Annotated in this window: 54 protein-coding genes and 1 pseudogene (1 of these 55 cut by a window edge); 17 read left to right on the top strand and 38 right to left on the bottom strand. The window is 44.4% G+C overall.

Going from position 1 to position 57671, the window contains the following annotated elements:
- Positions 1-178: 178 nt before the first annotated feature.
- The gene (locus MHB71_RS26210; protein ID WP_036612270.1) at positions 179-535 is read right to left on the bottom strand and encodes a nucleotide excision repair endonuclease; all 357 of its coding nucleotides are present in this window, start codon (positions 533-535) and stop codon (positions 179-181) included.
- Positions 536-1208: 673 nt separating this feature from the next.
- Between MHB71_RS26210 and MHB71_RS26205 the strand changes: the two genes are divergently transcribed.
- The 3 genes from MHB71_RS26205 to MHB71_RS26195 are packed head-to-tail and all read left to right on the top strand — an operon-like array spanning position 1209 to position 4048.
- Positions 1209-2660 (top strand): PLP-dependent aminotransferase family protein, encoded by a 1452-nt coding sequence (locus MHB71_RS26205; RefSeq protein ID WP_340028077.1) that lies wholly within the window; start codon positions 1209-1211, stop codon positions 2658-2660.
- A gap of 12 nt (positions 2661-2672) precedes the next feature.
- Complete coding sequence (locus MHB71_RS26200) at positions 2673-3593, top strand: D-alanine--D-alanine ligase (RefSeq protein WP_340028076.1); 921 nt, start codon at positions 2673-2675, stop codon at positions 3591-3593.
- Positions 3590-4048 carry a GNAT family N-acetyltransferase gene (locus MHB71_RS26195; protein WP_235193849.1) on the top strand — a complete coding sequence of 153 codons (459 nt, stop codon included), beginning with the start codon at positions 3590-3592 and terminating at the stop codon, positions 4046-4048. Before MHB71_RS26200 ends, MHB71_RS26195 begins: the two co-directional genes overlap by 4 nt.
- 131 nt (positions 4049-4179) lie before the next feature.
- Here the strand turns inward: MHB71_RS26195 and MHB71_RS26190 are convergent, their stop codons facing one another.
- The 5 genes from MHB71_RS26190 to MHB71_RS26170 all read right to left on the bottom strand — a co-directional run bounded on the left by MHB71_RS26190 (position 4180) and on the right by MHB71_RS26170 (position 9266).
- On the bottom strand, positions 4180-4965 hold the full coding sequence (locus MHB71_RS26190; RefSeq protein ID WP_100526734.1) for a glucose 1-dehydrogenase: 786 nt from the start codon (positions 4963-4965) through the stop codon (positions 4180-4182).
- Between the two features lie 143 nt (positions 4966-5108).
- Entirely contained in the window at positions 5109-6572 is a 1464-nt protein-coding gene (locus MHB71_RS26185; RefSeq protein WP_340028075.1) for a GNAT family N-acetyltransferase, read from the bottom strand.
- 244 nt (positions 6573-6816) lie between these two features.
- A complete protein-coding gene (locus tag MHB71_RS26180; protein WP_340018759.1) occupies positions 6817-8325 on the bottom strand; it encodes a copper amine oxidase N-terminal domain-containing protein in 1509 nt (502 codons plus the stop codon).
- Between the two features lie 208 nt (positions 8326-8533).
- Positions 8534-8662: a hypothetical protein gene (locus tag MHB71_RS26175; RefSeq protein ID WP_268745229.1), complete on the bottom strand. Its 129-nt coding sequence runs from the start codon at positions 8660-8662 to the stop codon at positions 8534-8536.
- Between the two features lie 136 nt (positions 8663-8798).
- Positions 8799-9266 carry a DUF1877 family protein gene (locus MHB71_RS26170; protein WP_340018760.1) on the bottom strand — a complete coding sequence of 156 codons (468 nt, stop codon included), beginning with the start codon at positions 9264-9266 and terminating at the stop codon, positions 8799-8801.
- 96 nt (positions 9267-9362) lie between these two features.
- On the opposite strand from MHB71_RS26170, the gene MHB71_RS26165 reads away from it, so the two are divergent.
- Positions 9363-9827 (top strand): DUF4385 domain-containing protein, encoded by a 465-nt coding sequence (locus MHB71_RS26165; protein ID WP_340018761.1) that lies wholly within the window; start codon positions 9363-9365, stop codon positions 9825-9827.
- Positions 9828-9931: 104 nt separating this feature from the next.
- The gene (locus MHB71_RS26160) at positions 9932-11239 is read left to right on the top strand and encodes a VWA domain-containing protein (RefSeq protein WP_340028074.1); all 1308 of its coding nucleotides are present in this window, start codon (positions 9932-9934) and stop codon (positions 11237-11239) included.
- Positions 11240-11261: 22 nt separating this feature from the next.
- Here MHB71_RS26160 and MHB71_RS26155 read toward each other — a convergent pair whose 3' ends face one another.
- The gene (locus MHB71_RS26155) at positions 11262-12077 is read right to left on the bottom strand and encodes an SDR family oxidoreductase (protein WP_340028073.1); all 816 of its coding nucleotides are present in this window, start codon (positions 12075-12077) and stop codon (positions 11262-11264) included.
- A 249-nt stretch (positions 12078-12326) separates the two neighbouring features.
- Between MHB71_RS26155 and MHB71_RS26150 the strand changes: the two genes are divergently transcribed.
- Positions 12327-12986, top strand: coding sequence for a TetR/AcrR family transcriptional regulator (locus tag MHB71_RS26150; RefSeq protein ID WP_076320383.1), 660 nt, complete (start codon positions 12327-12329; stop codon positions 12984-12986).
- 132 nt (positions 12987-13118) lie between these two features.
- Here the strand turns inward: MHB71_RS26150 and MHB71_RS26145 are convergent, their stop codons facing one another.
- The 4 genes from MHB71_RS26145 to MHB71_RS26130 all read right to left on the bottom strand — a co-directional run bounded on the left by MHB71_RS26145 (position 13119) and on the right by MHB71_RS26130 (position 16166).
- Positions 13119-14180, bottom strand: a complete 1062-nt coding sequence (locus MHB71_RS26145; protein WP_076251982.1) for an LLM class flavin-dependent oxidoreductase — start codon at positions 14178-14180, stop codon at positions 13119-13121.
- A gap of 316 nt (positions 14181-14496) precedes the next feature.
- A complete protein-coding gene (locus tag MHB71_RS26140; RefSeq protein WP_340028072.1) occupies positions 14497-14751 on the bottom strand; it encodes a hypothetical protein in 255 nt (84 codons plus the stop codon).
- Between the two features lie 112 nt (positions 14752-14863).
- Positions 14864-15676 (bottom strand): class I SAM-dependent methyltransferase, encoded by an 813-nt coding sequence (locus MHB71_RS26135; protein ID WP_340028071.1) that lies wholly within the window; start codon positions 15674-15676, stop codon positions 14864-14866.
- A gap of 148 nt (positions 15677-15824) precedes the next feature.
- Entirely contained in the window at positions 15825-16166 is a 342-nt protein-coding gene (locus MHB71_RS26130) for a zinc ribbon domain-containing protein YjdM (protein WP_017691576.1), read from the bottom strand.
- A gap of 235 nt (positions 16167-16401) precedes the next feature.
- Here MHB71_RS26130 and MHB71_RS26125 point away from each other — a divergent pair, with 235 nt between their 5' ends.
- A complete protein-coding gene (locus MHB71_RS26125) occupies positions 16402-17553 on the top strand; it encodes a VanZ family protein (protein WP_338589374.1) in 1152 nt (383 codons plus the stop codon).
- A 160-nt stretch (positions 17554-17713) separates the two neighbouring features.
- On the opposite strand, the gene MHB71_RS26120 is transcribed toward MHB71_RS26125, so the two are convergent.
- Positions 17714-19171: a carboxylesterase/lipase family protein gene (locus MHB71_RS26120; protein WP_340028070.1), complete on the bottom strand. Its 1458-nt coding sequence runs from the start codon at positions 19169-19171 to the stop codon at positions 17714-17716.
- A 285-nt stretch (positions 19172-19456) separates the two neighbouring features.
- Here MHB71_RS26120 and MHB71_RS26115 point away from each other — a divergent pair, with 285 nt between their 5' ends.
- On the top strand, positions 19457-20269 hold the full coding sequence (locus MHB71_RS26115) for a LuxR C-terminal-related transcriptional regulator (protein ID WP_340028069.1): 813 nt from the start codon (positions 19457-19459) through the stop codon (positions 20267-20269).
- A gap of 599 nt (positions 20270-20868) precedes the next feature.
- On the opposite strand, the gene MHB71_RS26110 is transcribed toward MHB71_RS26115, so the two are convergent.
- From MHB71_RS26110 to MHB71_RS26095, 4 genes are all read right to left on the bottom strand, one after another.
- Complete coding sequence (locus MHB71_RS26110; RefSeq protein ID WP_340028068.1) at positions 20869-21045, bottom strand: hypothetical protein; 177 nt, start codon at positions 21043-21045, stop codon at positions 20869-20871.
- A 78-nt stretch (positions 21046-21123) separates the two neighbouring features.
- Complete coding sequence (locus MHB71_RS26105) at positions 21124-21291, bottom strand: class IIb bacteriocin, lactobin A/cerein 7B family (protein WP_340028067.1); 168 nt, start codon at positions 21289-21291, stop codon at positions 21124-21126.
- Between the two features lie 161 nt (positions 21292-21452).
- Positions 21453-21662, bottom strand: coding sequence for a hypothetical protein (locus MHB71_RS26100; RefSeq protein ID WP_340028066.1), 210 nt, complete (start codon positions 21660-21662; stop codon positions 21453-21455).
- Positions 21663-21681: 19 nt separating this feature from the next.
- On the bottom strand, positions 21682-21867 hold the full coding sequence (locus MHB71_RS26095; protein WP_340028065.1) for a hypothetical protein: 186 nt from the start codon (positions 21865-21867) through the stop codon (positions 21682-21684).
- A 229-nt stretch (positions 21868-22096) separates the two neighbouring features.
- Here MHB71_RS26095 and MHB71_RS26090 point away from each other — a divergent pair, with 229 nt between their 5' ends.
- Together MHB71_RS26090 and MHB71_RS26085 are read left to right on the top strand one after the other, a co-directional pair.
- Entirely contained in the window at positions 22097-24331 is a 2235-nt protein-coding gene (locus MHB71_RS26090) for a peptidase domain-containing ABC transporter (protein WP_340028064.1), read from the top strand.
- Positions 24328-25707, top strand: a complete 1380-nt coding sequence (locus MHB71_RS26085) for an HlyD family efflux transporter periplasmic adaptor subunit (protein ID WP_340028063.1) — start codon at positions 24328-24330, stop codon at positions 25705-25707. Before MHB71_RS26090 ends, MHB71_RS26085 begins: the two co-directional genes overlap by 4 nt.
- A 95-nt stretch (positions 25708-25802) precedes the next feature.
- Here the strand turns inward: MHB71_RS26085 and MHB71_RS26080 are convergent, their stop codons facing one another.
- From MHB71_RS26080 to MHB71_RS26055, 6 genes are all read right to left on the bottom strand, one after another.
- A complete protein-coding gene (locus MHB71_RS26080) occupies positions 25803-26897 on the bottom strand; it encodes a metallophosphoesterase (protein ID WP_340028062.1) in 1095 nt (364 codons plus the stop codon).
- Positions 26897-27235 carry a multidrug efflux SMR transporter gene (locus MHB71_RS26075; RefSeq protein WP_051447260.1) on the bottom strand — a complete coding sequence of 113 codons (339 nt, stop codon included), beginning with the start codon at positions 27233-27235 and terminating at the stop codon, positions 26897-26899. The genes MHB71_RS26080 and MHB71_RS26075 overlap by 1 nt, the downstream gene beginning before the upstream one ends.
- On the bottom strand, positions 27232-28002 hold the full coding sequence (locus MHB71_RS26070; protein WP_340028061.1) for an HAD family hydrolase: 771 nt from the start codon (positions 28000-28002) through the stop codon (positions 27232-27234). Before MHB71_RS26070 ends, MHB71_RS26075 begins: the two co-directional genes overlap by 4 nt.
- A gap of 95 nt (positions 28003-28097) precedes the next feature.
- On the bottom strand, positions 28098-29471 hold the full coding sequence (locus MHB71_RS26065; protein WP_340028060.1) for an ABC transporter substrate-binding protein: 1374 nt from the start codon (positions 29469-29471) through the stop codon (positions 28098-28100).
- Positions 29472-29508: 37 nt separating this feature from the next.
- A complete protein-coding gene (locus MHB71_RS26060; RefSeq protein WP_223199815.1) occupies positions 29509-30354 on the bottom strand; it encodes a carbohydrate ABC transporter permease in 846 nt (281 codons plus the stop codon).
- A 59-nt stretch (positions 30355-30413) separates the two neighbouring features.
- A complete protein-coding gene (locus tag MHB71_RS26055) occupies positions 30414-31289 on the bottom strand; it encodes a sugar ABC transporter permease (protein ID WP_036671737.1) in 876 nt (291 codons plus the stop codon).
- Between the two features lie 198 nt (positions 31290-31487).
- On the opposite strand from MHB71_RS26055, the gene MHB71_RS26050 reads away from it, so the two are divergent.
- Positions 31488-32060, top strand: coding sequence for a transcriptional regulator (locus tag MHB71_RS26050; RefSeq protein WP_036671739.1), 573 nt, complete (start codon positions 31488-31490; stop codon positions 32058-32060).
- Positions 32061-32299: 239 nt separating this feature from the next.
- Here the strand turns inward: MHB71_RS26050 and MHB71_RS26045 are convergent, their stop codons facing one another.
- From MHB71_RS26045 to MHB71_RS26020, 6 genes and pseudogenes are all read right to left on the bottom strand, one after another.
- Positions 32300-35284 (bottom strand): S-layer homology domain-containing protein, encoded by a 2985-nt coding sequence (locus MHB71_RS26045; RefSeq protein ID WP_340028059.1) that lies wholly within the window; start codon positions 35282-35284, stop codon positions 32300-32302.
- Between the two features lie 524 nt (positions 35285-35808).
- Positions 35809-37131, bottom strand: coding sequence for an IS4 family transposase (locus tag MHB71_RS26040; RefSeq protein ID WP_340028058.1), 1323 nt, complete (start codon positions 37129-37131; stop codon positions 35809-35811).
- A 193-nt stretch (positions 37132-37324) separates the two neighbouring features.
- Complete coding sequence (locus MHB71_RS26035; protein ID WP_340028057.1) at positions 37325-41338, bottom strand: S-layer homology domain-containing protein; 4014 nt, start codon at positions 41336-41338, stop codon at positions 37325-37327.
- 227 nt (positions 41339-41565) lie between these two features.
- A pseudogene (locus MHB71_RS26030) lies at positions 41566-41664 on the bottom strand (dehydrogenase); the annotation flags it as partial.
- 177 nt (positions 41665-41841) lie between these two features.
- Positions 41842-42999, bottom strand: a complete 1158-nt coding sequence (locus MHB71_RS26025; RefSeq protein WP_340028056.1) for a glycerate kinase — start codon at positions 42997-42999, stop codon at positions 41842-41844.
- A 3-nt stretch (positions 43000-43002) separates the two neighbouring features.
- Entirely contained in the window at positions 43003-43437 is a 435-nt protein-coding gene (locus MHB71_RS26020; RefSeq protein WP_017691569.1) for an Lrp/AsnC family transcriptional regulator, read from the bottom strand.
- A gap of 161 nt (positions 43438-43598) precedes the next feature.
- On the opposite strand from MHB71_RS26020, the gene MHB71_RS26015 reads away from it, so the two are divergent.
- Positions 43599-44066 (top strand): VOC family protein, encoded by a 468-nt coding sequence (locus MHB71_RS26015; protein WP_340028055.1) that lies wholly within the window; start codon positions 43599-43601, stop codon positions 44064-44066.
- A 91-nt stretch (positions 44067-44157) separates the two neighbouring features.
- Here MHB71_RS26015 and MHB71_RS26010 read toward each other — a convergent pair whose 3' ends face one another.
- Entirely contained in the window at positions 44158-44712 is a 555-nt protein-coding gene (locus MHB71_RS26010; RefSeq protein ID WP_036671746.1) for a hypothetical protein, read from the bottom strand.
- A 96-nt stretch (positions 44713-44808) separates the two neighbouring features.
- Between MHB71_RS26010 and MHB71_RS26005 the strand changes: the two genes are divergently transcribed.
- Positions 44809-45726: a phosphatidate cytidylyltransferase gene (locus tag MHB71_RS26005; protein ID WP_076213755.1), complete on the top strand. Its 918-nt coding sequence runs from the start codon at positions 44809-44811 to the stop codon at positions 45724-45726.
- 107 nt (positions 45727-45833) lie between these two features.
- Here the strand turns inward: MHB71_RS26005 and MHB71_RS26000 are convergent, their stop codons facing one another.
- Together MHB71_RS26000 and MHB71_RS25995 are read right to left on the bottom strand one after the other, a co-directional pair.
- On the bottom strand, positions 45834-46406 hold the full coding sequence (locus MHB71_RS26000; RefSeq protein WP_340028054.1) for a hypothetical protein: 573 nt from the start codon (positions 46404-46406) through the stop codon (positions 45834-45836).
- A gap of 177 nt (positions 46407-46583) precedes the next feature.
- Positions 46584-46961, bottom strand: coding sequence for a LysM peptidoglycan-binding domain-containing protein (locus MHB71_RS25995; protein ID WP_340028053.1), 378 nt, complete (start codon positions 46959-46961; stop codon positions 46584-46586).
- Positions 46962-47266: 305 nt separating this feature from the next.
- Between MHB71_RS25995 and MHB71_RS25990 the strand changes: the two genes are divergently transcribed.
- From MHB71_RS25990 to MHB71_RS25980, 3 genes are all read left to right on the top strand, one after another.
- Entirely contained in the window at positions 47267-48319 is a 1053-nt protein-coding gene (locus tag MHB71_RS25990; protein WP_340028052.1) for a trifunctional transcriptional activator/DNA repair protein Ada/methylated-DNA--[protein]-cysteine S-methyltransferase, read from the top strand.
- A 77-nt stretch (positions 48320-48396) separates the two neighbouring features.
- Positions 48397-49170: an isocitrate lyase/phosphoenolpyruvate mutase family protein gene (locus tag MHB71_RS25985; RefSeq protein WP_340028051.1), complete on the top strand. Its 774-nt coding sequence runs from the start codon at positions 48397-48399 to the stop codon at positions 49168-49170.
- 50 nt (positions 49171-49220) lie between these two features.
- Positions 49221-49739 (top strand): hypothetical protein, encoded by a 519-nt coding sequence (locus MHB71_RS25980; protein ID WP_340028050.1) that lies wholly within the window; start codon positions 49221-49223, stop codon positions 49737-49739.
- Between the two features lie 163 nt (positions 49740-49902).
- On the opposite strand, the gene MHB71_RS25975 is transcribed toward MHB71_RS25980, so the two are convergent.
- The 7 genes from MHB71_RS25975 to MHB71_RS25945 form a co-directional block, all read right to left on the bottom strand.
- The gene (locus MHB71_RS25975) at positions 49903-50601 is read right to left on the bottom strand and encodes a hypothetical protein (protein ID WP_036671757.1); all 699 of its coding nucleotides are present in this window, start codon (positions 50599-50601) and stop codon (positions 49903-49905) included.
- Entirely contained in the window at positions 50598-51473 is an 876-nt protein-coding gene (locus MHB71_RS25970; protein ID WP_340028049.1) for an ABC transporter ATP-binding protein, read from the bottom strand. Before MHB71_RS25970 ends, MHB71_RS25975 begins: the two co-directional genes overlap by 4 nt.
- Positions 51470-51850 carry a GntR family transcriptional regulator gene (locus MHB71_RS25965; protein ID WP_036611682.1) on the bottom strand — a complete coding sequence of 127 codons (381 nt, stop codon included), beginning with the start codon at positions 51848-51850 and terminating at the stop codon, positions 51470-51472. The genes MHB71_RS25970 and MHB71_RS25965 overlap by 4 nt, the downstream gene beginning before the upstream one ends.
- A gap of 99 nt (positions 51851-51949) precedes the next feature.
- Positions 51950-52120: an aspartyl-phosphate phosphatase Spo0E family protein gene (locus MHB71_RS25960; protein WP_017691550.1), complete on the bottom strand. Its 171-nt coding sequence runs from the start codon at positions 52118-52120 to the stop codon at positions 51950-51952.
- A 240-nt stretch (positions 52121-52360) separates the two neighbouring features.
- The gene (locus MHB71_RS25955) at positions 52361-53743 is read right to left on the bottom strand and encodes a transcriptional regulator (RefSeq protein WP_340028048.1); all 1383 of its coding nucleotides are present in this window, start codon (positions 53741-53743) and stop codon (positions 52361-52363) included.
- Between the two features lie 272 nt (positions 53744-54015).
- On the bottom strand, positions 54016-54933 hold the full coding sequence (locus MHB71_RS25950; RefSeq protein ID WP_076213731.1) for an aldo/keto reductase family oxidoreductase: 918 nt from the start codon (positions 54931-54933) through the stop codon (positions 54016-54018).
- 147 nt (positions 54934-55080) lie between these two features.
- Complete coding sequence (locus MHB71_RS25945) at positions 55081-55971, bottom strand: diacylglycerol kinase family protein (protein ID WP_076252022.1); 891 nt, start codon at positions 55969-55971, stop codon at positions 55081-55083.
- Between the two features lie 501 nt (positions 55972-56472).
- On the opposite strand from MHB71_RS25945, the gene MHB71_RS25940 reads away from it, so the two are divergent.
- Positions 56473-57671: the 5' portion of a leucine-rich repeat domain-containing protein gene (locus MHB71_RS25940; protein ID WP_340028047.1), read on the top strand. Its footprint extends 319 nt past the window's final position; only the first 1199 of its 1518 coding nucleotides appear in the window; its start codon is at positions 56473-56475; the stop codon falls past the right edge of the window.

Below are 57671 nucleotides of genomic sequence, written 5' to 3'. Positions count from 1 at the left end.
ATCTGTGATACTAAGTTTGGGCGTACTACGTTTCAAAATCTACAAGCTACTCCCTCAAAAAGATCGGGATAGCACCAGAAGGAATCGGATGCAATCCTTCGATCACATCCTTACCCACTGGCGCAACACTTAGGACATATGTCCCAGACATTGCATGTTCATGTGCTTTTTAAGCGTCTTATTTGTACAAGACTTTATCTACATTATATTTCGCACGCATCGTGTTGATGATATACGTCTCGTAAATTTCACGATCTACCGGATCTTCAACCAGGCATACTTCAATCTTCGTTACTTCTTCGCGGTGATTCTTAATTGGTGATACTGTGTCTTCAAAATGCTTTTTGATACGTGGTCTTAATTTTCGTGCTTTCCCGACAAATAACAACTCTCCAGCGGCATTGTAAAACATGAAAATCCCGCCTAGTTCCCGGGTAATCAGGTGAAAATCAGTAAATCCATAAATGTGGCTAAGCTGTGGATCAGCCTGCTTTGTGATGGTTACATCCGGTGTTGGCACGGTAATATTAATCAATAGGCTCACTTCCTCATTATCTATAGGTTTTCATCCTATCACATATTATAAAGGGACACCATTTCAATCTATATGAAGTACAATTCACGCAATTTTCGCTATTACGACAAATATTTCAAAAAAAAGGTTAACTTCCCTGATTCAAAGTGGTACTATAGGGGTATGAGGAAGAAATTGGGCACTGAGACATACGTCTTTATATCTACCTCCGTCTATTGTACCCTATGATTGAATATCTTTTTCATGCTGAATTCTGTTACGTGATCACGACAAGAGTACAGTTAGCAAGAACCCTAGCTTATAGATTGTGGATTCATCATCTAATCGACCCTTGCAGCAAGCAAACCTAGAAAGACCTAGATTCATGATTCACTGTAGATTTTAAGTATCACCTAGAAAGCCTGCAATTATAGTCGTACTGAAGTTAATAGACACACGTAGAAGGTCAGATAGCTATCGATCCTAGAGAGACTAGTCATGCAATACAACTGTAGAAATTATAGCAGCAGTACTATAGAAAATGGATCAAGTTTCACCACCAGGCCCCGGCATACTGCCAGGGCTTTTTTGCGTTTGTGCGAACAACCAACCACACACTCAGGGAAACAGAGGTATCGTGGTTCTTTCTGCGGGGTTTATAATATGGCAAGATACCAGTAGAGGGAGTGATGGGATGTATTCCGATCTGCAACTGACGGAGGACCGCCCTGTATATATACAAGTCAAAGATTATATGAAGCGATTGATGCTCAAAGGCGGCCTGCAAGCCAAACAAAAGCTGCCCTCGACCCGTGAACTCAGTACACTCATGAAGGTTAGTCGCAGCACGGTCCTGCTCGCTTATGCCGAGCTTGAAGATGAGGGACTGATCTATGCAGTCAAAGGCAAGGGCAATTACGTCAGTGCCTCCATCGAAACACCTGAGGCAGCAGCGAACTGGGAACTGGACTGGACGACAGAGGTAAGCGAGTATGCAATTCAGGCAGAGCAGTACGATCTGATGAAGCATGGCTCCGGAGCAGAGCGCGGTGAGATATCGTTTACCAGCATAGCGCCGGATGAGAAGCTGTTTGATCTGCACAACGTGAAGCGGGCTTTTCTGGATCGCATGTCACTTGAAGGCGAAGTACTACTGAATTACGGATATGCACAAGGATACAGACCGCTGATGAATTATTTACTACGTTATATGGAGAACAAAGGTGTCGACCTCCGTGGCAAGGACATCCTGATCACCAACGGATTCACGGAAGGTTTCGATCTGGTGCTTGGAGCGTTGCGCAAAAAAAGCGGAAAAGCGCTATGCGAGAATCCAACGCATCACACGGCGATTAAAAATCTAAAATTGCACCAGTTTCAACTGACCGGTGTGAACATGGAGCCGGATGGCCTGGACTTGAAGCAACTGGAACATGAACTTGAGGCAAGTCCATATGATCTGGCGTATCTCGTGCCATCCTATCACAATCCAACCGGGATTGTGACGTCCCCTGCGAAACGGGTAGAGATCATCCGGTTGATGAACAAGTATCAGGTACCGATTATTGAAGACGGTTTTAACGAAGAATTGCGATATTCCGGTTCGCATGTCTCTCCCCTGATCGCCAGCATGGGCAAAGGCAATGGACTGGTGTATCTGGGCAGCTTCTCCAAAGTCCTGTTCCCAGGTCTGCGGGTGGGTTGGATTATTGCGGATGCGGCGCTGATTGATTATCTGGAGAGTATGAAACGGGCACGCAGCATCCATACCTCCACGCTGGACCAATCGTTATTGTATCAATATCTGAGCAACGGTAATTTCGAGAAATATTTGAAGCGAGCTCGCACCGAATATAAGCGAAAATATGAATTGGTTGTGCGTTGCCTGAAACAGTATCTGCCAATGTGCCGAATTTCCGGTGCGGGTGGTCTGCATCTGTTCGTGCAGTTCCCGTCCGAATACAGAACCCGTGAACTGCTGGAAGCCTGTAAAGTGAAAGGTGTAACGTTCACACCAGGGGATACCTTTTATCTGGAACCCGGTCAGGGTGTAAACACGATGCGTCTGGGTTTCTCCAGAGTCAGCGATGAGAATATACGTAAAGGCATTCGCATCATTGGCGAGACAGCAGCTCAAATGAGATAAGGAGGATTTCACATGAAAGTTGGCGTGATTATGGGCGGTACATCTTCAGAGCGGGATATTTCCCTGCTCACCGGACAGGAGATGATGGCAAACCTGAATAAAGACAAATACGAGGTTGTACCCATCGAGCTGAATACCAAGCGCGATCTAATCGACAAGTCAGCGGGGATCGATGTGGCACTGCTTGCCCTGCATGGCAAATATGGCGAAGACGGTACGGTCCAAGGCACATTAGAATCTCTGGGTATTCCCTACACAGGCTGTGGTGTGCTGGCAAGTAGTGTATGTATGGATAAAGACATGTCCAAACAGCTCATGCAGCATGCAGGTGTACTTACTGGAGAATGGCTGCGAGTGAGCCATATGGAGGAACTGTCCTCTATTGCTGTTCAACAATTAACGTACCCCGTGGTGGTCAAACCCAATTCAGGCGGTTCCAGCATCGGTACCCAAGTGGTGAAGGAAGCTTCCGCCCTGCCAACTGCTGTAGAGGCTGCCCTCGCCTGGGATGATACGGTCATGATTGAACAGTATATCGAAGGTGAGGAGATTACCTGTGCCATTCTGGATGGTAAGATGCTGCCGGTGATCTCCATTCGTTCGAGCGCCGAGTTTTTCGATTATGCCTCCAAATATGATGACCACGGGGCCGATGAGCAGGTTGTGCAATTACCTATGGACCTTCACCATCGCGTCGAAGCTGCGGCCTTGGCCTGTTATCAGGTGCTCAAATGTAGCGTCTACGCTCGCGTGGATATGATGATTCGGAAGGGCATGCCGTATGTGCTTGAAGTGAACACGCTGCCGGGTCTTACCCGTAACAGTCTGTTGCCCAAAAGTGCAGCTGCTGCAGGCATTTCTTTTGCAGAGCTGCTGGATACCATTATTGAACTTTCGTTGAAGGAAAGACCCAAGGAGGATACAACATTATGAGCCTGGATGTGACGATTAGACATAGCTCCACTACCGATCTGCAAGATATGGTCATTCTGATGGACCAACTTGGTTATCCCACCACGTACGCCGAGATGGAAGAGCGCTATACCCATATCTCTGCGGACGCAAACTTTACTACACTCGTTGCTGAAGCACGAGGCCGCGTAGTTGGACTGATCGGATTACAGACTTCTTATATGTATGAAAAAAACGGAAGACACTGCCGCATCTTGGCATTGGTTGTACACGACCAGTTCAGGGGCTCAGGCATCGGCCGTCAGCTCATTCTTGAAGCCGAACAATGGGCAGCCACGCATAACGTGGATTCCTTGTCTCTGAACAGTGGCAATCGCCCAGAACGTGAAGCTGCACATGAATTCTATCGTCAGATGGGCTTTACAGCCGGGAGTACCGGGTTTAGCAAAAAGCCGCAGATTCTACAGCACACTTAAACTGCGGGATACGGGATACGCCCCCATGAATATCAACCAAAAAAAGAACGCCCCAATCCGCACATTGGCGAAAAAGGGCGTTCTTCAGTATATATCTATGTCGCATTGATGTGCTGTTGATGATTATGGGATCAATATTTGGCTGACTGCGCACCATCAATCGGAATAATGGCTCCATTGATAAATGGTGCTTCACCGGACAGCAGGAAGGCAACGAGACGCCCTACTTCCTTCGGTTCACCCAAGCGCTTCGCCGGGTTGTCCTTCACGAACTCTTTGGATGCTGACTCCCAGTCATTCGGATTGATCTGTTTGAACGAGCCGATAACCATATCTGTCAGAATGGCTCCGGGTGCAATTGCATTAACGCTGATCCCATGCTCGGCGTATTCAATCGCTGCATCTTTGGTCATGCCGGCTACGGCATGTTTGCTCGCTCCGTAGGCAACCAGGTTTGGCACGGCACGAATCCCTCCAACAGAGGACGCGTTCACGATGTAGCCTTCGCCCTGTTTTTTCATTACAGGTAGAACGTGCTTCAACCCGAAAAATACACCCTTCAGATTGATATCGATAACTTTATTGAACATCTCCGTCTCGTAGTTCTCGATCAGGTTTTGCTTGCCTTCAATGCCTGCATTGTTGAAAAATGCATCGATACGCCCAAATTCATTGACCGTATCACTAACATACTTCTTCACAGCTTCTTCGTCCGATACGTCACCTTCGATTAACAGAAACTCGGCATGCTGTACCTCTTCCGAGATCACACGCTTGGTCTCTTCCAGCGCCTTCATGTTCACATCCACTAGGGCAAGCTTCGCCCCTTCACGTGCAACTTCCACAGCAACTGATCGTCCAAGACCGGAGCCACCGCCTGTAATCAGTACCACTTTACCCGCAAATCGTTCAGTCATAATCCATAGACCTCCCTTTGCTGTTTTGACATCCTCCATACGTAAATACCCATTTCTTCATTTGCTCTAATCTAACGGGGAACAGTTACAGCCATCATCTCAACCGGATTAGTATGCTTCCGTACTGGCCCTGCCATTCGTCCTCAGGACTTCATAGCCTCATAGGCTGCAAGTAATTCCCTTACTTCTACTCCGTTGATCTTCATCCCGTTCACTTGACACTGTTCCAACTGTACTCCAGATAAATCGCAATCGATAAAACGACTTCCCCCAAGATCACAATGCGCCCACTGCATGGGTACACGGTCAGATCCAAGATGTGTGTCCTGGAATTGAACGCCATCCAAAGCACAAAATTCAATCTTGCTATCAGTTAGGCGTAAATCAGCTAGCATTATATTGGTCATATTTAAATTGGTAAATTTGCTTCCACTCAGGTTGCAGTCGGTAATCCGACTATTGGTCAGATTACTGGTGCTGTAACGGACTGAGTCCAGATTAGCTTGAACATATTCAACCACCGACTCACCCGAGTCCTTGGCTAATGTCTCATCACATGTTGGATCAAAAGAATCAACGGACATGTTCTTCTCATATACAAACTCATCCTCAGATGCATAGATACAAACATATCCCATTTTTTCGTAAAAATGATGATTATCCAGTTGCCGACCTGAGGTCTCCAGCTTCCAGGTTTCAATCTGCGGAAATTCAGCCTCAATAAGCCTCATGACTTGAGTTCCAACGCCACGGCCCTGGCATACCGGGTCAATATAGATCTTATCGATCCTGGCATATTTTCGTCCAAGCACGTTAACACTCACTCCGCCAATAGCGCATCCATCTGATTCTACAACATAATAATCCCATTCACGGATCACGTAACGATGCATGCGAACTGACGAATAATCAGGCGGGCATAGATTGCTATCGATATCCTTCTCATTATCCGCCCAGACTTTTATGACATGATCAAAAGCACGAGTGCAAATCTCTGTAAGTACAACAGCATCTTCCTGCTGTGCTCGTCGTAAGCGAATTTCAGAATTTATCTGCTTCGGTTGCACTGGTTCGGTCTTTACTTTGAGCAGTTCAAAATAATCGTAGCACTCCTTGTCCATAAGCATTCTGCGAGAGATATAACGAAAACCCGCATGCTCCAGAACTTTGCGTGACGGCTGATTGAAGGGCTTCACAATGCCCACAATTTGATCCAGCAAGGTATGCTCAAATAAATATGCTGTTAGGGCATGCACCGCCTCTGAAATATATCCTTTATTCCGGTAATCCCGGGAGATGGAATAGGCCACTTCACGGTCATCACGATCCAGCAGTTCATTTGGAAATACGCCACACCAACCAATGATACGCTGATCTTTATTGTGTACAACGGCAAGCAGGATGCGTACATCTTCCGGGTTAAACTGTTCGTAACTGCCAACGACAAATTGTAAGAATTCGCGCAACTGCTCCTCGGTCATCTTCCAATCTGGCAGGACATCTGTGATTTCAGGTTGTTGGGTTAATGCATACAGGGCAGCCTGATCTTCAAGCGTAAATGGACGCAACGTAACGGAGTTTGAATGGATGAATAATTGACTTTTCATATACAACACCTCTGGGGATTTATTTAGGATGAAACGACAAAGAGGAGCACCTCCAATAGAGGCACTCCCCGATCCGTTTCATCATTTCAGAAACGCCGAAGCTCCTCGTAATGGGTCAAAAGGACACACGTATCCCGTTCATGGTCTAACGGAATTTTTGCGGTGTTCTTTTCACGATCATTACGAGAAATCTGGCATACTCTGAAATCCCCTCTCATACTAAGGATTACTTATAACGTCTCACTTAAGGACGGTCAATGTAAATCCAGCCTGTTTCTTGTTCCTTATCTACAGTAGCTCCAAGGGATTCAGCCATAAAGCGCAGCGGCACATACGTCTTGCCGTCTTTGCCTACATAAGCGGATTCCACCATAGTCACTTCTTTACCAGCAACGGTTGCCTTCTTGGAACCTACGGTCAGGACAATCTCATCACCAGTGATGTCGTCAATGACAACGATTTGGTTTGAGCCTTTGGTCCATTTCACTTCAGCATCCAGTTCTTCAGACACGTAGCGAAGCGGAACAAATGTTGTATTCTTAACGGTGATCGCCCCAGCGTATTCATCATCCGGGAAGAGCACTACACTTTTACTCGTGATTCCAGCTTCCTCTTTCAGCAATTGGTAAGCCAGTGAATTGGAATCAAAATTGCGCAGCATCTGTCCAGGCGTAATATCATCCTTCATCAGATCCATAACGCCGCCCGATACATCCACTTCATCAACTGCAACTGTGCCACCGATATTCCACTGTTCACTGTCTCCACTTACCGTCACAGAGTTCACCGGCAGATCCTCAGAAGCAGGCAGCGCTACTTTCAGTTCAAAGTTTTGCTTGCGAATATCCAGCTTGCTGTCGAGATAGAAGTCCAATTTCAGTTTGGTTTCTGTGCCAAAGACCGTTTTGAATTCAGGGGTCTCATTCAACAGGTTGTTCAGCTCCTGATCATAATTGACCAGCATACTGTCCAGTCCTACTTTGATGATGGCATATAGTGACGCAACGGCTTCATCTTTCGATTCAGGAACGATCGAATTCAGCGTGTCGTCTCCCCCACCTTCTACCTCATTCACTGCTTCCAGTACAGGGTAGAACACATCGTACAGATCGCCAATCAGATCTTTCAGTCCTTGCTCATCCTTCGAAATACTCGTCAGGAATGGTTTAACCATGGCAAGCATCTCTTCACCACTAACTTCCAGATGCAGCTTGGAGAGGCTAAGTGCTTCGCCATTCACGGATTCCTGTACCGGTGTTACGGAGATGTTCTTCGGATTGGACAGATGCTTCAGGACAAAAGAGAACAGTTTCGGGGAAATTTCCTCGAGTTGTTTCTCCAGAGCCTTCGTATCTACCATTGGAAGCGCCTGTGCATCCTGGAACGTATCCAGAGACATGTACAGCGGTTTCTGGGCTCCGTCCAGATCAATGACCAATTGGGACTCATTCATGGACACGTGGAAAGGTAACTTCGTTCCCTCCATGCTCAATGTACCTTTGATCGATGCTGTCTTCGCATCTTTCATTTTGGCTTGATCAATATCCAGGGATATGGAGTTAATAAGTTCGATCATTTCAAGGTCTTTTTCTGTAGCAAATTCCTTAGCCGGTTCTATGTTTATATTCATGGATTGTCTGGATTCACCGGACTTGATACTCGCGCCATTGGCCATTGCTTTGCCAACGTCTACTCCACCCACAGCCTGACATCCTGTAAGAACAACCATTAAAAGTACTAGTGGCACTGCCATCCATTGGACTAACTTCCGATTCGTAATATGAACTCCTCCTTAGAAAAATATGGTTCATTTCCATTATGAAGGTATAGGTAATTCTTGTAAACGGATACGCAAAAAAATAAACCAAAAGGCCGGAACATGTCCGACCTCTGGTCTATCTATATTTCAGCATATCGTATGTTTCGATAAAACATCCTGCTTCATTGTGCAATGCTGGGAGTTATTCTTTCTCCTGATCTTCTGCAAGTTTCTCATCCGTTTCTTCATCTTCCGCAGTTGCGGGAGTCTCGAATTGATCCGGCTCGTCCTCTTGAATCGCTTTGTTCTCTTCGTTCTGATCCTGTGTCATATCGCATTCCCTCTCTTCTACCGGATTGTCATGTCATCAAGGCCTGAGCCTTGTGTCTATCAATAACCCGAATAGGCGTAGTTCAAACCTGCCTCAGTGTCGGCCATAGAATCCCCATCATAATTTTAGTGCTCATTTAGAAAACATAAAAGATGATCCCGTTCCCACTTGCAGCCGTGGCCTGAAACAAGGCCTGGACATCATCCGCAGTCTGAACGATCTCCTGAAATGTCTCTTCCGCGTCCCAATCTTCCATGACAGGATAGACGCCTTCAGCGATCATATGGTCAAGGCTATACCGCTCCTTTAATTCTTCCGGTGTGAGCTGTTCCAGTGCCATGTAGGCTTCCAGCACCTGCTCGTTACTAAGCAAAAACAGATCCATATCCGAATAGTTTCCCACGTATTGCTCACCTGCGAGAGGCACAACATATCCCAGGGGCGGCTCCCCTTCTACCAAGTTACCGTTCAGCGTGAACTGCAGCATTTGCCATGTTTTATCGATATCCAGATCCACTGCACAATCATGCACACTAACCTCACCTGACTTGATGGATTCAACCAGCTCCTCAGTTACCACAAGATATCTGCCGGACATTCCCATACCGCTACCCCTCCTGTGTAATTCCTTCTATTGTTCCCCATTAACCGTGCTTGTTGGTTCAGAATCGGGGTAATCCCTATCAAGGAGGGTGTATACATGAAAAAATTTGATTACAGTCTCAATTATGATGAGTTGGATCTGCGCAAACATCCTGAGCTGTACACCGTAGGCCGGGGCGAGCAGGGTGTTCTGATGGTAGAGCCGTACAAAGGCGAGATTCTGCCACACTGGCGGTTCAAAACACCCGAGATTGCGACAGAGTCATCGGAGAAGATCTATGAGCTATTTTTGGACTATAAGAAAAAGGGAGATTTCGTGGGTATGGATATGGCACGCAAATTTCTCCAGATGGGTTATACACGGGCCAGACGGTATACAAATCACAAAGGAGGACGCAAATACTCGAAGAAGGATGGCTCGATTCTGCCCTATCAGAATGATAAGGTGAAGGCAGAAGCCGCGGCTATATTCAAAGCACAATGGGAGATTGCGAAGACGGATCCAGACTATGTGAAGATGAAGAAGGAGCATCGGGAAAAGTACGAGTCTGATGAGGCGTAGGATCAACGGTGAAAAGATTGACTTATGGAAACATTTGTCTCAGAATCGATCTTGTTACTGTACATTTTCAACCATTATATTGGAGAAGAGAGGCGCATCCGATTATGACAGATTCGTTCATCCACTTAAACACAGGCCAGAATATCAGTATCAACGAATCCACCCAACTTCAGGTAACCATTCAATGTACATCATCTCCTTCTCCCTTGGATGTTAGCTGCTTTATGGTGAACGAAGAGGGAAAGGTCCCATCTGACGACTATTTTGTATTTTATAATCAGACGGCCGATCCCCATCAAAGTGTGCATTTGCAACAGGCAGAGGAACTGAAATCGTCTTTTGTACTGGATACCAATCAATTACGGCAGGCCCCTGTGGAAAAATGTGTGTTTACGGCTACTCTGGATGCGGGAGGGACTTTCGCCGATGTTCAGGCATGTCAGGCGATTGTACAAGCTGGTTCCCAGCAGATCACCTATGAGATCAAGCAGGTCACTGCGGAAACAGCTCTTATTTTTATTGAAATCTATAAGTATCGTGACGGGTTCAAAGTTCGTGCGATTGGACGAGGTTTCTTTGGTGGATTGCAGCCGCTGGCAGAGTCATTCGGTGTTGAGATTGAGAGTAACGACACCTCGGAAGCCGAACAAGTTCTTCTCACGGCACAAGCTGAAGTAGCAGCGGCCTCTCCAGAAGTCTTGGCACCTGTTGCCGCACCAAATACGAATCAGCCGCCGCTTAACCTGACCAAGATCGATCTCCTCAAGCGTAAAGTAACCCTGTCTCTGCAAAAGAAAAAGATCGAACCTATACAGGCACGTGTTGCTGTCGTATTTGATGCGTCAGGCTCCATGTACCATCTGTATCGCAAAGGCATCGTGCAAGAAGCCTTCGAGCGTATCCTGGCAATTGCATCAGCGTTTGATGATAACGGGGAGTTGGACGTCTGGTTCTTCGCCAAAGACTTCTTGCGTGCACCTAGCGTCACCGCCAGGGATTTCGAGAATTATATTGAACGCACATATACGCTGGGAAGCAAAGGCGGTACCAATAACGAACCCCCTGTGATGCAGGATGTCATTCGCAAATACACGATCGAGGAACCCGATGTGAAGATTCCAACGTATATTATCTTTTTTAGCGATGGTGGAGTCAGTCAAAAAGGGAAAATCATCCGGCTTATTACCGAAAGTTCAACCAAAAACCTGTTCTGGCAATTTGTTGGCCTGGGACAAGCCAATTACGGTATCCTTGTGAAACTCGATGACATGACTGGACGTTTCATCGATAATGCTGACTTTTTTGCTCTCGACGATATCTCCAAGATCAGCGATGAAGAATTGTACGATCGTCTCCTCACTGAATTTCCAGGTTGGATAAAGGAAGCTCGGGCCAAAGGCATTTTGGCCTAAAGCTTATACCCTATACCCCTAATCAGGCTTGTACTTTTTCTGCTTTACCATCCTTGGAACGTGGACGGAGCATACTTCCTACGATTCGCAACATCAACTTGCGTGGCACGAGGCGGGTGAACTGCGCTGTCCAGTAATTACCGGCCCCCGGCACAGCATAAGGTTTGCCTGACTCGAGTGCACTCATGGCTACCGCCACGACATGCTCAGGGGTATCACGTTTACCCACCGAGGCTTCATCAGCACCCACTACATCAAAGAACGAAGTCTCGGTTGAACCTGGGCATAGTGCCAAAAACTGAACGCCACGCTTCCTGTTTTCTTCGTATAATGCCTCTGTAAAAGAAAGTACAAATGCCTTCGTTGCTCCATACACAGCCATATACGGATCAGGTTGAAAGGCAGCCGTCGAAGAGACATTAATGACAGCACCATTTTTCTTCTGTAACATGCCTGGCAAGAAAAGATGCGTCATGTTTGTCAAGGCGAGCACGTTCAACATAATTTCCTCCTGCTGCCGGGAACCATCCACCTGTTCAAATAATCCATGGGTAGCAAATCCCGCATTGTTAATCAGCATATCGATGTGTATTCCCCGATTCTGACATTCCTCATATACGTTCTGAGGTGCCTCTACTTCGGAAAGATCCGATACGATTACCTCAGCCCTTACTTGATATGTACGTTCTATACGTTCTGCCAATTGATTCAGTTTGGATTCTGTTCTGGCCACCAGCACAATATTTTTACCCTTGGAAGCCATTTCGAGGGCAAAAATTTCCCCAATACCTGAAGAAGCACCTGTAATAAGTACCCATTGATGCTGTTCCTTTATCATCTCTCATCCATCCTCTGTGTATAATTTAAACACTCGTTTTCATTAGGAAACACTGTTTCTGTATGGAATCATCGTAACCAAAACCCATGACGCTGTCAAATACATTTGTTAAATTTGAATCTAGAACGTGGTTCTTACTTACTAAATTCGGATTAAATTGACGTCATCCGGCGTAAAACAGTAGAATGACCTTAAGAAAAGGAAACGTAGTTTCTGTTCAACAACAATACGGTTACGAGGATGAAATCAATGAAGGATCTTAATTCGGGTTCCACGGAATCTGCACATACGGTAACAACCTTTCAGGAAGCCAGACTGCAGCACTCGGATAATCTGCGGCAAAATATTGTGCATGCTGCTGCTGCTTTACTGCAAGAGCATGGACCAGAAGCCGTCACGGTACGCCGTGTAGCTGAACGCATGGAGTGCTCCACCAAAATCATATATAATCTCTTCGGCAAAAAAGAAGGGTTAGCCAAACATCTGTATCTAGAGGGATGCTCCCTCATGGCCCAGCGTTTTGAAGCTATGCCCCAGCAGGCATCGTTCGAACAATATTTCCGTGATCTGGCCCACGTCTACTGGGACTTCGGCATTTCTCAATCCAGCTTCTATCAGCTGATGTTTGGAGGATCTTTTTCCGAATTCAAACCAGATGGAGAGACCTTACAGGGAACAGCAACTGCACTGAAACAAGTGTCTGCCTTGGTTGAGGTAGCGATTGAACAGGGAATGCTTCAGGTGCAAGATCCCCTGCTTGCGGTTCGGATGATCTGGGCTCCCTTACACGGTGTTATTCATCTGTATTTGGGAGGCCATATTGAGAGCGAAGAAGCTGCCAAAACCCTCTATGATCATACGTTGTCGATGGTTATACACTCCCTTGTGAGTACATCTGCGAATGGATAAGCATTACATCTGTGCTGTTTTAGATACTTTCAGAAGATAAACGAAAAAGGAGCAGCCCCATTGGCGTAATACGCCTAGGGCATGCTCCTTTATTTGGTTGACTTTATCTAGTTCCGTAACGGTTTCAGTCGATTAACGTGCCTCTTCGTTCTCAGCTTCCCAACGTGCAATTTCTTTACGCACGATTGGAGCGACTTCTTTACCAAGCAGTTCGATCGCTCTCATGACCTCGTTGTGCGGCATTGTGCCGAGGGGGGTGTGTAACATGAAGCGTGTAATCCCAACTTCTTTGCGCAGGTAAATAATTTTCTGAGCTACGGTATCCACATCACCTACATACAATGCACCTTCCAGGCTACGCGCCGCATCAAATGTCGCACGGCTGTAGTGTCCCCATCCACGTTCACGACCCAGTATGTTCATGACTGCTTGCGCTGGCGGGAAGAACTTCTCCACGGCTTCGTCTGTTGTATCGGCAATGAAGCCGTGAGAGTGAGAAGCAACAGTCAGCTTGGAAGCATCATGTCCCGCATGTGCAGCTGCTTTTTTGTACAGCTCCACCAGTGGTGCGAATTGCACCGGACGACCACCGATAATGGCAAGCACCAGTGGCAAACCGAGCAGTCCTGCACGAACTACCGATTCCTGATTACCACCACTGCCAATCCATACCGGAAGCTTTTCCTGTACAGGGCGCGGGTAGACGCCCAGATTGTTAAAGGAAGGGCGATGTTTGCCTTCCCAGGTTACTTTTTCAGAATCACGCAGCTTGAGCAGCAAATCCAGTTTCTCGTCGAATAACTCATCGTAGTCGTTCAGATCATAGCCAAACAGTGGGAACGATTCGATAAATGATCCCCGCCCTGCCATAATCTCTGCACGTCCGTTCGAAATGCCGTCCAGTGTCGCGAAATCTTGATATACCCGTACCGGATCATGCGATGACAGCACCGTTACCGCACTCGTCAGGCGTATGTTCTTTGTCTGTGAAGCTGCCGCCGCCAGAATGACAGCTGGTGATGAAGCCGCATAGTCAGCACGATGATGTTCTCCCACGCCGTATACATCCAAACCAACCTGATCTGCCAAAACAATCTCTTCAACAACATCCCGAATACGCTGCGCATGACTGATAAGTTCTCCTGTTTTTACATCCGGGTTTGTCTCCACAAATGTACTAATTCCGATTTCCATTGTCTGTTCCTCCCTGGTATGAAGCGATCCGTTGTTCATCTAACCTATTGTAAGTAGATCACCTTTTGTTATGTATCTTAATATTGAACTATTTTGATGAAAAACACAAGTACCCCCTGTTTCCAGAGGGCACATTTATGTTTATTTTCTATAGATTACAGCTTATCTGTACTTAGTTCCATCAGGTTGGCATTAATTACAACACCGGTCTGTTTCATAAAATTAAATCCCAGAATTCCGTCAATCTCCAAACCATAATCCATATTTCCTATTTCAACTTGAAATTCATTAATCGTTGTTCCATCTGAAAGTTACATCAGAGACCTCTCATGCCAACATATCGTTCTCTTGCCACAACTTCTGGACGTGAAGTGTGAAAAAAGCAGTATTCCCGTCTGGGATCTTCCTGATGCAATTCACCATAACGTTTTAGTGCCTTTGTAGAATCATCAAATGAATCAATCACTGCCATCTCTTCAATATAACGCTGGCCTTCTCTAGAATGCGCCTTGGTTGCCTCAAAAACGACCCACTCGTTAGGGAATCGCTCCTGAACTTCCTTCCATTGCATAGTGACACCTCCAGACCATTAGATAGAGATATTATATCATGTGGAAACAGTATTCCACGGGCTGAAATTCTAAAATACATAGATTTTTAGAGCATTGCCTGTAAGTCTATTATTATTTCTTCCTCCCGATGTACAGCAAATGAGACGAGATTCCCAATATGGAAGGGTCTTTGGCAGCTTCAATCATATATTGCATGAGTTCATCATACTCGCCACGCTCTTTCCAGTATTGCTGCTGCTCGTCCGTGAGCATCGCTCTAAGACTGGATGAACCAATCAAATCAACGGTTTCAAATCCATGTTGCTCCATGAAGGGTGTAACGTCCTGAATATTAAAATAGTATGCTCCCGTAAATCGTCCTTGATCCTGATGATTGAATATACCCTTTTCCACAAAAGAATGGATTGCTGCCATGTTATCATTCGGTTTCCAGTGCTGCGGGGATTGCAGCGAATTGATACTCATGCGCATTCGGCTTTGCATGGCTACAAACACCACGCCCCCTCGCTTGGTCACACGGTACAGCTCCCGTACAGCAGCCGTGCGCTCTTCGTCTGTCTGCAGATGGTATAACGGCCCCAGCATGAGGGACGCATCGTACGTCTCGTCAGCCATACCGGAGAGCGAAGTCGCATCGAGAACATGGAATCCATCGAATTGCTGTGTCAAACCAAACTCCTGAGCCTTTTGCCGCGCAGTATCCACGGAGGAAGGTGTCAGATCCGATAAAGTGACCTTGTACCCCAGCTTCGCAAGCTCCATGGCATACTTTCCTGGCCCTGCGCCATTATCCAGAATACAACCAGTAGCGGGGAGATGTTCCCTGATGTAATGCATGTTAATGATGAATTCAATTGGTTCCCGCTCCAGTCTACCCCACTCATCAAACCCAGAATAATATTCAATAATGTGATCTCTCTTCATCGCTCTGACACCTGCCTTTTCTTATATGTAGACTACTCATCCATGTTCAAAAAAATTAAATTCCAACCAGTATATATCCACTAAATATTTCCTGTCAAACAAAAAACGTTCAATTCCCATTGAATGCGGAACTGAACGTTTCTCGATCTTATATCTTTTTCACAAACTCAGACTTCAACTTCATTGCACCCAAGCTGTCGATCTTGCAATCAATATCATGATCCCCATCAATCAGGCGGATATTCTTCACCTTCGTGCCCTGTTTAACTACAAGCGAGCTACCTTTTACCTTCAGATCTTTAATGACGGTAACGGTATCGCCATCACTCAGCACATTTCCGTTGGCATCGCGGATTACTTTTGCATCCTCTGCGTTATCATTGTCTGCTTCCAAAGACCATTCATGCGCACACTCCGGGCAAACCAACAGGTTACCATCCTCGTACGTGTACTCTGAATTACATTTGGGGCAGTTAGGCAAATTAGACATATGTATTAAACTCTCCATTCTACGATTGGCATTCCCGCAAGTATACGGGATTTCGACGGTATATTCCATACGCTTGGTCACTGCATGGATGGATTTAAACCAAATTTAAGGTTCATGCATCCCTCACTTTAAGGGTAACTACTTATGATGTAACTAATAGATACGCACTACACATACATGAATTTTAATGTCTCTATGAATGTTATTATATTTAATACCAAAGGAGTTCCTACTCATGTCCTCATATGTTTTCCCTGTGCAAACAGCTTTTTTGATCTTTGTTGTTGCGGCCATGTTCTTGCTGGTGCCGTGGTTGATCTATGGTTATCGTAAAGACGGTTTCTTCAGCTGGTCACGGTTTGGTATCAGCTTTTCGTTTATCTTTTATATTCTGGCCGCCTATTGCCTCGTCATTCTCCCGTTTCCGACTACGCGAGATACCTGTGCGCAGCAAGCCGCTGACACGATCTACTACAATCTGGTTCCATTCACTTTTGTCAAAGACATCATGAAGGAAACACCCATTGTATGGACCCAGCCTTCCAGCTATCTCAGCATGATTCAGGGCAGAGCCTTTCTGCAAGTTCTATTTAACGTCCTGCTTCTTATGCCGCTGGGTGTATATATTCGTTATTTTTTTCAAAAGAGATCATTCTGGAAGTACGCCCTGCTTGGCGGATTCGGGCTTTCCTTATTCTTCGAGATCACTCAAATCACCGGCTTCTACGGGTATTATAATTGTCCTTACCGCCTCTTCGATGTAGATGATCTGTTATTGAATACTTCGGGAGCAGTCATTGGATTTTTCACAGCGCCCATCCTGCTTGCTTTATTCCCATCACGTGCAAGCATTCAGGCGAAGAGTGAACAGATCGTGGAGCAAAACCGAGTGTATACTATGCCTCAATTGCTCGCGTTAATTATTGATGGAATCATTGTTGTCTTCCTTTCGAATCTAATATCGATCTTCACAGCGTCTGATGTGATCAGTGATGCCCTAAGTACATCCATTGCTATGGTCATTGTACTGTTCTTCATACCTTGGGTGCGAAATGGGGTAACTCCAGGCTCGGCCATCTTGCGATTCCGCTATGTGAATCGTCAGACCGGCACACCCACCAGTGAATCGTTATTCAAAAGATTTGCCGCACTCTATGTTCCATGGCTGCTCGTTACGATCATTCGCTTGGTCAACGATTATGCTTTTTCAGGTCATCAGGATGTTATGCTTCAGCCTTATCAAATGTGGATCTCCTTGGGGACATTCGGCATCTATATGTTAGTCTACGCCGTGCTCTTTGTTCATGTCTTGATCGTGCTCTTCTCCCGTGGAAAACGTTCCTTCTACTTCGATGAGGTGTCCCGCACACGTGCCTCTCGTAAATAATGTTTGGAGTATAACGGCACAATGTACCTCTTCAGTGCTTACGTTCTGCTTATTATTCAGCCGGATTACAAAAAGAGGACGTTCATTATGAGATGAACGTCCTCTTTTGATCGGGCGCATAGCAGTTATTCAGAGTATCCATTCAAATAATCAGCCTGGATTATAACCCTAACAGCTCTCGCTTGGCTGCATCCGGATCATGTACGACCTCAATCTCATGGTTGAAGATTAATGTTGCACGATCCTGCTCATATTCAGGCCAGTTCACACCTGCAACTTCAGGTTGACCATTCTTAGCAAAGGAAATCCAGGCATCCTGTACCTTGAGGGCAAGCGCCGCCGCAGCTTCATCCGGCTCTGCATTCATGAATTTGAGGACATGCAGTGTATTAAACACAAAGAACATTTCGATGCTGTGAATCGCTCTTTTTAACAAGGGATGTTCCGGCATCACCCAATCAAATCGATACATCCACACCGGGGCATACTTCTGCTGTGCCGCAGCATATTGCAGCGCTGACCGCCAGAAGAACATATCGGTCATGACTTGGGCTTGTCCATCTGCCGTTTTTGGATAACTATCCGCGATGGCTACCCGGTTCTCCAGATCTGGCGTCATAAAGTCTACGCCCTGAACCATATCGATTTCTTTTGAAAAAGGTACATGTGGCTGGATAAACAGTGCACCCTCGTGTAATGTCGTACCAATCAGCACCGGAATATCCTGCGCTGAGCCTTCGCTCACTGCCTGAAGTGGCACCTGTGGTAGTGTCTGCCCATCCAATACAGGTTGGAAGAATAATGCCATACCTGCCCCGCTCTGCTGTTTGACCGTTTCACCGGCTGCAATAATCTGCTCTACAGGAATTGTATTTAACTTCTGCAGGTTGTCCCCGTCCACCCCAAGAATCTTTAACATCCCTTCCCGCAACGCTGAAGCTTGCTCTGCCGGCATGAACTGGGAAGCACCACTCTCCATAATGGCACGTCGGAAGAGTCCTTTGGCCGATGGCATCGCCATCAGTGCTGCAATACTCATGCTGCCTGCTGATTCGCCGAACACCGTAACTTGATCCGGGTTACCACCAAAAGCAGAGATATTATCCTTCACCCACTGTAATGCCGCAACCTGATCCAGCAGACCTGCATTGGATACATATGAATCACCTAATGGAGCCATATGCAGGAATCCCAAAGGTCCTAATCGGTAGTTGATCGTCACAACGATGACGTCCCCCCGAACCGCTAACTGTGTACCATCATACATCGGCTGGCTACCTGAACCTGTTACAAAGGAACCACCGTGAATCCATACCATGACCGGCAGTGGTGTTGCTCCTTTTTCCTTAGGTGCCCAGATGTTCAGATATAAACTATCTTCTGACTCATTCGGAATTTCTGTCTGGCCTTCTGGTTGATGATTTCGTGGTTGTATATTCTCAGGTCCAAATTGATTGGCCTGTCTGATTCCATCCCATGACTCGGGCTGTACCGGAGCCTTGAAACGCAGCTCGCCTACCGGAGGTTTCGCATAGGGAATGCCTTTCCATACGCTTGCATCGTGCAAAAGTTCGCCTTGAACGGTACCATATGTCGTTTGAACCTGAAGTTCTCTCATGCCACTTCTACTTCCTCTCCGTAAATAGGTTAAATTAACGAGTACGTGCATATCATGTGTACTTATTTGAGTATAGTTTGTAGTCATACCTATTTACAACTTTACCCAACTCTAGCCTCCCCTGCTACGTTTCACGTGGAACTTTATATAATTATTTATGGAACTTAACCTGTCTCTAGATATTATATTTGTGCCCAAAAAATTACTAATTAGTAGGTAATTTGACTCAAAGGAAATTTCACCATATAGTTATAGTTTACTAACTACTGATTAAGGATGAGAAATATGAATTTAATTAAAGATTCCCCTCTAGTAATTCCACAAAATTGGAGCTCAAAGTCTTCTTACTCTCCAAAACAATGGCTCGATTGGCAAGCAGACTATAAAGCAAATGTAGCTACTGAACTTAAAATGCAAATTTCTCATATTGAATTGAAAGAGAGACTATACCTAAATAGAAAAATATTAGACCTTTTTAAATTTAAAATTGGTATGTTACAGGGACAACTTTTTTATTCACATCTCTTTTTTCTAGCGGATTCAGAAGGAATTGTCCTGGATATTATTGGAGAAAATTCTCTCCATAGTGGACTTAGACCTTTAGTCGTTAACTTAGGAAGTTCAATGGCAATGAAATCAGCAGGGGTTAATGCAATTTCTATTGCTTTAGAAACTGAAGAAAATATATTCCTTAAAGGTGACGAACATCAACTGGTTCCTTTTAAAGAATGGCTATGTCTATGCTGCCCAATTAAAGTTCAAGGGAAATCGATAGCCTTTCTGAACTTCTCTCGTTCAACGCCATTTGTTTACGATAGTATATTTGCTCTAGTCTCCTCCATTGTCTCTTATATTGAATTCGAACTAGAAAAGAATTTGAATGATCATAATCGAGTACAAGCTTTGTTCAATACATACGGATTTACCAATAGAGAATGTGAAGTTGCTACATTGTGGCTACAGAATAAAGGAGCACTATATATAAGCGAGAAATTGGGGATTACTGAGGGAACAGTTAGGAATTTTGTGAAGAAAATCTATATGAAATGTAGTGCTAATGATCGTGGAGGTTTTATACAAAAGTTCTATCAAGCTTAAAAAAGACTTTTTTCTTCCAAGGAATCTAGGAATATATTTTAATTGAATAAAAATTATAATTCAAAAACCTGCTTCTGGTTATCAGTTAAGCAGGTTTCTTTTTTATCCCGTCTTTGAGAAACACCAACTCCCTATTGCGGGAGAACACTTTACAATTCTCTTGTTTTAATAAGGAGTACTTGTTCCTAGTTAAACAATAGACTTGGTTCAAAAGAATCCAGAATTACGATTTACTGATTATTTTCTTGATTTTCTGAGCTTTAGAAACTCTACAAGAATAAATGAAATTATAAACAAGAGTACAATTAAAGAAAAAATAGCCAACTTCTTCTCTTTTAAAAAAACATATATAAGATTAATAAGTGGGATTAACAATAGAAAAACTCCGTAATAACTTCTTTTTTTCATTTTTTCTCCTTAGTACTTTGTTCTTGTGAACTTACATTAGTGCAACTAATGCATTTCAACTCATATGAAGTATCATCCCTGGAATAAAGGATTTAGTTTTAAAACAATAAAAATTAAACTACAATTAAAGGCTATAACAGTTTAGGTCCCTGTCACAGCCTTTAATTGTAAGTTTTAATTCTTGAACTGCATTAAAAAAATTTATCCAGGAAATTACCTAATTTATATCCTAAGCCATAGGATTCTTCTGCAAGAGTAACAGTGCTTTTTATAAAAAAATTAAAAGTATTAAAGATAATGATTGCTAACACTGGTATAATCACCGGCAATAGCCATTTACCATATAAATCCCAATTTATTTTACTCAAGGAAAAGTCCTCCCTTCACAAAAAACAATAAAATTCGGTGAAATGATATTAAAATTTCACCGAATTTTATTGTGATGATTAATCTCTAAATGCGTCCCAAACTCCGAAGCCGAAACTTACAACAGCAGTTCCTCCCGCGACAACACCCAAAACTTTGACTGCTCCAATAATTACTGGGAGTATGCCTCCATCGGTTTCTAAAAGTTCTTCTTCATTCATAGCTTGAAATTGAGTATTATGCTCCATTCTGAACTCTCCTTGTATCTATATAAGTTAAACTATCATCTACACTTAGCGGAAAGAACAGGAAATACCTGAAAATGTGCAGCGTTTAGGAAATTAAGAATCCCGTCTGTCATCCTACTCTATGTAAATAACCTTAAGTTCAACTTATATAGTTTTAATAATTACTTTTTGAACTGACTTTCGAGGTAGTTACCAAAATCATTTCCGGCTTTCCAACTGGTTACAACCAAACTGTTAAAACCTTTGACTGTACCTTCAACCATGGCAGGAATAGCCTTTCCAATTGATTCTGCAACACCATCCAACCAACCACCCCCATTAGTTTCATTCAGGTAGTCTTCAGTCAAGTTTTTAAATCCTTTCACTTCCATTTTATCACCTCCTTTATGTTTATTTTAAATGCGATTCAATATAAGATCCGAATTTATGGCCCGCATTATAAGAAGTTTCTGCTACTGAAACTAAGCCCTTAACAGCTCCTTCATACACATTAGCAATCGATTCTCCGATACGGTAAAAAATATTTCCTCCATTTGTGTATTCAAGATCCCTATCGTTGAGTTCTTTGAATTCCATAGATTACCCTCCTTGGTAATTGCTTGCAATATAACATCTCTTGTTTCTATTTCTGTTTCCAAATTTTAGTGATACGGATTAAAAATAATGTACAATAAATAATTTTATAGTCATATATCCAATATTAGATATATAGTATCTCTTACATTTGTACTATTATGTGTATTCACTTTGAAAATCATATCTATATTAAAAATATAATCTAATCAATTTCCTAAAGGAGGAACGTATGGCTTTATTCAAAAAATACATTATTCAAAAACAATATGACCTAAAAGACTGTGGTGCAGCATGTTTAGCCACAATATCGCGGCATCATGGTTTAAAGATTCCACTTACTCAAATACGGGATATTGCTGGTACAGACAAACAAGGAACCAGTGCATTGGGTCTAATAAAAGCAGCAGAACAAATGGGATTCTCCGCAAAAGGAGTCAAAGGAAACCCAGAAGCTTTCTTCAGTGAATTCCCACTTCCTTGTATCGCCCATGTAGTTATCGATCAGAAGCTACTCCATTATGTAGTTATACATAAAATCACGAAGAAAAAAGTAATTATAGCTGACCCAGCAAAAGGAATTGTAAAGTATAGTCCTGAAGAGTTTTTTAAAATTTGGACTGGCATCCTTATTTTTATGGTTCCAACCGCGCAATTTCAGAAGAAAGATGAAACACAAGGTGCTTTATCACGATTCTTCACCCTATTACTCCCACAGAAACGCATGTTGCTGGGGATCTTTTTTGCGTCATTGTTATATACGGCCCTAGGAATACTGGGGGCATTTTACTTCAAGTTCTTACTTGATTCCATTGTCCCTTATAGGTTAGAGCAGACCTTGCAATGGATTTCAATTGGTGTCATTGTTCTAACATTATTGCAGACATTATTAAATGCTTTTAGAAGTCACTTACTATTGTATTTAAGCCAGAAGCTCGATATCTCTTTAATTCTTGGATATTACTACCATGTTCTGAGATTGCCTCTCTCCTTTTTCGAGACCCGTAAAACAGGCGAGATCATCTCACGACTTCTGGACGCATCCAAGGTTAGAGACGCAATATCAAGTGCTGCTCTAACCATAATGATTGATTCTCTGATGGTTATAGCAGGCGGGATCATCTTATATACTCAGAACTCCTTCCTCTTTGGCATAACGGCAATTATGATACCACTATACGCGACAATTGTTTGGGGATTTCATCGCACATTTGAGAGACAAAATCGGGAACAGATGGAACAGAACGCAATGCTTACTTCATATATTGTAGAATCAGTCAATGGCATTGAGACCCTTAAAGCTTATCAAGCTGAAAGAGAAGCCAATTTGGAAACTGAAAAGAAATTCATAAAATTACTACGTACTCTTTTCAGGTTTGGGTACTCTAACAATCTTCAGGCTACTTTAAAAGGAACTCTTCAAGGCGTCGGCGGGATTGTTATCCTTTGGATTGGAGCTAACGAAGTCTTAAAGGGACAATTAACGATGGGACAACTGATTACGTTCAATGCTTTGCTTGCATACTTTATAAACCCTATTTTAAATCTGATCAACCTACAATCTTCACTACAAACGGCTGTTGTTGCAGCAGATCGGTTAACTGAAATTATGGATTTGGAACCTGAAAAAAAAGAGTCAGATGAAAGCAATATTAAACCATCATCACTGAAGGGATCCATTGACTTCCGAGACGTACATTTCCGTTATGGAACAAGACAATCCATCCTGAATGGTGTATCTCTACATATTGACAGAGGAGAAAAGGTTGCGCTAGTAGGAGAGAGCGGTTCTGGTAAGACAACCCTAGTTAAACTATTACTTCGCTTTTATGAGGCGGAAAAGGGAGAACTGTTGATTTCTGAAAATAATATAAAAGACATATCTGTCGATTCGCTTCGACAGAAAATAAGTTATATCCCACAACAAACGTTTTTCTTCAGCGGTACGATTAGAGATAACCTTTCTATGGGAGCTACATCGGAGATTGAAATGGATGAAATTATTGAGGCAACTAAGCAAGCAAGTGCTCATGATTTTATTAATCAATTGCCCATGCGTTATCAGACAAATCTTGAGGAGAACGCATCCAATTTGTCAGGAGGACAGCGTCAGCGACTGGCTTTGGCGCGTGCGTTACTTACCAAGCCTGACATTCTAATTTTGGATGAAGCAACTAGTAATCTGGATACCACCACGGAAAAAGCCGTATCAGATACGATACATAGCCTAGATGATATGACGATGATCATTATTGCTCACCGCTTGAGTACGGTTATGCGTTGTGATCGTATCTTTGTAATGGACAAAGGTACAGTAGTAGAAGCTGGAACACATGATCAATTGTTACAACAGCGAGGGAGATATTATGAGCTTTGGAAAGATCAGTTACCCGGAATAGATACAGAAACTAGACAAAAAGAGAGTAGTACTCTGCCTAAGTTGGAACACACGGGGGCGATGGTATGAGTCTTAAACTTCTGAATCCTGAAGAGTTGATAGATAGCAGAGAAATGCTAGAAAAGAAATCACCTGCATTTATTAGCTGGTTTCTTATATTACTTACGTTAATATTAGTCATTGCTTTTATCTGGAGCTGGAAAGCTCAGATTGATGTAGTTGTTAAAGCTCCCGGAGTAGTGAAACCTAACGAGAAGATATCCAAAATTGTTAATAAGGCTACAGGAAGTATTTCAAAAATATATGTACAACAGGGACAACGAGTTCAGGCTGGTGATAAGCTATTTTCTATTCAGACAGGAACTCTTAAAAGCGATAAAACTCGTTTGCAAAATGGTTATAAGGAAACAGAGCAGAGATTAGCTGGACTTGAACAACTCTCTACAGCACTTTCGTCAGGTAATGATACAATGACGTCAAACAAGACAGCAAGCGCTCTACTGGGCAATGATAATCCAGTACAAAACAAGTTAGAATTGGATATTTCCAAAACGATTGCTGATCAGATTGAGACGGATAAAACCATTGCAAATAAACGGCTCCTGCTCAAAAGTCTTAATTACGGAAGAAATTATTTAAACTCTGGTTCCGTGGAATATGAACGATATGAGAACTATAGCCTAAAGGTATCTCAGAATACATTGGCTGAAACACAAATTCAGGAAGAGTACAAACGAGCGATCTTTAACGGTGATGAACTCACCACTACTGCGGCTACAGAAAAGCTAAAAACGAACAAGCTACAAATGGAAACTAATCAAAGTGAATTTAGATACACAATACAGTCCGAGTTAGAAGATGCACTGAAACAAAAACAAACGCTGAAAAAACAAGAATCTGACTTGTACGTTCAGTTGCAGGATAGCATTGATGAGTTACGAAAACAGAAAAAGGAACTCCATAGCCAAATTAATACAATTCGTTCCAATTTGGATAATTATACGGCCACAGCACCTACCTCAGGAGTTATCAATACCATAAACGAAGTAGGTGAAGGACAGCTTATCCAGGAAGGATTGCAAGTCATGGATGTCGTTCCCGTAAATAATACGATCTATTCCATTCAAATTGCTATGAATCACCAAGATATTGGAAGAATACATGAAGGAGATCCTGTGCGTTTTCATTTTGCCGCCTTTCCCTTAGAAGAGTACGGTTCTGTCTTTGGCAAAATAGATTTCATTAGTAGCGATGCTTTAGTAAACCCTCAAGATGGTTCTACTTATTACGTGGTGGAGGCCTCTCTTGAATCAATACAACTAAAAGATGCCCTTGGTCAGCAGGAACAGATCAAATCAGGTATGCAAACGGAAGCTCATATTATAACGGAGCAGAAGTCAGCACTACAATGGCTCTTAGAGAAAATGGATTTCTGGACTAAATAACTTAATAAAAGAGTCGCCCTTCTGAGCGACTCATCGGGACTATCGAGAATATCTCGATAGTCTTATTTACTTATTCAACTAATATGTGTATTTAACTACCCTTTTACAGGATAACTTACCGTAAACTCAGCACCCTCAATCCATTCGCTCGTAACAAAGTTCCGCCCCTTTACAACCACTCGATCCTTATAAACCTCCACATGAAGACCTTCGCTGCCCTCCAGATGTTCATCCTGATCCGTCCATAGATACCCTACAGACGACGCATTGAACATGGTTGGCATGTGGCCTGCACCATCGTACATCGTATGCTGTGCTTCCAGTTGCCAATGGGTATGACCGGAGAAGAGAATCACTTGCGGGTAATTGGCCAGAAGGGCCTTGAGTTCCGCATCCTGATTCACACCATACCAGCCTTGTTCCTTCATCGATCCTGCTACCGTATCCATAAGCGGCTGGTGTAAGAAAAGGAAGATGGGATGATCTAGTGTTGCATGCTCAGACAATTTGGCATCCAGCCACTCCAATTGTTCAGCCGACATATCACAATCCTTCGGGTGAGGTTGCTCGGTGCCCAGGAAAATATAATGATACCCATCAATCCAATGATCGTGGTATGCGCCCTTCATGCCTGTTGTCCCTTCAAAATCACTTAATCGACGCTGCCATAACCCTGCGACTGTAATGGGGTCCACTCTTGAAGAGATCGGTCCCCCGTCTTGGCCCTCCTGCTCAGAAGTTACAGCAGACAACGTATAGGTCCCGCCGGATAGTTGCTCAATTAGTGCAGCTGATTCAGCAGCGGTTTGTTTTGTGACCAGTTCCATATCTGCTTCCTGCTCCAACAACTCGGCTACTTCACCTTCTTTCATCTCAAGCAAAACGATCGGCGGATCTTGCCATACCACGGCTCCAATATCATGGTTACCTACCGTGTACCGGATGTCCGGCAAACTCTCCGCATGTTGCTTCCATATGCGTTGCAACTCACGATATTCGCTCGGCAGCCCCCGATCCGTCACATCGCCCACATGCATAATCCCGCTGCTCCCCTGACTAAATGTAGCTATGTCGGCTAATGCTTGGTCCAGATGCCGGTTATGAATATGGTCTGCCTCATCTCGCACATGTGTGTCCGTAATGACCTGGAAGCTAACAATAGGTTGCTCCGGTGTATGTTCATTTTTCATCAAGAATCACTCCATTTCAGTCCAATAATGCCAATCAGAATAAAACCGATCCAGACCATCGACGTGAGCCGCAGACGTTCACCAAAATAGTAATGCCCTACGACGCCAATAAGCGTAATGCCCACGCCAGACCAGATCGCATAGGCCACAGCCAGCGGCATATACTTCACTGCAAAATTAAGAAATGTAAAGCTTGCGCCATAACAGACAAACATCAACACCGAAGGCCATAACCGCGAGAATCCATCCGATACTTTCAGCAAAATGGTAGCGCTCAGCTCCAGCCCGATGGCCAGTGCCAACAGTACCCAACCCAAGTAGGCGTGACTGTTTGTCATCGATTCAGCCCACCATTCAGCAATTCATGGAAGGATTGAATCGTTCTATCCGCCAAGCGGATTTTTCCCGGTTCTCCAATGCCCATCCTGTACCCCGCACCAGCGGTTCGTGCCATCTCCATGTCTCCGTCCGTATCTCCAATGACCACGGTATACTGCACGGATACACCCAACCGTTCACAGGCAAGCAGTAGCATATCGGGAAAAGGTTTGCCCCGCTCCACCAGATCTGTACCAATCACCACGTCAAAAAAGGAATCCAGTCCCATCCACTGTAAATGTTTAATTGCACTGGGTGTATCATCTGCCGTCACGACACCCATAGCGACACCTTCGCTACGGCACTGTTCAAGGAATTCTTGAACTCCCGGTAACGGACGTGCCGGACGATGCTGTTCCATCTCTTCCTCCGCTCGCGCCAAACACTCCCGAACCATGATCTTGGCTTCCGCCCAGCTGAGACCCGCACGATATCCATGCCACGTCAGCACGGCATACACTTCATCCATCGTGCCCATCGCAAGTGGCCCCCGCACGTCATACCCATTCATCCGGCCTTGGTCATCGTGGAATGTACCCCAGATCTGTGGGAATTCCTCTGTATTGATACGAAGTCCCCTGGTCGCCAACTGGTCTCTGAAGTCGTTCAACACACAATCGGTCCAGAATCCCCACATGCCCGTAAAATCAAGTAATGTCCCGTCCTTGTCGAACAAAACGGCTTTAATCGGATTGGGTAATCCATCCACATACGTTTCATCTTGCATTGGTTAAACTCCTTGTCTGCGATCTTGTATGAACGGAAAGGACGGTACAGCATGTACCGCCCTTATCGCGTGAGTCAATTGCCTGTATACGTTTCTTATTTCGTTACCCTATCCAGTTCCTTCTGTGCTTTCTCTTTCGCTTCCTTCAGCGCTTGTTCTGCTGGCATATTATTGATCTGTACCTGATCAGCTGCATCTTTCAATGCATCATTGATCTTGCCACCCGTTGGATCCTGGAATGGAGCCGAAGCGTGAGCTGCCTGTTGCAGTGGTACGGTGATCTGTGGATTTTCCTCACTGAATTTCATGAACTCTGGATCTTGTTGGGCCGATTGACGTACTGCGATATATCCGGTGTTCATGGACCATGAAGCTGTGTTCGAAGTTTCAGAGAAATACGTAAGCCATTTGTATGCTGCCTGTTGTTGTTCAGGCGTTGCAGCTGACGGAATACCTGCCGAAATGGCACTTGCTACCGGTTTTCCTTCACCAATACCTTCCCAGCCTGGTTGTTGCATCGCAGCGACTACGCTAAAGTCCAAGTCGCCTTGGTCACCACTAGATCCGGTATAACCTGCTGCTTTATTTTTCATCACATCATCAATCGTTTTGTACCAGTACTCCCAGCCCTGACCTCCATAATGAATGCCCATAATCTTGTCTTCGTTAATCCATTTACGGAACAAGTCCCATGTCTCGATCCATTCCGGAGAGTCGATCATAACGGTTTTGCCATCGTCGCTAAGAATCTGTCCGCCCATACCCAGCACGGCATCAATCATATTGTCTCTACCCCACATCGGTTCCCAACCGTAGAAGGTGGTCTTGCCATTTTCTTGTTTGCTCATCTTCGCAGCCGCCTCAGCCAGCTTCTCCCATGTCGTCAGAGTTGCTGGGTCGATTCCGTTCTCCTTGAACGTATCCATACGGTAATACATGATCTGAGTTGTACCGTACATTGGCAAAAAGTATTGCTTTCCATCCACCTGTCCCTGGTTCAGGAATGTCTGAATGAAATCGTCTTTCTTAAAATTCGGATCAGCTGCAATCATCTCATCCATGGGTGCATAATATCCTTTGCGTGCCCAGTCTATATTGGAGCTGAGTACAGCGGCTGGAACCTTCTTAGAAGCAATTGCTGCTTGCAGCTTCTGTTCCGTTTCCGTGTAATCTGCTTGTACAATCCCTTTTACAACGACTTCGTTCTGGGAGGCGTTGAACGCATCAATCGTCTTTTTCATGTTATCGCCCAGATTACCACCCAGACCATACCAGAACTCAATCTCCACCGGATCTTTCGCCTGAGCTTCGGTTCCACTGGCAGCAGCCGTCGCGCCTGATTCTGCGGGTGCTTGTGTTCCACAAGCGGTCAGCAGTGCAAAGCTGGTCGCAAGTACCAGCGACATGCCACCCTTCCAGTTCAACCTCAATCTCTTTTTCCATGTCATGCTTGCCTGACTCCAATTCATTGTTGTTCCTCCCGTTTTAGGTGAATGGTAGTGCATATCAGTTCTTGTTAACACCAGCCGTAATATTCACGCTCTGCATGATCGTCTTCTGGGTGAACAGGAAGAGAATAAGTAGAGGTGCGATGGTGAAGGCACTCGCAGCCATAATCTGTGGCCAAGCAAGTCCATATGCCCCGCCTTCTACAAAGAAGCTACGCAGACCCGCCGATACCAGCTGTAAATCAGGGTCTTTGGTGATGAGCATAGGCCAGAAATAGTTGTTGTACTGTTCAATAAACGTAATCAGCACCATCACGGCGAAGCTTGAGCGAACAAGCGGCGTAATAATCGTCCAGAGAATCCGGAAGTGGGATGCACCGTCCAGTTGTCCGGCTTCCACCAATTCATGAGATACCTGCATGAACGCCTGCCGGATCAGGAAGATCGAGAACACGCTGACACAGTTGGATACAATCAAGCCGGTGTAGGAATCCAGCAGATTAAGCTCACTAAGCACCAAGTAACTAGGCAGATACACAGCCGTACTCGGTATCATATAACCCACCAGAATCAGGGATGTCAGTACACCTTTGAGACGGAATTTCATATGTGTCAGGGCGTACGCCATCATACTGGAGTTGACGATCTGAAATAAACAGATGGCTAAGGCTACCCCGGTACTGTTCAGGATGTAACGGGCAAATGGTGCCGCATTCCAGGCATCCACATAGTTGCTCCACAGGAACGTCTCCGGCCAGAAGGTCGGCGGAAACTGCCAGATCTCATCATTGGTTTTGAACCCGCTAATGACCATCCAATAGAAGGGAAAGGCTGTACCCAGCGCGATAATGGCTAACAGAAGGTAGCGGATTAATTTACTTATTTTAAAATTCGGTTGTGACACGTTCTGCAACTCCTTGCGCTTCATCCGTTTAGACTTTTTGTTGGGCAATGTCATTGTCATTAGTAGTGCACCAGACGTCTGCCAAGCAGGAAGGATACTCCCGAGAGCAACACGCAGATCAGAATGATCACAACGGCGATGGACGAAGCTTCACCTACGTTAAAGGATTCGAATGCAGACTGGTAATACATGTACAGCAACGTTCTCGTTGATCCTGCCGGTCCACCCTGCGTCATGACATTGATCTGGTCATAGGCTTGCAAGGACTGGATGGTAAGAATAATTGAGAGAAAAAACGTCGTTGGTGAGATCAGCGGCAATGTGATACTTCTGAACTTATCCCAACCGTTTGCACCATCGATTGAAGCTGCTTCGAGCAGATCGGAAGGTAGATTTCGTAGCGCAACGAGATAAAATACCATCGCCCACCCAATCGACTTCCAAAGCGTGACGATCAGAACGGCAACCAGTGCCCAGTCCGCGTCACGCAACCAGCCGATCGGAGATACGCCAACCCAGCCCAGCATAAGATTAGCGAGCCCCACTTCGGGCTCAAAGATCCAGGACCACGCAATGGACACCGCAACTGTCGGGGTGACCCAAGGTGAGAAGAGTAATGTCCGGAAGATGCCGGATGATTTGATCTTGCTATTCATGAGCATCGCAAGCGCCAATCCGCCCACAATGGTTGGGATTACACTCCCCAGTCCGAATAACAAGGTGACTTTCAATGACCGATAGAATTCAGAGTTTGTCAACAGATAACTGTAATTGTCCAAACCAACAAACAGCTTGTCCGGGCTCATGAAGTCCCAATCGGTGAAACTGAGATAAACGATATATCCCAGAGGTCCCAGCCAGAAGATCAGCAATGGGATTAGAGCTGGCAGCGTGAATAGTACCGCCTCAGACTCCCTCCATAGTTTTAAACGCAAATCCCCCACTCCTTACTGTCCAATTTTTCTTTAATGATTGGGAATTTTTGAGTATAATCAGCTTTATATTTATTCTGTACAAAATTGATTGTACACTCGTATTGAAAATTCTAATTCCGGCTTATGTTAAAATTGGAGCAAGTCATGTAAAATATGAGGCAGCTAGTGGGAACGCTATCATAAACCAGAGGTGACATTGTGGGAAAAGAAACCGCCGGGAACCCGAATCATTCTTCGTTACCTGATCGGCATGCGCTGAGGGAGAGAGTCATTGAGGCCATCGCCAATACGATGGATCTATATGGGGTTAATCATACGTTTGGCAAATTATACGGCATCATGTATTTTGAGGATCGACCGATGACACTTGAAGAGATGAAAAACTCGATGAATATGAGCAAGAGCAACATGAGCTATGCGGTTCGTTCGCTTACAGAATCACAGATGATCTATAAACTGGAGGAAAAGAAGGAGCGCCAGGATCAGTATCTGGCTGAGACCGACTTCTATCGTACGTTCCAGAATTTCTTCGGGGCCAAGCTCCAACGGGAAGTAGATGTTATGTTAGAAGGCATTCGTGAGGTCATTCCTGACCTGTCGGCAATGATCCTTTCGGAACATACCTCGTCCAAAGATCGAGAGGATGCACTGCGTGATCTGCACAAACTCCAACATGCGGAGCAATACTACGTCTGGCTACAAGGATTCGTGGATCAGTTGCGAGATGGTAAGTTTTACGAGAATGCTTCACACACGCCCGATAAAGAGTAGTACAACTGCGTAAACAGAATAACTAATGGGTGACCAAGCGCTAACAAACCTATACGATCTGACATACCATTGTTGAGTCACACTAAACCGCAAAAAGAAGCTGTTCCTAGCCAATGTATGGCTTTTGGAACAGCTCTTTTTTTATTCTATCTATTGTATTGTCATATCCTATCCGTTTTTAGGGGTTCTCTTTTCCATATGCTACTGCGTTAATGACCCCTTTTTTTCTTTTAAAAATATTACTTTTGCGCTGCAGCTTCGATATTTGCATATGCCCAGTGTGTTGCTGGCACATCACTGAACGTTGGCGTAACTTCGCCAGTTAGTGGTGTGCGGTTGAACAATACATTCAACACTTTCACGGCTTCCGCACGTGTCAGCTTGCTATCCGGTTTGAATGTACCATCGTTGTATCCAACCATCAGGCCAGCGGATTGTACGTATGCAATCGCCTCTGCTGCCCACAGGTCTGCGGATACATCTGTGAAGGACACTGCTGTACCATTCACGGTTGTTGCACTCGCTTGTTGCTGCGTCCAGCGATACGCAATCGTCGCCATCTGTGCACGGGTGATCGAACCTTCCGGTGCAAATTGAGTGTTGCTCATGCCGTTCATGATGCCAGCGGATTGAGCCTTTTGAATCTCACTTGTTGCCCAGTGTGTCGCAGATACATCCTTGTAGCTCACGCTATCCACGGAACTTGCTGCTTCAGTTGGAAGATTTCGAGCCAGCATGGCTGCCATCTGTGCACGTGTTACGAATGCATCTGGGCGGAAATCTGTACCAAATCCTTGGATGTACGGTTGGTGTGTACCTTGTGAAGCTTTCAGTCCATCCACAACAACGAGGGTGAACGTGCTGAATTTTGTTACGGTAAATTCGATGCCTTCGCTGTTATCCGCGAGTTGCACCAATTTGCCTTGAATCAATTCTTTTGTGCCGTCACTGTGTTCGATATAGATCGCCAGGTTGTCCAATGCTTGCTGACGCGCAGCCGGATCAGTTGGCAGACTGTCACGCAGTGGCAATGTGAGTGTCACTTCACGGCTCTGCATATTCGTGTCGATCTCTACCGGACGAGCCAGTACACGAACATTCGTATTCGGAGCAACTTGTTGAATCAACTGTTCTTTCTTCGCACGTTCTTCAACTTCTTTGCGCTCCGATTCCTTTTTCAAAGGTACAACGCGGAAGTACAAGTCTTGATCGAATCCGGCTATGGAATTCGTCGGAACGGAAATCACTACATTTTCAGTGGAAATCTCCAGCTTGAGCGAACCATCATTCAATTCTTTTACCGCTGCTTTAGGCAGTTCAATGCGTGTCTCGGACACGGAATCTTTGCTATCTGGAATAACAATGCGTGCGGTGTTCATATTCAATTGCTTCGCTTTTTCCACCGATTCCTTGGCAATGGCTTCGGTCATTTTCACCAGATCTTTGATCGTGCCGTTGGTTTCGGTTGTGCGGGTGATTGGTGTTTTGGTCAGGTTGGTGCCGTTTGTTCCATTAACGTCAACCACGATCTGCTCTTGTTTCGTTGTTGGTGCAGGTGTAGAGGTTACTGGTGTAGATCCTGCACTTCCACCGCCAGTTGATGGTGTAGGTGTAGGTGTAATAATAATGATCTGATCAAAGAAACGATCGAATGCTGTCTGCACTTCGCTAATACTGCTGTATCCGTTAGCAGGCTTGCGATCAAGCATCCATTGAGCCAGTTTTCCCATTCGAGTATCATCTTCTACTAGATCCTTCATAGCATTCAACTTAAGTAGGAATGGTTCGAAAGGCTCCATCATCTCAGTAGATTGCTGGAAGCTGTATAGCATCAGCATGGCTTTCTTCATCTCGCTAACGTCTATAGCATCATTAATGTAGGAATAATTCATGACTAACATTAATGATGCACCGTAAACCTGTTCGATTGAAAGATCCGAACCCTGAAACAGACGTTTTGCAGTATAAGCAAGCAACTCTTTATCCACATTGGATGCATTTAAATATTTTTGACCTAACTCTTTAAACATTTCCATCCCTGGATATTCAAAGTACTCTGTTGACTCAACAAAAAGGGAATAGAACTCATTCAAATGCTGTTGGAAAATAATCTTGTCTGTTTGTTTGATCGTCTGGATGCCTTTATACCCAATTTCTACAGCATATTGCACTTGTTTCTTAAGATTATAGGTATAGTCACTCGGTAAAAAGGTCATTACCACATTAGCTATGGCTTTCTTCTCCTCAGGTTGGAGAGTGTCAAAGCCAGCCGGAAGATCCAACCATTCCGGTTGAGTAATTGCTCCCAGGATAGCATCAGTATTCTTCGTAGCTCTCGCTTCGTTGATAACTCTCAAAGGATCTGCTGGATTAAAGAACTGATCGAAACTTTTCTGGATATCTTCTACTGAAGCAAAGCCACCTTGCGGCATTTTTCCAATTAGCCAATTAGCCAGTTCTGTCATTCTCTCCGAATCATTGTGAATAGATTGCAATTTATCAAAGTCTAATGGATAGGCTACTGCACCAGATTCAGGGTTATCATTGATAAACTCATCAATAGACCCTTTAAAGAACTGGTTAAAGCTCAACGTCTCTAACATCAATTCCGCGCCTTTTGCTTTATTGATTTCAGGATACCCGGTTATCCCAAATATTACTTGGAAAAATGCGTTGTCTAACTCAGTTGATCCCTGATTACCATGAAATGAAATTAAGGTCATTTGGATAAAATGAGAAATTAGTTGTCGATCAACACCGCTCATTTCTTCATACTTCACACCCGATTTATACATCATTTCTGTGGTGTCATTGGTGAAGTAGTTTTTAGACTGGCTCAACAGATTGTAGACCAGATCCATTTGAAATTGTATAGCGAACAAGTCCGTATTACTGATTAAGATCATGCCTTGATATGCCAAGTTAAAAGTATATTCTAATTGTTCCTCACTAGAATACGCTTCCCCTTTTGGCAAAGTAGCCACCAATCTCGCTATCGCTTCTTTCTCTTGTATAGACAACCCAGAATAACCAAGTGGCAAAGTCTCAATCAGGTTCCCTTCCAGTACCTCCTGTATTTCGCTAACAGATCCCTCGCTGATGGCATAATTTAACTTCTCCATAGGTGTCATCGGATTCGCTTGAACAGGTACTACAGCGACAACTTGGATTAACATCAGCAACACCAGTACTGCACTGATTATTTTCCTCGCATATGTTTTCATTATTTCCTCCTTGAGCCTCCCAGCTCGAATCATTTATACTTTTCATTCTAGTACTTTGGTCTGAACGGATTCTGAACAATTGGTGTAAAATCGCGAAAAAACATTAAAATTCCGTATTTTTTTCGTGATTTTTCAACAATCCCCCTATGAAATTCATCTTTTCTTGCATTTTTCTGTATTTATTTTAATCTATAGACCTATGCATTTCTTCTCAGTATGTAGAATTTTACGAGGAATGCGAAAGCGAAAGTGAGTGAGTATGTTAATCTTTAGGATTCGTTACAGCAAAGTTTCTGTCTAATACATTCATTGGATTGTATTCAAGTTCGTTAAACTGCAAAAGGCCACCCCCAAGGACAATGTCATTAAGTTTAGCTTAAAGAGAAAACTGAGAATAAAATGAAATCTGAAACGGCATGGGAAAAAGTCCCGTGTCGTTTGTTTTTTTTGTATGCAAGGAAAAAAGCGTACAGCAAACAAACGGATGGAGGATCCGCTTAAAAAAGTGTTCACACGAATCGAATTTATGCTACTCTGTAGACGAAGCTAACCGATGATTTATAACCTATTTTGCGCGTATTCTGCTGCCCTGGTCGAATGGGTCGAATCGGCAAAACGTTTTTGCGAATCAGTGCTTCAACATCGGGCGGGGGGTCATCGTCTCTTGAGCGCAGGAAATGTCTACAAACATGAACGGCAACCGTGAAGTTGACTTGGTAGTGGTACTGTTTAGCTTTTTGGGAAATGACGACGTGCGAGGTCATCATTTCTGCAAAATTGTACATGATCATTCTTGCAAAAATCTCTTGGATGACGGACTCTCGTCTCTTTGCGTGAAAATGGGTCAGACCGACGGTGTATTTTAATGCCCTGAACGAGGTTTCAATTCCCCACCGCATGTTATAGATGGACCTGAGTTCATCGGGTGGAAAATCTGCGTCAGATAAATTCGTAATAACGGTCTCATAAGCGCCATCCGGCAGGACAAACCGAACGACTCGAAAAGATATGGGGTAGTACAGATGCTCCTTCAAATCTAAGAAATCAAAGGTAGACTTAGAAGGGATGAACTTGTACATTTCGGGATGAGCTTTGATCTCTTTGGTTTGTTTTTTAGTAAGCACTAGATGAACCTCCTGATCAAACGAACCGCTATCGGGTAAACGCAAGCCCGAGAGAATACCACTGGAGGCCAGATCTTTTACTCGAATGACATAGCTCCACCCTTTGCGTTCAATATGTGCGAAATTGTTGTAACTTTCATAACCTCGATCGGCAATGACAATGGTTTTTCCCTCGATGCAGGAACGGTCAACCATATCCCCTAACGCTTTTCTCTCATTACTTAATCTTCGCGGTTGAACAATCGCATCCACGTAAAGTCTGTTGCAAAGGTCATAGGTGGCGTTTAAATGCAGCAGATTATAGCCTCTTGCTTCCGGTTGACTTTGAAAATAGGTGTCGGTATCCGCAGGGTCAGTGGCGAAATGCAAATCCGAACCGTCAATGGCGAGTAACCGATACCCTCGGTAGTTCTTGAGATCCGTATACGATTGCGTAAATTCTTGAAACAAATATGCCATTGCAGACGGCAAGATTTTATTTCTCTGTTGGACAAAAGCAGAAGAAGTGGCCGTATTTACATCATAGCCCTGTGATTCCAAGAGTTCCTTGTATAAACTGTTTCCGCCCATAGAGATCAGTAGTTGCATAACCGTTTCAAACGGTAACTTCTTCTTACGGGTAAAATCTTTTTCAGGATTTTTGACATAAGGTGCTGGTGCAACTGACATTTCTCGTATGAGGGAGGTCAGTTTTTCTTTTAGCGAATTCGCATATTCATTCATTGGCGTAACCCCCTCGTTTTCCAAGGGCTTCGCCACACCTTTTTACCTGCTTGTCAAGTCTTTTTTCTTATTTCACACAAAAAAGAGCAGGCTATCTTTTCGATAACCTGCTCTTTTTATTGATTTTTGGTCCTGTTCCTTATCTTAATGACATTGCCCCCAAGGATGGCCTTCTTTATCTACTTTGATAATATTACTTTTGCGCTGCAGCTTCGATATCTGCATATGCCCAGTGTGTTGCTGGTACATCACTGAACGTTGGCGTAACTGCGCCAGTTAGGGGTGTGCGGTTGAACAGCACGTTCAGCACTTTCACAGCTTCAGCACGCGTCAGCTTGCTGTCTGGTTTGAATGTACCATCGTTGTAACCAACCATCAGGCCAGCAGATTGCACGTATGCAATCGCATCTACTGCCCACAGGTCTGCGGATACATCTGTGAAGGACACTGCTGGACCATTCACGGTTGTTGCACTCGCTTGTTCCTGCATCCAGCGATACGCAATCGTTGCCATCTGTGCACGGGTGATCGAACCTTCCGGTGCAAATTGGGTGTTGCTCATGCCGTTCATGATGCCAGCGGATTGCGCTTTTTGAATCTCACTTGTTGCCCAGTGTGTCGCAGATACATCCTTGTAGCTCACGCTATTCGCGGAACTTGCTGCTTCAGTTGGAAGATTACGAGCCAGCATAGCTGCCATCTGTGCACGTGTTACGAATGCATCTGGGCGGAAATCTGCACCGAAACCTTGGATGTACGGTTGATGTATACCTTGTGAAGCTTTCAGTCCATCCACAACAACGAGGGTGAATGTACTGAATTTTGATACGGTAAATTCAATGCCTTCGCTGTTATCCGCGAGTTGCACCAATTTGCCTTGAATCAATTCTTTTGTGCCGTCACTGTGTTCGATATAGATCGCCAGGTTGTCCAATACTTGCTGACGAGCAGTTGGATCAGTTGGCAGACTGTCACGCAGTGGCAACGTGAGTGTCACTTCGCGGCTCTGCATATTCGTGTCAATCTCAACGGGACGAGCCAATACACGAACATTCGTATTCGGAGCAACCTGTTGAATCAACTGCTCTTTCTTCGCACGCTCTTCGACTTCTTTGCGCTCCGATTCCTTTTTCAAAGGTACAACGCGGAAGTACAAGTCTTGATCGAATCCGGCGATGGAATTCGTCGGAACGGAAATCACTACATTTTCAGTGGAAATCTCCAGCTTAAGCGAACCATCACTCAGTTCTTTTACCGCTGCCTTAGGCAGTTCAATACGTGTCTCGGACACGGAATCTTTGGTATCTGGAATAATAATGCGTGCGGTGTTCATGTTCAATTTCTTCGCTTTTTCTACCGATTCCTTGGCAATCGCTTCGATCATTTTCACCAGATCTTTGATGGTACCGTTGGTTTCGGTTGTACGGGTAATCGGCGTTTTGGTCAGGTTGGTGCCGTTTGTTCCATTAACGTCAACCACGATCTGCTCTTGTTTCGTTGTTGGTGCAGGTGTAGAGGTTACTGGTGTAGTTGTGGACGAACCTCCACCTGTGCTACCACCCGGGTTAGGCGTTGGAGTATTTCCATTATCCGTGCTGCTATCACCATTCTGTGTAAAGACAAACTTCACAGCGCGGCCTGGCAGTTCATCGCTGATTGCTTTGTAACGAACCCATACCGTTTTGTTGCCGCTAAGGTCCATTTTTTGAATGAAGGCAACATCAATCCAGTGCAGCTTATTGTCAAAGGAAATCTCCATCGTGCTGTCCAAGCCCGTTAGGGTGTTATTGATGTCATTGCCCTTCACATCAGGAGCCGTAAAGAATCGATTAAATACATATTGCAGATTCCCAACATCCTCATAGCTGTCTTGTTCATTTAGGACCCATTCAGCCAATTCCTTCTGGCCTTCAGGACTGAGTTCTGCCCTTTTGGATAAATCAAGAGCGCCTCTAAGATTAAATTTGTATTTGCTGAAGAATGCTTCACCTTTACTCTGATCTTTCATTGCTTTATCAAGCCATTGATCCATTCGCGGTATAGAGGTAGCTTGCTCAAATGAATCGATAGGCATAGAGAGGAGATTCAGGACAATATCAGGATCAACAATATCCCCTTTAGACACTCCTTCCAACCTTTCGAATGCAACTAGATGCAAGTAATTATATGCCAGTACACCTTTATCTACTTTGCTACGTTCCAAATGTTGTTGTCCAAGGCTGCGTAACACATATGTCTGTTGGTCATTAAAGTGATTAGGTCCATTTACTAATTGCTGAGCGAGCAGATCCAGTTTATTCCTAAGAACACTGAATTCCCTCTGCTCCCAAACAGATTGTGCCAATACACCAAGTTCCATCATATATTGGACCTGTTCTTTGTTTTTGTAATCTTTATTTACATAGTCGATCAGGAATCCCGCAATGAAATCTCTAACCTGCAAAGACAAGGCACCGTATCCATTGGGTAAAGTAATACCCAGATCCGGATCTTCCATAGCCATTCGCATAGCCGCTATATTACTGTTGCTCTTTGCAGTATTTAAGACACTCAATGGATCGCTTTCGTTATCATCCGGGAAAAATTTATTAAATGCAGTCTGAATTTCTTCAAAACTTGCATATCCACCAAGTGGTCTTTCACTAAGCATAAGATCAGCCAATTGTTCCCGTTCTTCGTTTGTAAGATCGTGCACTTTACCTACATCCAAAGGAAAACTTCCAAGTGGGTTTTCCGGGTGCTCGGAGTTGTATGACTCGACATCTGATTGAATGTCATATATTTTGTACAACGATTTCAACATACTTTCTGTCGTTTCAGTTCTATTTATAAATGGAGTATCATCCACTGCGGTTTCCATATAAGAAAGAATTTTTCTTATTTCAAGGTTTATTCTGAGTTTACTTTCTAATAAAAAGGCGATCATACGTCTATCAATCATGTCAGATTTGAGATACAGGTTTATACGTTCATAGTATCCATCTTCGGCACTAGGATAATCAAAATGCTTTATCCGCTCTGCTAATTTCCCATAAAACTCATCAAGTATTTCTCCTGAGGCTGATCCACCAATTTTGCGAGGAAGTTCAAGAGCCAGCATAGCCAATTCCACCATATATTGAACTTGCTTTTGGCTCGTATATCCTTGAGCTGTCGGTGGCTCAATTCTTAATAAGTAGTAAGCAACTGCCTCCTGATCTTCAAAAGATAGGGATTTAAAATCAGGTACTCCAAATTGCTCATTGTTAAACAACACCACAGCTTCCTGGATGTCTTCTGGGTTATCCCTGTTCGCCCTCTTTTTAAACTCGTTATATTGAGCCAACCAAGTTGCATCCATGAAAAACGCATCAAATTCTTTCTGAACTTCGGATACCGTTCCATAACCATTTTGCGGCTTATTATCAATCATCCATTGAGCCAGTTCTACTCTCTTTTGATCATTTTTTTCAATGGCCTCCATTTTCTCCATCTTAACTGGAAAAGGGACTATACTGGAGTCCATGGAACTCATCATTCTGGTCATTCGATTATGTTTCATCATGGAGTCTAGTGCTTCGTCCATATCCGATACATTGTTAGGAGTATTAATTGGTCGATATTCATCCATTAGTGTTTTCATAAAATCAAGCTGTGAACCGTAAGGTACAGAATCTTGTGATCTGTTTATGGAAGCCCCAAACATAGCAATATTCATATACATTGGTTTATCGGCACCGCTCAACATGTTATAGACAACGCTTGCCTCAACCATTGGCTGTGCTTCGTCATACGGTAGAAAACCTCCCGCCTGACTATACAATCCATATACCTCATCCAAAAGATATTCTGCATTATTTGAATTCATCACTTTAGGCATTTTTAACAAGTTATATAGGAGTGCAAAAACATACTCAACTTGGCTTTGACTCTCATAATCTACCTCACGTGGTAGCAAAAGAATTATTCCTCGAGTCAGTTCTTTCTTTTGCTTATCATTCAGCAGGTTATAGGTGGTGGAAATATCGGTCATATCTATTAAACTGCCGCTCTCCAACATACCCTGAACTTCTGGAATAGCTACTTCAATATCCTTATCTGAACTTCTGATTTGGTTAAGTTGTTCCAACGTAGTAAGTGTGTCAGCACTTGCAACCCCACCCACACTAACCACCTGTAATAACAAAACAGCAATTAAAAAGCAGCTTATCAGCTTTTTATAATTCATGTACTTGATCCTCCCTATCTCATGTTTTTTACATATAAATTCAATTCATCTGATACGTAAGGCCTATTGTAGTGCACTGCGATAAACAGAATCTAAACAAAAAGAGCAAATAAAAGGAAAAATATCCGTCCTGTAGTACAAAAACAGGATAGATCTCAATTTTTTTCGCCAAAATTCATCATTTTATTTTAAAATAGTATTCTTTGGGACCTATATAACTCCGGCTCTTAAATCAAGGTGTACCCGCCATCCACATACAATGTGCTGCCCGTCGTGAACATATTGGCCATCAGATACGTAACTGTATGTGCAATTTCTTCATTGTGCCATCAAGGGTGAAGATAACGCGAACGAAGCGATTTGAACGACAACTATACAATGGGACTTCACAGCAAAAAAGACGAGAGACAGATCACCTGATATCAGGCATATCCGTATCCCGTCTTTGTCACATCACATTCCAATCCGCAATCCGACCCTATACGATCCAGATGTTCACTGACCTAAGAAAGCAACCCCAGCTTCAGTACTCTTGCAATATTCTCGGCAGTACGTTCCACATTCTCCGGTCCTTCTCTAAATAGTCGATCCAGATCTGCTGCCCCAGGCACAATACCAAATATGGCATCGATGCCTTCCGCGTAGAGGGTGTCGATCCCTTCGCCCACATAGCCTGCAAGGGCAATCACAGGTTTACCCGCTTCCTTGGCTGTCCGAGCAACACCATAGGGGGTCTTGCCAAATTTCGTTTGGAAGTCGATACCGCCTTCACCCGTAAATACCACATCCGCAGTAATCAACTTTTTACGCAACTCAGTATATTCAATGACAATCTCAATCCCTTTACGTAATACAGCCTGTGTAAAAATCAAGAGTCCCGCGCCCAACCCTCCAGCCGCTCCGGCTCCTGGTACATCTCGGATATCTTTATGAAGCTGTCGTTTCACTACATCTGCATAATGGGACAGATTTGCATCCAGCTGCTCAACCATCTCTGGAGTAGCCCCTTTTTGTGGTCCAAACACCCTTGATGTGCCATGCTCCCCACATAGGGGATTGGTCACATCACAGGCCACAATGAACTCCACTTCTTGCAAACGCTCATCCAGACCAGATACATCAATCTGAGCCAGTTGATCCAGAACCCCGCCACCACGCGCAAGCGGACGACCCTCTGCATCCAGAAACTTCGCACCAAGCGCTTCAGCCATGCCAGCCCCACCATCGTTGGTCGCACTACCACCAATGCCAATGATGATCTTGCGTATGCCAAGGTCCAGACATGCGCGAATCAACTCGCCTGTTCCATAGGTTGTCGTCCGGAGCGGGTCCCGGGTGTCCTTGGTAACCAAGTGGATGCCGCTGGCCGACGCCATTTCGATGGCCGCCGTTGTTCCGCCACCCAGAATGCCATACTGCGCAGTGACTGTCTGGCCCAATGGTCCGCTCACCTCGTGCTGGTGAAGGACGCCGCCGGAAGCGTCCACAAGGGACTGCACCGTACCTTCCCCACCATCTGCCATAGGTACATGAATGTAGCGTGCCGTCGGATATATTTTACGCAACCCTTTTTCCATCGCGATACATACTTCTTTTGCTGTCATGCTTTCTTTGAACGAATCCGGTGCCAGAACAAATGTCTTCTCTCTAGTCTCTCTCATATCTTAAAGGAGAACACGGTTTTCCATAATATTTTTCATGCTGATATGGGATTTGGAGGGTCCCAGCTTCACCAGTGAATCCTGAAATTCGGCAAGTTCTTCAATGGACGCCGTCTGTACCTTGATCAGGTAGTTATACTCACCGCTAATACGATAGACATCCGTGACTTCGATAGCCTGTTCACAGAACTGAACCAACTCGTCGCAATGCTCTGTTTTGAGCAAAATAAACGTCGTGGTTCCACGGTTTAACTGGGCCAGATTATAGATGGTTGAATATCCCGTTATTACACCTCTCTCCTCCAGTTTCAGAATTCTTTCCTTAACCGAAGGTTGGGACATGTTAATTTCTTTGCTTATCTGTGCAACGGGGATACGTGCATGATGTTGCAGCAAGCGCATAATCTGCTGATCGATTTCATCTATTATGTGTTCCATTTGTAAGACCTCCGAGTCGTCGGCTTATTTAATAAGGTTTTTCTAATAAATTAGCTAAAAATAGTTAGATTCTATCTCATTATATCCTTTGATATTGTATGGTTCCAATGCGATATTAACCCTATACTTTAGAATACAATCTGAAGAAGGAGCGATGTAATGTGAGTGTTATTGGACTTGCACATGTAGCCATTCAGGCTCGTAATTACGAAGATACTCTGGCGTTTTATATAAAAGTATTGGGATTCAAGGTCGGTCACTCCTGGAGTTTGCCTTCCTTCCACATTACCAAGGCATGTATGCTGATCTCTCCGGATCAGCGCACCTGTATTGAGGTATTTGATCCAAAAGCCGTCATTCCTGCCGAGGGTGAACCTGCCACCTCTCCTGAAGCGGTCCGGCACGGCGCACTGTTACATTTCGCCTTTTACGTGCATGATGTAGAAGATATCTATCAGCGAGCGCTCGCCTATGGAGCCAAGGCCTACGTTGAACCGGATTGGATATCGCTTGGCGAACCTGCACTTCGGGTTAGAAATGCGCTCGTCCACAGTCCGAATGGTGAAGTGATCGAATTCCTTGAAGAGGTTGATTTTGACCGATCCTCATCCTCACCATCATCCATATGAAGTACACAAACAGCCTGTTGCCTCGTCATTCGTGGCAGCAGGCTGTTTCATGGTTCGATTTGCTTGGCAAGCACCAGCACACACACCTACCCTACTCTTGCTCTGTATTCCCCAGCGTATACTCGCTTAGCTTTCCTTCATAGACCAATTGCAATCGTTCACTCTGGCGAAAATCATCCGGTGTCACCAGCGCAGGCAGCTTGTTCCACAGTTTGATTCCCGAACGCTGTAGAATCTCGGCTACAAATTGGGAGCAGAAGTAGGAGTTGCTGAACTCCACCGGTTCCTTGAGTGTAATGCCGATCACGCCGAGCAGATTGTACATATATTTCTGGCGGCTTCGGATGAAGATGTGCAGCACACGTTTCATCTTTTCCACTTCACGATCCGTCACCTGAAGCTTGTATATGACACATGTGGTATTGGGATACTTGCTGTATGTACCTGTCTGAATATTTTCCTTCACAAACCCGCCATTCAGCGGATTGCTCGGATGCTTGCGGCCGAAGCTGTACAGCTCGGTTAACTCCCGGTCAAATGAGATCGATGCGTGATTATATGGCGCTCGGGTATAGCTCTGAATAACCTTGGTAAACAGCGTTCCTGTATTCGTAAGCAGGATATAGATGGAGCGTTCATCTGTCATAGCAAAATTTCCCCTTATCAAGTTGGCACTATTCCTTCATAATAACATAGGTACCCTACAATGGAATCTTACTTTGAATAAGCAGGTGATTGGTACGTGAGCAGTTCACTCTTTACACTAACGTTAATCTTCACAGCTTTACTTGTGATACATATCGTGTACAAAATTATTGCAAAGCTTCAGCCAAGCAAAGACTATTCAGGCATCGGCCAAAAAATCAAAACCTGGTGGGGTATGTTTGTGATCTTCTGCCTCGCCACCCTTTTTAACCCCATCGTGTCGCTCATCTCCCTCATGGTGCTTGCATTCTTCTCACTCAAAGAATACTTCTCCATGATTCGCAGCACACGCAAAGCCGACCGTAGGCTGTTCCTATGGGCGTATCTGGCGATTCCGGTTCAGTTCTACTGGATCTACATTGGATGGTATGGCATGTTTATCGTGTTTATTCCCCTATATGTGTTCCTAGTGCTGCCCCTGCCACGTCTGATTAACAAAGGTACGGTCGGTTTCCTGCGCAGTGTCAGCTCCACACAATGGGGACTAATGCTGATGGTGTTTGGACTCAGCCACCTGGCCTATTTTCCATTTGCCACACCGGAGTACGGGTCCAAGCTGGTGTTGTTCCTGGTCGTGTTAACACAGCTTAATGATGTGGTGCACTATCTCGTCTCTCTCTATCTGGGCAAACGAAAAGTGGTGCCTACCGCCAATCCTTTTGTCACCTGGGAAGGGTTCGCGTGTGCGTTCATTGTAACGACAGCTACGTCTTATTTTATCCATCCCTACCTGACGCCATTTGATTGGAAATTCTCGCTGTTCATCGGGGTGTTGATCAGTTTGGCTGGATTCTTCGGCAGTCTGACGGTGTCTGTACTGAAGCGCGATCTGTTAATTGGAGATGACAACAAGTTCGATTCGCTCAAAAAAAGCTACCTGAGCCGGGTCGACAGCCTGACCTATACCTCGCCGGTTATGTTCCACGTGGTCCGTTATTTCTTTGACTTTATGTAGCAACAGATAGATCGGCGATCTTGTAATCATGGATGTCAAAAAAGCAGCCCAAGTGGCTGCTTTTCCTGTTCAATAGGCTCTGGGCAGAGCCTTCATGATATGCCTGCTTACTTCAACGTAATTTCTTTTTCGGACATGATTTCGTTCCCCTCATCATTTGTGAAGACAAATGTGGCTTTGCCCCGCTCGCCCTTCATCTCATCCGAATAGATAAAGCCGGAGAATTGTCCATTACCGCTAAAGTAAAAGCCATCTTCTCCATTTCCACCATGTTCAATGGCTTCCTGTAGTGAATTCACAATCGTCACCGTGTTAGACGTCCACCGCATCTCCGTTAGTGTATAGCCCTTCGGAACCTGTTTAATTCCAAAATCAAAACTGTTACCCTCGCTCGGTTTCTCCGACTGGTCAATGACGATATCAATCTGCTCAGACGGTTCAGTGGATTCCGATTGAGCCGTAGGCTTACCCTCATCACCACTGGCACTGCCTTGGCTATTGTTATTCTTCGCATCCGCATTCGGTACAGAGTTTTCTCCAGCTTCCTCTACAGGTTGCTTCGATTCCGGATAGGCATGTTCCTGAACCGATTCACCACTAGTGCCACAGGCACTAACGAATAGCGAAATACAGAGCACAGACATGCAAAGTGCAGATTTCTTTATATTTATTTTCATCATCTACTTCTCCCTTCATCCATCTTCAGCACGTATATCCAACACACCACTTACTAATCACTACACCATATCGTCCCACATGAAGCTCCATTATATGTAAATGATTAATAAATTCAGTATGTCACTGCACCTCGATGAGTAAAAAAAGAACTCTGTTCATGACGTCATGCACTGTTTAATTTATCGATCGAACCCAGGTAAGACCAACACTTGTCCAATCTGAATGGCGTTATGCTCAATTTTGTTCACTTTCTTGATAGCTTCTACATACACACGAGTGTCCATCTGCTGAGGTTTATGTACCAATGAAATGCCCCACAGTGTATCTCCCTGAGATACAACGATCTGGTCCCCCGACAACAATTGCTCATCTCCGGCAAATGCAGTGAATACAGCACTACACCCTATGATTATAATTAGAGTTATAGTGACGATCTTCATTAGCCAGGTTAGCGTCTTCACAAGCTGCATGAATTGACCTTTAACATACATGGTGCGAGACTCGGACGTTTTGGTATAAACGGATTCATAAATACTTTTGTACGTAGAATATCTCATTCTATTCGACCTCCAGACTTTCATTCCGCTAATCTTTAATTTCATGTTTACCTATGTATTTTTCCTATAACAATGAATGATCAATAACTCACTTTTTCACTATATAGGTATCTTTGCCTAAGTCACCCTACCCTGATAGGTCTATACTACCAGTTCACTCTAAACAAATTCTGAACAACCGAATTTCAATGTTATATCCGATTCAATTTATCCAATATTCATGCCTGATTTTCGGCGATGCTTGCTGCAACGTTTTTCTATAATAGGTTATAGATAAAGATTCTAATGAGTAAGGACGTGCCCCCATGATTTCTGCTGATCTAAAGGAACAATATTACGAGGCCCTTGTGGCCAAGGATTCGGAATACGAGGGTTTATTCTATGTTGGAGTCCGAACCACAGGTGTGTTCTGTCGTCCCACATGCCCTGCGCGAAAGCCAAAATTCGAAAACTGCGAATTCTATGAGACGGCTCAACAGGCACTTCTGGCCTCTTATCGCCCTTGCCAGCGCTGTCGTCCACTTTCTCACCCTAACCAAGTATCCGATGTCGTTCGCATATTAGTGGAAGCTGTGGAGAAAAATCCGGAGAAACGCTGGAAAGGACAGGATTTCAAGGCCCTCTCCATCGATGAATCCACGGCGCGCCGTCAGTTCAAGAAGCGGTTCGGCATGACCTTTGTCGAATATGCTCGCGCCCGACGCATGGGTCTTGCCCTGAAAAATATTCGCTCCGGCCGCACCGTGATTGATAGCCAATTATCTACTGGATATGAATCAAGCAGCGGCTTCCGCGATGCCTTTTCACGGATCATGGGTGCTGCCCCTACACAAGTCGATGAAGGACATATCCTAAAAGCGTCCTGGATTGACACCCGCCTCGGCCCGATGATGGCCATTGCTGATGAGGAGTCGCTATATTTACTGGAATTTGTGGACCGCAGAGGTCTGGAACGCGAAGTTGAGCGTCTGCGCAAACGAACCAAATCAGCGATTGTACCCGGCACTACAGCTCCCATCCAGTCCATTGAGCGTGAACTAAACGAGTACTTTCAAGGTATTCGGACAGCATTTGACACAACGTTGTTCTGTTTAGGAACACCATTCCAAAAGCGTGTTTGGGACGAGTTGCTGGCCATTCCGGCTGGTGAAACGAGGTCATATCAAGAGATTGCAAATGCACTGGGAAAACCGACTGCTTGCCGAGCTGTGGCACAGGCGAATGGGGCCAATCAGCTTGCGATTGTGATTCCATGTCACCGTGTAATCAATGCCAGTGGTGAACTGGGTGGATATGGCGGGGGATTAACTCGCAAAAACTGGCTTTTGACTCATGAGAAACAAAAACAGGGTAGCTGAAAAACAGAATGAAGTAATGAAGTACGTATCAAATGTCCAAAGGAATGCATGATATAACAAAGGAGAGTCAACATAATATGAGTACCTTAGAAGAAAAAGCAGCGTTGTTCCAACAATACCATGTGAAAGGAAAACCACTTGTTCTGGTCAATGTGTGGGATGCCGGAAGCGCACAAGCCATCCAATCCGCTGGAGCAACGGCCATTGCTACCGGAAGCTGGTCCGTTGCTGCGGCCCACGGTGAACGCGATGGTGAAGCCATGCCATTCCATCTGGTGCTTGCCAATCTCGCACGGATTACAGCAAGCGTGGATCTGCCTGTAACGATCGATATAGAGGGAGGGTATGGGAGGTCTGTGTCAGAAGTGAAGCAAAATATACTGCAAGTCATCGATCATGGTGCTGTAGGAATCAACATTGAAGATCAACTTCCCGCGGGCTTGGGATTGTACACTGTGGAGGAGCAATGCCCGAGATTGTCCGCCGCCCGGGAAGCTGCGAAGCAGGCAGGCATCCCGTTGTTCATTAACGCCCGCACAGATATTTTTCTGCAACATGCACCTGAACACCATAACCACTCTCTCCTGGAGGAAGCACTTATACGTTCGAGCCATTATGCAGATGCAGGAGCCAGTGGTCTGTTTGTACCCGGTTTGCAGGATCACGAACTGATTCAGGAATTGTGTGAGCGTTCACCGCTTCCAATTAACGTTATGGTTACGTCTCCTGAGCCTTCACCAAAACAGCTTGCCACACTGGGTGTAGCACGTGTAAGCTACGGGCCATATCCCTATCTGCAAGTTATGGAACACCTAAAAGAACTGGGGAGAAACATTTTATCGGGAAATTAACAGGAGGGCATGTTATAATCACCTCTATTGAACATTTACAGGAGGCAATTATGCTTAACGTGGAACAAAAGCTAGAAGTGCTACAATCGTATCCCCAACTGCAACGCAAAGATGTTTCTCTCGGTCGAGTTAATTTCCACTACGAGGATAGTGCGTATGATAAAAAAATTGTTGCTCTCCATATTCACCCTAATGGAAACGGTTATATCTATGCAGGACTACTGCCTAACTATGAGACCGATGCTAAAGGATTCGTCAATATTCGTGATTACTCCGAAGCAGATCTGCGCACCTTGTTAGATGAAACGATCCAAGCGATGTCTCACAATCCCAACGCAGTTGAATTCCAAGAGCCAGCACAAGTAAAAACTACTGTCCCTACATTGTCTACAATCTCTACGGGTGGCGGAACGTGGATCGATGAAGATGGACATACGCTGACTTTAAAATACGAAGATGACATGTGGTATGTATATTCCGGTGATAATCTGGATATGGCTTTTGAAACGCGTAGCGAAGCCGGCGAGTACCTCAAAGACGAAGGATTCAAACCGCAGGCTCAAGCTTAAGGGATGCACCTTCATTTGGAATTGTGTATAAAGATTGTTGAATAGGTAAATCCAATGATTTAGGATGATACAAAAAACACGAGGCGTGTTCGCACTCGTGTTTTCTGATTTCGGAATGATTTCACTTAGATTCCTTACCCAGTTCCTTTATAACTGTTTCCTGTCAGTCTTTTTTGGATTTCATGGTAAGCGGCGCATTCTTCATCATGGGGTACGTAGATAGAAGTAGCGCACCACCAATACATCCCAGAACGGTGAACAATGTCATGCGATTGATCCTAGCAATCCACAACATAAACTCACCAAGATCGCCCAATGTAATTATCAGCGTAAAGAACAAGCCAACCCCGAAGAACATAATGAAGAAGTTACGCATCCCCAAGCGCATCCAACAAACCGTTGGGAAGACAGAGATTCCCAGTACGAGAAAGCCGCTCATCAGATCGATCCACAGGTAGGATAAAAAATGATATTTGTTTGAATACAACATGCCTGGTTGATAAAGGGTTACGTCAACAATTCCTTTTTCCTGAAGCAGGTGTATGAGGAAATACGCCACATGCAAAATGACCATGGTGCCTGCAACCATCCATACCGAGTTCATATAGAAGGATTTCATGAATTGAATTCGTGTACTGCCCATACCAATCGCAACCGGAAACAGTGTAATCATTCCCCCGATGGCAAACGCACATATCCCTCCGTACATGGGACCAAACAGTTGCGTAGCATACGAGACATCAAATATGAAGCCAATGGCCAGATATACAACGGCGAGCATTAGAGCGATGGATGAAAATATGCTCAGAAACAAACGCATATCATCGCGAATCAGTCGGTTCGTACCTTTTACTGCGTTCATGGTTTAACCCCCTCTTGATTACGGGTCCTGTTAACCAAATAATCTTGTAATGTCGCTTTCTCAATGGAAAGCCCCTGTGAATGAGCGATATCCTTCCACATTTTCGAGTAGGGCTCATCAATCATCACTTTTACAGTTGATCCCATCTGGGAAGACTCTATAACTTTAACACCTGCTGTAACTCGGTTAATATCATCAATTCCCCCTGTTAGAAGAACTCCTTTTTCGCGTATCTCTTCCATCGGTTGATTTAACAACACCTTTCCGGCTTGCAAAACGATAAGGGACTCACATAAAGGCTGAATCTCCTCAATATGGTGGCTGGATATGAGAATCAGACGCGGGTTATCTTCATAACTTTCCAGTAGCGCATTATAGAAGAATTTACGCTTCTCAGCATCGAGTCCATTGGTGGGCTCATCCAGAATGGTTATCTTTGCATTACTGGCAAGACCCAATATAATCTGGGCAGCAGTCTTCATGCCTTTCGAAAATTTAATGATCTTTTTCTTCGTCGGTAGTTCGAACACATCGATTAAACGTTCCGCCAAATCCTGATTCCACTGCGGATGAAAATATTGTCCCATTTGAACCATGTCACTAACTGTCCAATTTTTCCCCAGGGGATGATTCTCCTGGATGTAACACAGATGCTCTTGGGCAGCCAGATTATTATAGGGGTCTTGACCCATGATCTGAACGGTTCCACTGTCCGGGCGGTTATGCCCTGCAAGTAAACTCATCATGGTTGTTTTACCCGCTCCATTTCTTCCCCAGATTGCACTAATGATTGGCTCACTCTCATGTAGCGTAACCTGGTTCAGAACGGGCGTCTTCTGGTAGCTGTAGTTGACCTGCTCCATATGAATCATAACTCACTCTCCTTATCCTTCTTGCCACGAATCAGATCAATGATCATGTCTTCATTCATGTGAATCCGTCTGGCTTCTTCAAGTAAAGGCTTGATGTATTCTTCATAAAAATCTTGCTTCCGTTCAACGAGCAATGCTTCTCTTGCTCCCTTTGCAACAAACATTCCAACACCTCGCTGTTTGTATATAATCCCCTTGTCTACGAGCTCCTGCAGTCCTTTGCGGGCTGTAGCCGGATTAATATTGTAGAAGCGTGACAGTTCATTGGTTGAGGGAACCTGTTCTTCCACCTTCAATCTGCCCTCCACAATATCGTCCATAATCATCGTAGCAATCTGATGAAAAATAGGCTGAGATTCATCCAAAGTCGATTTCATGTGCTTCCAACTTTCATACGTATTCATTAGTCAGTTAGTCGGTTAGTTACTCATGTAACTAACTATAGTATACAAAAACGAAAATGTAAATAGGCGAACTTAATTCATCGCCTTCCCTACCTTTGCTCTGTTGTATTGATTAATAAGCCCGTCTAGGACTACGGATTGCTGGATCACTTCCGGATGAAGCAGACTGCCGTATTCCATATGCATGCGATATAACAACTGTCTGGCATCTTCGATCCGTGATATCAAATCCAGGCGATCCATAGTACCCCTCCTTTTTGTCATATTTTAGTGTATTATGCCAATCATAAGCGCATGTGAGATACGACATACTTATTCTTCCACTTTGATACACAAAAAAAGAACGCTTCTGAATAAATCAGAAGCGTTCTTTACTTTCATTAAGTTCCAAATCCATGATCAGCGGGTCTCATAATTTCGGGGTTCGGGATTTCCTTGCCTGGGACAGGTTCCGTAGCAGGGGCTACGATGAATACAACGATACTACAGGTAGCTATCAGCAAAGCCAACTTTCTCTTCATTGAGTTTCTGCACCTCACTAATTATCATTTTGTATTGCTGTTTCGCCGTCTCAGATGCAAATTCCCGATATTGCTCGAACAGTCCGACACCTCTAAGCATACCTCGTCCACTGCTAATTTCAATAGAAAATTTTAAACTATCTAGCACAAATTCTATACCTAAATGATACTCGTCTTTCTTTAAATAATATGCACCCAAATCTGCTAAAAGTCGTAAATATCGATCATCCGTAACCTGACTGCTCACTTTGCCAATTCGGTTACTCTGTTCCTGATAAGTGAAGTACGATTCATACTGTTTGAGAACATGATCAATATCCTTATCATAACGGTTAGCCGCTGTTACAATATCACACAGCGCTGGGAATATCTCATTTTCCTTCGTTGAGATATACGCCAGATAATCAGGTAACACCTCAAAATGACCGCCCATTAAATGATATATATATCGATTAGCTTCAGCCCATTCCTGAAACTGATTCATAACAACGATTTCATCTTTATCCGGGTTCCTCACCCAGCGATTATCCGAATATAAAGAAACATATTTAAGTGCCCCAGTGTAGTCCTTCAATTGATAACAGGCACTTCCTGCAGCTAGATCGGAGTATAGAATATAGAAAACAATTGGTCTTTTGGTCTCTTCTTGTTTCCGTCGGCCATTCATCTCATAATGGATGGACGCTTTTATTTTCAATTTTTCAGATAACTCCTGAACCTTGTCCCATCTATGCAATGCTCCAAAAGCATTAATCAGTTCGTTAAGCGCATCCAACTGGTAGCGTTCATCTAGCCGATCCACATAATATTCGAACCGAGATGCAATAATCAGATTCCGGTGCTGATCATTAGTCAGTCCCAACCGGAACAGTCGATACTGACAGAGTGCAAGCCGCTCGGAATGTTGCATTTTCTCGCTTTCAGCAATGTTTTCATATAGAAGAATGGCCGGTTTGAATTTACCCGCTTGGAAGAATTCTTCAGCCACATCAAATAACAAAGGAATATAGGATAGATTATCCATCATCAGACGAATAACCTCTTCAATACAGTCCAACTTGTCCAACTCGGCACAGCGATGAAGGAAGGGTCCCAGTCTTCGCCAGTCCGGGGTCGCGTGCACAAAACACTCATCTATGTACAACTCATAGAAGTAACCTTCTTCCATTCTCATGGCGGAAGTAATACGATCCAACTGCTGCATGGCAATAGGCCGATTTTTATTCAAAATATTGCTGAGCGTACCCGAATTAATCCCTGACGTTTCCGAAAAATGACTAATGGACATCTGTTCACGCTTCAGATAACTTTCCAAGTGATCGCGTATCGTGGTTGTCGACTCCAAACGAACACCACCCTCCAAAATAAAAAACATAAACGGGATTATCGGTATGCAAAAGTAATTATATGTAATTAGAAAGTATCGGTCAATATAATATTTTCAACTAATTTGTATTAAACCCATTTTAATCCTTTTATAAAACGGACAATCCTATCCTTATTTTATATCGGAAACGCGCCTGACATCAAACCTGAAAATAGACAAAAAACACGAGCCATCTACGGGCTCGTGTTCTCAACTGACTCAGCAGTCATCATGCTCACTATAACTTGGATTTAAGGCAGTATATTGCCTGCCGCACGGTAAATTTCATACCACTCTGGACGAGTGAGATGAACATCTCCTGCTTTTACACAGTCTTGCAGACGTTCAATATTCATCGTGCCTGTCACAGGTTGCATCTGCGCAGGGTGACGAAGCAACCATGCGATTGCAATCGTTGTATTGCTCACGTCATACTTCGCAGCAATCTCGTCGATCTTTGCATTCAATTCCGGGAACTTGTCGCTACCCAGGAATACACCTTCGAAGAATCCGTACTGGAACGGGGACCACGGCTGAATGGTGATATCATGCAGACGACAGTAATCAAGAATGCTACCGTCACGGTTAACCGCGGCATCGTTCTCCATGTTCACATTAATGCCACTGTCAATCATCGTCGTATTGGTAATACTCATCTGCAACTGGTTGGCTACCAGTGGCTGTTTCACGTATTTTTTCAACAATTCGATCTGGTTCGGATTCTGGTTGGATACCCCGAAGTGACGCACTTTTCCTTCGCGCTCCAGTTGATCAAAGGCTTCAGCCACTTCCTCCGGCTCAACCAATGCATCAGGACGGTGCAGCAGCAGAACGTCAAGATATTCCGTTTTCAGACGTTGAAGGATACCATCCACCGAATTCAGGATGTGCTCTTTGGAGAAATCAAACATGCCTTTGCGGATACCGCATTTGGATTGAAGAATCATATTTTCACGAACTTGGGGATTCATCTGTACTGCTTCGGCGAAGATCTCCTCACATGTTCCTGTACCATAAATGTCGGCATGGTCAAAGAAATTTGCGCCAACCTCCATTGCAGAACGAACAAAATGTTCGGCTTCCTTACCGTCTAGTGAATTAATCCGCATGCAGCCCACCGCGACTACAGGTACTTCTAGTGCACTGCTGCCCAATTTAATCGTTCTCAAGATGTTTTCCCTCCATATTCGAATATTATCGTGTATCTTACCTTTGATTGTGACATATATCTGCAATCGGTTTCAATAGCTTTATCCTACATTCATATGGAGAAATGATAGGTTCTTCATTCCAGCCTATAGATCCAAAAGAATAAACTATACTTCTTCCGGTATAATGACCTCAATATGCCTTGGCAGGACACGGATATGAATCGGCAGGGCAGGACCTTCTTCCCCATCTACATTAGTGCGAATGGCTTCGTCTGAGCGAACATGAACTTCTTTGGCTGTAAAATAGTCCACGTCCTTATGGTCTTTCAGACTACCAAATAATAGGGAGGTGCCCAGGGTCAGACTGTTGAACACACTGATATTACGAACAACAAAACAATGTATCAGACCATCGTCCACCTCTGCATCCGGGGATAACTTCTCGAATCCTCCGACCGAATTGGTCAGCGCCGCCAGAAAAAGTGGCGATTCCCCCTCCCAGAGCTGTCCGTCATATTCAATGGTTAGATGATTGGCTGGTGTATTCACCAGGTCTTTCAAGCCTTCTTTGAGATATGCGAATGATCCCAACTTCGACTTCTCTTCCGAGGATACGGAGAACAGAGCTTCTGCCAAAGAACCCGCAGCCACAACGTTGGCAAACAGGCGATCATTGATTTCCCCCAAATCCACGATATGGGTCTGATTCGAACGTAACTGCCTTATGGCTTCTTCCGGGTCAAGCGAGATATTCAGCGCACGCGCAAAATCATTCACCGTACCTAGCGGTATAACGCCTAATCGGGGGCGATGATCCTGATCCATCATGCCGTTAATCGTCTCATGCAGTGTACCGTCGCCTCCGATGGAGATGACCAGATCACAGCCGTCTTTGCAGGCGCTCAGACAGTAGTTGGTGGCATCACCTTCCCCGGCCGTCTCATTAACAACCACCTCATACTGCTGTGACTCCAGAATTTCTCTGACTTGGGACACATACTGCTCGGCCTCTTCCTTACCTGACGATGGATTACTAATGATCATGGCTTGGCGCATACTCACATCTTCCCCTCCAAAATGGCATCTTTACTTCATCTTTACCCGTTTCAAGGGTGGGTTGAATAGGGTCTGCGGGAGATGTTCTATTTTTTTTGATAAACATGTCTCTGAAGAGTGCAGAGCAGGGTTTGTTTCATATAGAATAGAAGTAGAGAAATACCCATTACGAAATTTCTTGTTCCTTTTTCCTGTTGACGGGTTAATAACTATAGATGTGCTTTGAGCCGAACCTGTATATGTTAAACTCTTCAATTCACACTGAACACTCCGTTGGCAGAACAACCTTCCGGTCGCTGTTATCGTGTAGATACTAGAATCAATTTCATAATACCTTTAGCTGCTTCAATCAAGGCTAGATATAGATCAAAATGGTCCAATTTGTCTATATCTAGTTACAAAAATTCATTTTAATGAGTTATGAAATTGATTCACTATACTTAACTAACTCAATCTGTTCGGATTATTTTATAATTCTAAAAATCGGAGGGAATGCATGCAATGAGAAGAATGACGCTATTATTTCTAGTATTCATCCTGAGTCTCGGGGCATCGGGGCAAGCCATGGCTTACACCACTACAGACTTGGGCGAGGGAATCATTGAAGATCCCGCTTTGGAGGACGGACTGAAGTTAATCCTGAACAAACCTCTGGATGTGCCATTAACTTCAACGGATCTGGAGCAGCTTGAAGTGGTAGATCTAAGCAATGCGGGTATTCACAGCCTGTCCGGTCTCGAATATGCAACCAACCTGACACACCTCCGATTATATGGAAATGAGATTGAGGATCTCACACCGCTGGCGCACCTAACCCAGCTTCGCGAGATCGATGTTCGCAACAATTACATTACATCTATAGACGCACTTGCTGAATTGAAAGACTTGGGACGGCTGTATATCAGCAACAATTCCATTTCTTCCATAGAGGTTGTACGTGGGTTCAACCGATTACATACGTTCCACGCCAGCGGTAACCAGATTGCCAGTCTTGCGGCCCTCTCGGATGCGGATGCACTGAAGTGGCTTGAGATCTCGAACAATACGATTAACGATCTGACACCGCTCATGGGTAAAACCCGGCTCCAACAACTCAATGTAGCAAACAACCAGGTTCAGACGCTGGACGTACTGGCTGAATTGCCAAATACACTGCGGAATCTGAATGTGGCAGGTAATCAAATCACGGATCTGACACCACTGGAGCATATGACACGCCTTCGGACACTTGATATCTCTGGTAACCAAGTACAGCATCTCAAGGGGCTTGAGGAACTGACTGGGCTGACAGAGCTGAATGCAGAGTCCAATCAGATCTATGATCTGGAACCTTTACGGCAGCTTTCCAGCCTGGACGTATTGAAATTATCCAACAACCGGGTGTGGGATCTGACACCGATCGCAGGTTTTACGTTTACCCGTGATCAGTCAGCGACAAATGTTATACAGGATATCTCGGCGTCTACCTCGTTATCCTCCGGTATTCAGACTTCTGTCTCAGAGGTTGAGCCTGCCGGACTCACGGTGCAGAACAATTATCTGGATGTTGTGAGTGGCAGTCATACGATGCAGCTTCTGAACCGGATGAATGTGCGGGAGCAGAAGCGAACGCCCCAGGGCAACTTTCAGCGTCTAATCGAAGGGTCTACCACCGCCTATGTTGGGGATCGTGCTTATGCACTGGATGCTGCACCTTTTAT

The organism is Paenibacillus sp. FSL H7-0940 (assembly GCF_037979415.1).
Classification (GTDB): Bacteria; Bacillota; Bacilli; order Paenibacillales; family Paenibacillaceae; genus Paenibacillus; species Paenibacillus amylolyticus.
This window is presented reverse-complemented; position numbering and strand designations above follow the sequence as displayed.

What these genes read in the sequence shown, in the direction of transcription:
- MHB71_RS26205 (WP_340028077.1), top strand. Translation starts at nt 1,209, where the DNA reads ATGTATTCCGATCTGCAACTGACGGAGGACCGCCCTGTATATATACAA.
- MHB71_RS26200 (WP_340028076.1), top strand. Translation starts at nt 2,673, where the DNA reads ATGAAAGTTGGCGTGATTATGGGCGGTACATCTTCAGAGCGGGATATT.
- MHB71_RS26195 (WP_235193849.1), top strand. Translation starts at nt 3,590, where the DNA reads ATGAGCCTGGATGTGACGATTAGACATAGCTCCACTACCGATCTGCAA.
- MHB71_RS26190 (WP_100526734.1), bottom strand. Translation starts at nt 4,965, where the DNA reads ATGACTGAACGATTTGCGGGTAAAGTGGTACTGATTACAGGCGGTGGC.
- MHB71_RS26185 (WP_340028075.1), bottom strand. Translation starts at nt 6,572, where the DNA reads ATGAAAAGTCAATTATTCATCCATTCAAACTCCGTTACGTTGCGTCCA.
- MHB71_RS26180 (WP_340018759.1), bottom strand. Translation starts at nt 8,325, where the DNA reads ATGGCAGTGCCACTAGTACTTTTAATGGTTGTTCTTACAGGATGTCAG.
- MHB71_RS26175 (WP_268745229.1), bottom strand. Translation starts at nt 8,662, where the DNA reads ATGACACAGGATCAGAACGAAGAGAACAAAGCGATTCAAGAGGACGAG.
- MHB71_RS26170 (WP_340018760.1), bottom strand. Translation starts at nt 9,266, where the DNA reads ATGGGAATGTCCGGCAGATATCTTGTGGTAACTGAGGAGCTGGTTGAA.
- MHB71_RS26165 (WP_340018761.1), top strand. Translation starts at nt 9,363, where the DNA reads ATGAAAAAATTTGATTACAGTCTCAATTATGATGAGTTGGATCTGCGC.
- MHB71_RS26160 (WP_340028074.1), top strand. Translation starts at nt 9,932, where the DNA reads ATGACAGATTCGTTCATCCACTTAAACACAGGCCAGAATATCAGTATC.
- MHB71_RS26155 (WP_340028073.1), bottom strand. Translation starts at nt 12,077, where the DNA reads ATGATAAAGGAACAGCATCAATGGGTACTTATTACAGGTGCTTCTTCA.
- MHB71_RS26150 (WP_076320383.1), top strand. Translation starts at nt 12,327, where the DNA reads ATGAAGGATCTTAATTCGGGTTCCACGGAATCTGCACATACGGTAACA.
- MHB71_RS26145 (WP_076251982.1), bottom strand. Translation starts at nt 14,180, where the DNA reads ATGGAAATCGGAATTAGTACATTTGTGGAGACAAACCCGGATGTAAAA.
- MHB71_RS26140 (WP_340028072.1), bottom strand. Translation starts at nt 14,751, where the DNA reads ATGCAATGGAAGGAAGTTCAGGAGCGATTCCCTAACGAGTGGGTCGTT.
- MHB71_RS26135 (WP_340028071.1), bottom strand. Translation starts at nt 15,676, where the DNA reads ATGAAGAGAGATCACATTATTGAATATTATTCTGGGTTTGATGAGTGG.
- MHB71_RS26130 (WP_017691576.1), bottom strand. Translation starts at nt 16,166, where the DNA reads ATGTCTAATTTGCCTAACTGCCCCAAATGTAATTCAGAGTACACGTAC.
- MHB71_RS26125 (WP_338589374.1), top strand. Translation starts at nt 16,402, where the DNA reads ATGTCCTCATATGTTTTCCCTGTGCAAACAGCTTTTTTGATCTTTGTT.
- MHB71_RS26120 (WP_340028070.1), bottom strand. Translation starts at nt 19,171, where the DNA reads ATGAGAGAACTTCAGGTTCAAACGACATATGGTACCGTTCAAGGCGAA.
- MHB71_RS26115 (WP_340028069.1), top strand. Translation starts at nt 19,457, where the DNA reads ATGAATTTAATTAAAGATTCCCCTCTAGTAATTCCACAAAATTGGAGC.
- MHB71_RS26105 (WP_340028067.1), bottom strand. Translation starts at nt 21,291, where the DNA reads ATGGAGCATAATACTCAATTTCAAGCTATGAATGAAGAAGAACTTTTA.
- MHB71_RS26100 (WP_340028066.1), bottom strand. Translation starts at nt 21,662, where the DNA reads ATGGAAGTGAAAGGATTTAAAAACTTGACTGAAGACTACCTGAATGAA.
- MHB71_RS26095 (WP_340028065.1), bottom strand. Translation starts at nt 21,867, where the DNA reads ATGGAATTCAAAGAACTCAACGATAGGGATCTTGAATACACAAATGGA.
- MHB71_RS26090 (WP_340028064.1), top strand. Translation starts at nt 22,097, where the DNA reads ATGGCTTTATTCAAAAAATACATTATTCAAAAACAATATGACCTAAAA.
- MHB71_RS26085 (WP_340028063.1), top strand. Translation starts at nt 24,328, where the DNA reads ATGAGTCTTAAACTTCTGAATCCTGAAGAGTTGATAGATAGCAGAGAA.
- MHB71_RS26080 (WP_340028062.1), bottom strand. Translation starts at nt 26,897, where the DNA reads ATGAAAAATGAACATACACCGGAGCAACCTATTGTTAGCTTCCAGGTC.
- MHB71_RS26075 (WP_051447260.1), bottom strand. Translation starts at nt 27,235, where the DNA reads ATGACAAACAGTCACGCCTACTTGGGTTGGGTACTGTTGGCACTGGCC.
- MHB71_RS26070 (WP_340028061.1), bottom strand. Translation starts at nt 28,002, where the DNA reads ATGCAAGATGAAACGTATGTGGATGGATTACCCAATCCGATTAAAGCC.
- MHB71_RS26065 (WP_340028060.1), bottom strand. Translation starts at nt 29,471, where the DNA reads ATGAATTGGAGTCAGGCAAGCATGACATGGAAAAAGAGATTGAGGTTG.
- MHB71_RS26045 (WP_340028059.1), bottom strand. Translation starts at nt 35,284, where the DNA reads ATGAAAACATATGCGAGGAAAATAATCAGTGCAGTACTGGTGTTGCTG.
- MHB71_RS26040 (WP_340028058.1), bottom strand. Translation starts at nt 37,131, where the DNA reads ATGAATGAATATGCGAATTCGCTAAAAGAAAAACTGACCTCCCTCATA.
- MHB71_RS26035 (WP_340028057.1), bottom strand. Translation starts at nt 41,338, where the DNA reads ATGAATTATAAAAAGCTGATAAGCTGCTTTTTAATTGCTGTTTTGTTA.
- MHB71_RS26025 (WP_340028056.1), bottom strand. Translation starts at nt 42,999, where the DNA reads ATGAGAGAGACTAGAGAGAAGACATTTGTTCTGGCACCGGATTCGTTC.
- MHB71_RS26020 (WP_017691569.1), bottom strand. Translation starts at nt 43,437, where the DNA reads ATGGAACACATAATAGATGAAATCGATCAGCAGATTATGCGCTTGCTG.
- MHB71_RS26010 (WP_036671746.1), bottom strand. Translation starts at nt 44,712, where the DNA reads ATGACAGATGAACGCTCCATCTATATCCTGCTTACGAATACAGGAACG.
- MHB71_RS26000 (WP_340028054.1), bottom strand. Translation starts at nt 46,406, where the DNA reads ATGATGAAAATAAATATAAAGAAATCTGCACTTTGCATGTCTGTGCTC.
- MHB71_RS25995 (WP_340028053.1), bottom strand. Translation starts at nt 46,961, where the DNA reads ATGAGATATTCTACGTACAAAAGTATTTATGAATCCGTTTATACCAAA.
- MHB71_RS25990 (WP_340028052.1), top strand. Translation starts at nt 47,267, where the DNA reads ATGATTTCTGCTGATCTAAAGGAACAATATTACGAGGCCCTTGTGGCC.
- MHB71_RS25985 (WP_340028051.1), top strand. Translation starts at nt 48,397, where the DNA reads ATGAGTACCTTAGAAGAAAAAGCAGCGTTGTTCCAACAATACCATGTG.
- MHB71_RS25980 (WP_340028050.1), top strand. Translation starts at nt 49,221, where the DNA reads ATGCTTAACGTGGAACAAAAGCTAGAAGTGCTACAATCGTATCCCCAA.
- MHB71_RS25975 (WP_036671757.1), bottom strand. Translation starts at nt 50,601, where the DNA reads ATGAACGCAGTAAAAGGTACGAACCGACTGATTCGCGATGATATGCGT.
- MHB71_RS25970 (WP_340028049.1), bottom strand. Translation starts at nt 51,473, where the DNA reads ATGATTCATATGGAGCAGGTCAACTACAGCTACCAGAAGACGCCCGTT.
- MHB71_RS25965 (WP_036611682.1), bottom strand. Translation starts at nt 51,850, where the DNA reads ATGAAATCGACTTTGGATGAATCTCAGCCTATTTTTCATCAGATTGCT.
- MHB71_RS25960 (WP_017691550.1), bottom strand. Translation starts at nt 52,120, where the DNA reads ATGGATCGCCTGGATTTGATATCACGGATCGAAGATGCCAGACAGTTG.
- MHB71_RS25945 (WP_076252022.1), bottom strand. Translation starts at nt 55,971, where the DNA reads ATGCGCCAAGCCATGATCATTAGTAATCCATCGTCAGGTAAGGAAGAG.